Origin of the sequence: Agrobacterium sp. GD03872 (assembly GCF_029840625.1) — a bacterium.
Lineage (GTDB): Bacteria > Pseudomonadota > Alphaproteobacteria > Rhizobiales > Rhizobiaceae > Agrobacterium > Agrobacterium fabrum_A.
The window spans coordinates 394,088-451,197 of record NZ_JAOCCY010000002.1; the positions used below are offsets into that span (position 1 = coordinate 394,088).

Sequence of the window (57,110 nt, forward strand, 5' to 3'; positions counted from 1 at the left end):
AAGCTGAAGGAAGCCCTGCAGCAGATGGCGGAAGAGGGTGTCGTTCAGCTCTTTTCACCGGAAGACGGCTCGCCGGCCATCGTCGGCGTTGTCGGCGCACTGCAGCTCGATGTGTTGAAGGAGCGGCTGATGGGCGAATACGGCCTGCCGGTCTCCTTCGAAATGTCGCGCTTTTCCGTCTGCCGCTGGATTTCCTCCGATCAGCCGGCGGAAATGGAAAAGTTCCTCAACGTCAAGCGGGGCGATATCGCCCGCGATCTCGATGGCGATCCGGTGTTTCTCGCGCAGGACGCCTTCTCGCTTCGTTATGAGTCCGAGCGGTTCCCGGCGATCAAGATGGTCGCGATCAAGGAATATCACGTCGCCAAGGCGGCGTGATATCAGCCGGATTGCACTTTGTATGCCAAGGGCTTAGTTTCCCCTGAAACGGGAAACTGGTCCGGCATCATGACGCTTTCAGGCAAACATATTCTCCTCATCATCTCCGGCGGCATCGCGGCCTATAAGAGCCTCGATCTCATCCGTCGCCTGAAGGAGCGCGGTGCGAAGGTGACGCCGGTCATGACAAAGGGGGCGCAGGAATTCGTCACCCCGCTCGCCGTCGGCGCCTTGTCCGCCACCCATGTCTTTACCGAGCTTTTTTCACGGCAGGATGAGCAGGATGTCGGCCATATCCGGCTGGCGCGCGATTGCGATCTCGTGCTGGTCGCGCCCGCTACCGCCGATCTGATGGCGAAGATGGCGCATGGCCTGGCTGACGACCTCGCCTCCACGGTCCTTCTCGCGACGGATCGCAGGGTGCTGGTCGCGCCGGCAATGAATCCAAAAATGTGGACGGCGAAGCCGACCGGCCGCAATGTTGAAACCCTGAAGAAGGACGGCGTACATTTCATCGGACCCATGGCTGGTGAGATGGCGGAGAAGGGCGAGGCTGGTTTTGGCCGTATGGCCGAGCCATTGCAGATCGTCGAAGCCGTCGAAGCGCTGCTGGAGGGGGGCCAAAAGCCCCTGCGCGGCAAGACGGCCATCGTTACCTCTGGTCCCACGCATGAGCCGATCGATCCGGTGCGCTATATCGCCAACCGCTCCTCCGGCAAACAGGGCCATGCCATTGCGGCGGCTCTGGCGGAACTGGGGGCGGAGGTTACGCTGATTTCCGGCCCGGTCGCCATCGCCGATCCCGCCGGGGTCAAAACGATCCATGTGGAGCGCGCCGAGGAGATGCGCGATGCGGTGATATCGAGACTGCCGGCGGATATCTCCGTCATGGTTGCCGCCGTCGCCGACTGGCGAGTGACGGGCTCGTCGGAACAGAAGATCAAGAAGCAGCCGGGCGATGCGCCGCCGGCGTTGCAGCTGACGGAAAATCCCGATATTCTCAAAACCGTCGGCCATCATGAAAAGCGCCCGAGGATTGTGGTGGGCTTCGCCGCCGAGACGCAGGATGTCGAGAAGAACGGCCGGGCGAAGCTGGAGCGTAAAGGCGCGGATTACATCGTCGCGAATGATGTTTCGACGGAAACCGGCATCATGGGCGGGGATCGCAACAGTGTGAAGATCATTTCCGCAGATGGCATCGACGTCTGGCCGGATCTCGACAAGGCTGAAGTTGCAAAACGTCTGGCGGCCCTGATCGCGGAGAAACTCGGATGAGCCTGTTCGAGCGCAAGACATTCGACAGGGTGCTCGGTGAATGGTCGGGCGTGCGGTTCGTCGATCAATGGGATTCCCACGTTGCCAAGGTGGGCGACAAGGTCTTTGCCGTGCTGGGCGAGCGGGAGGACTGGCGGCTGGTCGTGAAGTGCTCGGAAGAGAGCTTTGAAATCCTCACTTCACTCGAAGGCATCGCCCAGGCGCCCTATTTCGCCAAACGCAAATGGGTGTCGATTGCCGATCATTCTCCGCTCGAACAAGAAGAGCTGGAGCACTATGTGCGCCGTTCCTATGAGCTTGTCGCCGCCGGTCTCACCAAAAAACTGCGGGGCGAACTCGGCATCGTGATCGATACCGCGCGGGCCTTTTAGTTTTTCGTTTCAGTCGAGCTTGGTGTCCTTGCCGATGATCTGGCGGACGCCTTCCTTGGTGAAGGGCTGCAGAAGTTGCGGCAGGAACCCTTTGGCGATCTGACCCTTGATGCCGATATCGGTGGAAGAGGGCCGATCCGGGTTATGGTAGGAACCGAAGATCAGATCGAAGATGACGAGATTTTCGCCGTAGTTGGTGTTTCCTTCCGGAAGCTGCTTCGAATGGTGCCAGCGATGCAGGCGCGGGGTGCTGAACACGTAATCGAGCGGCCCCGTTTTCATGTTGACATTGCAATGGGTCAAGATGCCGATGAAGGCGGTCACGGCGCCGAGCCACCAGAAGACCTGCAGCGGCGCGCCCATGAAATAGAGCGGAATCTGGCTGAGCGCGATCTTGAACAGGGAATCGGCCACATGGAACCGTCCTGTATTGACGACCCAGAGCCGCACGACGCTGTGATGCAGGGCATGGAAGCGCCAGAAGAACACGGTTTCATGGGCAATGCGGTGGGCCCAGTAGAGACCGAATTCGGCAATCGTCACTGCAAGCGCCACCTGAATAATCATGGGCAGTTGTGATGGCCAGAGATCGAACCGCATGGCGGCCAGGGGCTGCAGCACATTGGCCGTCAGCATCGGAAAAATCGCCGCTGCCGCTGCCGCGAGCTGGACAAGCCCTTTTGTCAAAAGCGTGTGGCCGATGCTGTTCACCGTCTCGCCGTCACCCTCAAGCCATTGTACTTCGTAGGGAATATAGCGTTCGAGAAAAAACAGGCTGAGAACTGCGCCCGCATAAACGGCCAGAAAAGCCGTGATCGGGTGGTTGCTCGTGAACGCGAAAAAGGAGCCCACAAGGCCTCCCACGAACACCAGCGGCCATGAAGAATAGGAAAGGGCCGCTTTCAACGCTTGCGATTTTGCCATGAATTCAAATCCCGCCAGGCATTATCTGTCTCTCAACCACCGACGTAACTCCGCACAGGATCGCGGTTTTCCGTCACTGAAGCGGCCATCGCCGCAGGGGTCAATCCCCAAGCGCCGTGTCGGCCTTTCATGGCTCAAACCCCTGCGGTCGGGCAAGTCCGAATGGCGCAGCGCACGCCGCAATTCGCCACAGCTGCGTGGTTTCCCGTCACTTGCGCCCCCGTCGATGCATGGGTCGTAGACCCGGTGTCCGGCCATCGCATCCGGCACCCAGGCCAGTTGAATGGATAGGAAGATCAAAGCAAGCGAGAACGCTTTTGTCCGCATGGATCACCTGTCTCGTTTCAAGATCAGGCCCTTATTCCTCCAATAGATTACACCAACATGGCACCTGTTCGTTTTCAGATGCTCAGCTGATCCTGACCGCAATATAGAGAAGCGTCAGCGCGATCACCCATAACGCTATCCGCCCCCACTTGGTGTGGCGCGCTTCCGCCTTGCCGATGGCTTCCGCCGTCTGCGCATCGAAACGCAGGCCGTTTTCGCTCATATACATCAGTTCGGAATGCAGCTTTTCCGTCTTGGCGGCAATCTCCGGCACGGCCTCGGCAAGCTTGAGGGCGGCTTTCACGCCATCCTTCAGATCGGTGACGACGCGTTTGGGGCCGAGATTATCCCTGATCCAGCCGCCAACGACCGGATCTGCCGCCTTCCACATGTTGAAGCGCGGATTGAGCATGCGCGACACGCCTTCCACCACCACCATGGTCTTTTGCAGCATCACCAGTTCCGGGCGCGTTTCCATATCGAAAAGCTCGGTCACCTCGAACAGCAGCGTCAGAAGCTTGCCCATGGAGATGGTCTCGGCTGGTTGGCCGTGGATCGGTTCGCCAATGGCGCGGATCGCCTGCGCGAAACTGGCTTTATCGTGGTGGCCCGGCACGTACCCGGCCTCGAAATGCACTTCCGCCACCCGCATATAGTCGCGGGTAATGAAACCGTAGAGGATCTCGGCAAGGAAGCGGCGTTCCTTTTTGCCGAGGCGTCCGGCAATGCCCATATCGACGGCGACGATCTCGCCCTCGGCATCCACGAAGAGATTGCCGGGATGCATGTCGGCGTGGAAGAAGCCGTCGCGCAGCGTGTGCCGCAGGAAAGACTGGATCAGCGTGTCGGCAAGCTGGTTCAGGTCGTGGCCGGCGGCCTTCAGACCCTCGATATCCGACATCTTGACGCCGTCGATCCATTCCATGGTGACGACATCGCGACCGGTACGCTCCCAGTCGACCTCGGGAACCCGGAACCCGGGATCGTCCCTGGTATTTTCCGCAAGTTCGGAAAGGGCGGCGGCCTCAAGCCGCAGATCCATCTCGATCTTGGTGGTCTGTTCCAGCGTGCGTGTCACCTCGACGGGGCGCAGGCGGCGGGCGGAGCGGACGAAGCGCTGCTGCAGGTCGGCGATCAGATACATCGCCTCGAGATCGTTCTGGAAACGCTGGCGCACACCCGGGCGGATGACCTTTACGGCCACCTTGCGCGGTCCCTTTGGCGTATCCACCATGGCCGGATGCACCTGGGCGATGGAAGCGGCGGCGATCGGATCGCCGAATTCCCTGTAGAGCTCCGAAACAGACCGCCCGAGCGAACCTTCGATATTGGCTTTCGCCGCAGCCGCCGGGAAAAAGGCCATGCGGTCCTGGAGGCTCGCGAGATCGTCGGCGAAGTCGGCGCCCACCACATCCGGTCGGGTGGCGAGAAACTGACCCATCTTCACATAGGAAGGCCCGAGCCGTTCGACAGCCACCGCCAGCCGGTCGCTGCGCTGCGCTCTTTTCGCCTTGCTGCGGGCGAATGGCTTCAGCAGCGCTTTCAACAATTGGGCGGGAGCAGGCAGGTCGTCGGACGGCAGGGCCAGCACGACGCCTTCGCGCACGAGAACCCAGCCAACCCTTGCGAGGCGGAAATATGCGCCCAAAGTACTCATGCTTATGCTTGTCTCCTGCGTCTGCCGGCCATGGACTTAAAGCTTCCAGCCGGAATGCAGGGCGGCGATGCCGCCGGTGTAATTGGTATAGGTGACGCGGGAGAAGCCGGCAGTACGGATCATCGTCGCGAAATCTTCCTGGTTGGGGAATTTGCGGATCGACTCGACCAGATATTGATAGGGTTCGGCATCGCCCGTGATCATCTTGCCGAATTGCGGGATGGCGTTGAACGACCAGGCATCGTAGACGCGGTCGAGCAGCGGCATGTCGACTTCGGAAAACTCCAGCACCAGCAGCCGCCCGCCGCGCTTCAGCACGCGATGGGCCTCCTTCAGCGCGACGTCGATGCGCGGCACGTTGCGAATGCCAAACGCGATCGTATAGGCGTCGAAACTGTTTGCCTCGAAAGGCAGTTCCTCGGCATTGGCCTCCACAAAGGTCAGATTGTCGGAAAGCTTCTTTTTTGCGGCGCGCTCTTCGCCAACGGCCAGCATCGAACCGTTGATATCGAGAACGGTGGCGTGCGCCAGACGGTTGGAGGCCTCGATGATGCGGAAGGCGATATCGCCGGTGCCGCCCGCCACGTCCAGAACCTTGTAGGAGGGATCCTTGCGCGGCGAAAGCGAAGAGACCATGGCGTCCTTCCACAGCCGGTGCAGGCCGGCCGACATCACATCATTCATGATGTCGTAGCGCTTGGCCACCTTGTGGAAGACCTCGTTGACCAGCCCCTGTTTTTTGCCTTCGTCCACCCTGTGGAAGCCATAGGACGTTTCCATGCCGCCTTGGGCGGTGGTACGGGCGTCGGTCATCGTCTGTCTCCATATTTATTGCGTGGCGGACCATAGCGGAAACGCCATGGCAACGCTATCTGTTGCCGCATCGCCTGGGCGCGACATTTCGCGTGCACTGTATAGACCACATGGTCCTAACGATAAACTGTCGGATAAGCCAGATGCCAGAATTGCCAGAAGTCGAAACCGTCAGACGCGGCCTTGCGCCCGCCATGGAAGGGGCAAGGGTCCGTAGGCTCCATCTCGGTCGCCCGGATCTGCGCTTTCCTTTCCCTGAGGACTTCGCGGGTCTGATCGAGGGCAAGATGATCGTATCGCTCGGACGAAGGGCGAAATATCTTCTCATCGAGCTGGAGGACGGGCTGACGATCGTGTCGCATCTCGGCATGTCCGGTTCATTCCGTATCGAGGCGGAAGCGGATGAGGCTGGTAACACGCCCGGCGCGTTTCATCATGCCCGCTCGAAAGACGGCAAGCATGACCATGTCGTCTTTCATCTCGATAAGGGAGAGGAGCGCGTCTGCGTCATCTATAATGATCCGCGTCGCTTCGGTTTCATGCATCTGGTGGAGCGCAGCAAGCTCGACCTTTATCCCGCCTTCGCGGAACTTGGCCCGGAACCGACAGGCAATGCGCTGAGCGCGGATTATCTGGCGAGCCGGTTTGAGGGCAAAAGCCAGCCTCTGAAAGGCACGCTGCTGGACCAGAAGGTCATTGCCGGCCTTGGCAACATCTATGTTTGCGAGGCGCTGTGGCGCGCACATCTTTCGCCCCTCAGGGCAGCGGGAACGCTGGTGACGAAAGGCGGCAGGCCCAAAACACAGCTCGTCGATCTAGCGGATAAAATCCGTGATGTCATCGCCGATGCCATCGCCGCCGGCGGTTCCTCATTGCGAGACCATATACAGACGGATGGAACGCTCGGTTATTTCCAGCATTCCTTTTCGGTCTACGATCAGGAAGGCCAGCCTTGCCGTACACCCGGCTGCGGGGGTACGGTTGAAAGGGTGGTGCAGGCCGGTCGTTCGACCTTTTATTGCGCCGCCTGCCAGAAGTAGCGGTGCCGGAGTAACGGAGAAGGGGAGATTGCCGTGGACTATGAAATGATACTGGTCGAGAAACGCGACGAGGTGGGTGTCATCACCCTTAACCGCCCCAAGGCGCTCAACGCTCTCAATTCGGTGCTTCTTAAAGAGCTGCGGCACATTCTGTCTTCGTTTTCCGCCGATGATTCCATCGGTGCAATCATTATCACCGGCTCGGAAAAGGCCTTTGCGGCAGGCGCAGATATCAAGGAAATGCAGGGGCTGGATTTCGTCGATGCCTATGTCGGCGATTTTCTCGGCGGCTGGGAAGAGGTTGCGGCCACCCGCAAGCCTATCATTGCCGCTGTTTCCGGCTTTGCGCTCGGCGGCGGCTGTGAGCTGGCGATGATGTGCGATTTCATCATCGCTTCCGATACGGCGAAGTTCGGCCAGCCGGAAATCACCCTCGGTGTCATCCCAGGTATGGGCGGCTCGCAGCGGCTGACGCGGGCGGTGGGCAAGGCGAAGGCCATGGACCTGATTCTGACGGGGCGCATGATGGATGCGGCGGAAGCCGAACGGGCCGGTCTGGTGTCGCGTGTCGTGCCGACCGCAAATCTCATGGACGAGGCCGTGGAGGCCGCAACCCGCATCGCTTCGCTGTCGCGTGCTTCCGTCCTGATGGCCAAGGAAAGCGTCAATCGTTCCTTCGAGGTGCCGCTGGCTGAGGGGCTGAGATATGAAAGACGGGCGTTTCAATCACTCTTTGCCACGGCGGATCAGAAGGAGGGCATGGCCGCCTTCGTGGAAAAGCGCAAACCGGCTTTCCGGAATCGCTAAGGATTCGGAATATCGGCGCTTTTAAGCGTTTTGCGCGTTGACGGGCGTAAGCTTTAGCGGTATATGCCCGCCCACGGTTAAGGAAAGCCATCCGGCTTGTCCGAAATTACTCCCGCATTCTTGGGTTACGTGAGGTCGTCGAACGACCCGATCCTCCGGTTGCGGAATTTGGTTTGAATTCGAAGAGAGGCATACATGGCCAATACAACTTCGGCGAAAAAGGCGACCCGCAAGATCGCTCGCCGTACCGCAGTCAACAAGGCTCGCCGTTCGCGCGTTCGCGGCTTCATTCGCAAGGTCGAAGAAGCCATCGCTACCGGCGATCTCGCAGTCGCAACCGAAGCTCTGAAGGCAGCTCAGCCCGAGATCCAGCGCGCCGCCACCCGGGGCGTTCTGCATGGCAACACGGCATCCCGCAAGGTGTCGCGTCTCGCACAGCGCGTTAAGGCCCTTTCCGCCTAATCCGGCTAATCACAAATAACTATTCTAAAAGCCTGGTCTTTTGACCGGGCTTTTTGTGATTCTAACCGCCTGTTAATCATTCCTGCCGTAACGTGACAAACGCGTGTCAGATGGACGACAGGAAATATTAAATAAAAACAACTGCTTACTGGAGGTGTCTCCGGAAATGGGAAGCTTTCTCTACGGAAGTCCCGACGAGTTTTGAGTCAAGAAGATTTTTATTTTTTTGCCAAAACCAGCTCTCAAAAAAAGCCAAAATTGAATCTCATTGATTCATAAGCGATTCTGCTTCGCACCTTGTCGGTGATGCAAAACGGCCTTTGTGAGTCAATGGCCGATCTGAGTTTTTGCAGAAAAAACGCCATTGATCTCTCCCCACGATCCTGCCTAAATGCATTCCAACAAGGGGTGCGGATCTCAGTCCACAGATTATCTCGATGATCGTATCGACGATATTCACCTTCTTGCTGGCGGATCTTTCGAGGTCCGCTTTTTCAGGTCATGGAGCTTTTTGTGCCGTTTCGGTCTCGGAACGGGCAGGGTTTTTTGTCCTCAAGAATGCGCCTTAAGGTTGTAGCGAAAGGAGCGTTTTTAGCGTGTCGCAGGCCTCTCCATGAGGGGGAGGGAAATGGGATAACCGACTCGCAAACGAGTAGTCGCCTTTGGCGTTCTTTCGAGGGGAACGCCGGGAGGCAGAAATAAACGAGGGGGATCCCTGGCGGTCGATCTTTGATCGTCAGGCTATGATTGGCAATTTGAAAGGCGGCAATATGCAATTGAATTTGGCGATGGGTGCGGTGGCTGATGGGGACCGCGCACCAAAGGCATGTGATGCAGCTTGCTCAGATGCGGCAGGGGACAAATCGGCAATGACGCACGATGCGCTGTTTGAACGTTTTAGCGCGCGGCTCAAAGCACAGGTTGGTCCGGAGGTCTATGCGAGCTGGTTCGCACGGCTCAAACTCCATTCCGTTTCGAAAAGCGTCGTCCGTTTTACCGTTCCGACGACCTTTCTGAAATCCTGGATCAACAACCGTTACATGGATCTGATCACCAACCTCGTCCAGAGCGAGGATCCGGATGTGCTGAAGGTGGAAATTCTTGTCCGCTCGGCCAGCCGCCCGGTCCGTCCGGCTCAGACAGAGGAAAGGGCGCAGCCTGCTCAGGAGATCGGCGCTGCGCCGCGCAACAAGTCCTTCATTCCGTCGCAGCCTGCGTCAGCGCCTGCCGCACAGCCTGCGGCAGCGCAGGCAACGCTGCGCCAGGGTGGATCCGGCCCGCTGTTCGGCTCACCGCTCGACACGCGTTTCACCTTCGATACCTTTGTCGAAGGCTCGTCCAACCGTGTCGCACTTGCGGCGGCAAAGACGATCGCCGAAGCTGGCGCCGGCGCCGTGCGCTTCAATCCGCTGTTCATCCATGCGGGTGTGGGCCTCGGCAAGACACATCTTCTGCAGGCAATCGCCAATGCCGCCATCGACAGCCCGCGCAATCCGCGCGTGGTCTATCTGACGGCCGAATATTTCATGTGGCGTTTTGCAACCGCAATTCGCGACAATGACGCGCTGACGTTGAAGGACACGCTGCGCAATATCGACCTGCTCGTCATCGACGATATGCAGTTCCTGCAGGGCAAGATGATCCAGCATGAATTCTGCCACCTGCTGAACATGCTGCTCGACAGCGCCAAGCAGGTCGTGGTCGCGGCTGATCGCGCGCCGTGGGAGCTGGAATCGCTCGATCCGCGTGTCCGTTCGCGCCTTCAGGGCGGCATGGCCATCGAGATCGAAGGTCCCGATTACGACATGCGTTACGAGATGCTCAACCGTCGCCTCGGCTCGGCGCGTCAGGATGATCCGTCCTTCGAGATTTCGGATGAAATCCTGACCCATGTGGCCAAGAGCGTGACGGCAAGCGGACGCGAACTGGAAGGCGCCTTCAACCAGCTGATGTTCAGGCGCTCTTTTGAGCCGAACCTCTCGGTTGACCGTGTCGATGAGCTGCTGTCGCATCTCGTCGGGACGGGTGAGGCCAAGCGTGTGCGTATCGAGGATATTCAGCGCATCGTCGCCAAGCACTATAATGTGTCGCGGCAGGAGCTGGTCTCCAACCGCCGCACCCGCGTCATCGTCAAGCCCCGTCAGATCGCCATGTATCTGGCCAAGATGCTGACGCCGCGCTCTTTCCCGGAGATCGGCCGCCGTTTCGGCGGTCGCGATCACACCACGGTTCTGCATGCCGTGCGCAAGATCGAGGAACTGATTTCCGGCGACACCAAGCTCGGCCATGAGGTTGAGCTGCTGAAGCGCCTGATCAACGAGAACAACGCCTAATAAAAGCGGCCTTCGGGCCGCTTCAGTCCGTTGGCAATTATCCCCCAACACGCGACGTCATCCTCGGGCTCGTCCCGAGGATCCAACCACGTTTCGGAAAGTCAATCGGTTGCAGATGCTCGGGACAGGCCCGAGCATGACGCGAGGAAAGGTTTTCGGACTGTGTTGTTATCTTCAGCGGCCTCTGGGCCGCTTTTTTATTGGCTTTTCGGGTCGCACCAATGCCGCCAATCAGCAGGCGAGGTCAGCCACCACGGCATCCAGAATAAGCATGCCGGAAGGCGTGCAGCGCAGGCGGGAATTGCCGAGCCTTTCCACGAAACCGTGTTGCAGGAGGAATTCTTCCTTCTCCGGATCGAGTTCGCGGCCGGAAAGATCGCTCCAGCGGGCGAGATCGATGCCTTCGCGCAGACGAAGGCCCATCAATAGCAACTCGTCGGCCTGTTCGTCGACACCCAGCATCTCCTGATCGACCATGCCGTGACCTTCCCGCTCGACGGTTTCGAGCCAGGTTTCCGGGTGGCGTTCGGTGGCGGTGGCGAGCTTGGAAGCGCCTCTCGTCAGGCGTCCGTGCGCGCCAGGGCCGATGCCGGCATAATCGCCATAACGCCAATAGGTCAGGTTGTGGCGGCTTTCGGCGCCGGGACGGGAATGGTTGGAAACCTCATAGGCCGGCATGCCGTAACGCTCGGTGATTTCCTGCGTCGCCTCATAAAGCACGGCCGAATGCTCGCCGTCAGGCACGATCAGCTTGCCGGCCTTGTGCAGCCCGTAGAAGGGCGTGCCTTCCTCGATGGTCAGCTGATAGAGCGACAGATGGTCGACCGCGTAGGATACGGCCTCCTTCAGTTCGGCGTCCCATTCGGCCACTGTCTGGTTCGGGCGGGCATAGATCAGATCGAAGGACATGCGGGGAAAAATCTCCCGCGCCAGCCGGATAGCCTTCAAGGCATCGGCAACATCATGCAGGCGGCCGAGGAACTTCAGGTCCCGGTCGTTCAGCGCCTGCACGCCGAGCGAGACACGGTTGACGCCCGCCGCGCGGTAACCCCGAAAACGCTCCGCCTCGACGCTGGAAGGATTGGCCTCCATGGTGATCTCGATACCATCGGGCACATGCCAGAAGCGCGAGACGCCATCGAGAAGCGCACCCACCGTCCGCGGGTCCATCAGCGATGGCGTACCGCCGCCCATGAAGATGCTGGTCACGACACGCGGGCCGCTCAGCGTCCGCATATGTTCCATTTCACGCAGAAAGGCCGCAGTAAACCGTTCCTGATCCACAGGCCGATGGCGGACATGGCTGTTGAAATCGCAATAGGGACATTTGGCCGCACAGAAGGGCCAATGCAGATAGATCCCGAAACCGGGATCGCCCGTATCCGGCAGAAGCGACGCGCCGGGGGCAGAAAGTTGATGCTCCCCGACCATCGGGTTCATGCCTCCAGGCAGGTTTCTACGAATTTTTTAAACGCCCGGGCACGGTGCGAAAGCGCGAAGGCGTCGCCATGTTTCCAGCCGTGTTTTTCATCCGCGCTCATCTCGCCGAATGTGGTGTCGTATCCTTCCGGTTTGAAGACCGGATCGTAACCGAAACCGCTTGTTCCGCGCGGCGGCCACACCACCGTGCCTTCCACCTCGCCGCGGAAATATTCGAGATGCCCGTCCGGCCAGGCCAGGCACAGCACGCTGACGAAGCGGCCGGTGCGATCTTCCGGCTTCGATACGCCCCGTTCGGCCAGCGCATCCTCGACCTTCTGCATGGCCATGGTAAAGTCGCGGGTGCCGTCGGCCGTCTCCGCCCAATTGGCGGTGTAGACACCGGGCGCACCGTCAAGCGCGTCGATGACAAGACCGGAATCGTCGGACAAAGCCGGAAGGCCGGACGCCTTGGCGGAGGCAAGCGCCTTGATGGCGGCGTTTTCCTCGAAGGTCGTACCCGTTTCGTCAGGCTCGACAAAGTTCAGCTCCGCCGCGGATTTGGCGGAGAAGCCGAAAGGCCCGATCAGATCGGCGATTTCGGCGATCTTGCCCTTGTTGTGGCTGGCGACGACGATCGTTCTGGTATCGAGCTTGCGCATGACGTTTTCCTGTCGGCTCAGGCGATAGCCTGCTTCTGGAGGGTGACCAGTTCGCTGCATCCCGCCTTGGCAAGACCGAGCAGCGTCAGGAACTCTTCCTCGGAGAAAGGCGCGCCTTCCGCCGTTCCCTGAACCTCGACGATACCGCCGGAGCCGGTGATGACGAAATTCGCATCGGTCTCGGCGGAAGAATCCTCGAGATAATCGAGATCGATCACCGGCTGATTGGCGAAGATACCGCAGGAGATCGCGGCGATATGGTCCTTCAGAACCTTCTCGACCTTGATCATGTTGCGGGTTTCCATCCATTTCAGGCAATCATGCAAAGCAATCCATGCGCCGGTGATGGAAGCGGTGCGGGTGCCGCCATCGGCCTGGATGACGTCGCAGTCGATGCTGATCTGGCGCTCGCCGAGCGCCTGCAGATCGACGACCGCGCGCAGCGAGCGGCCGATGAGGCGCTGGATTTCCTGCGTGCGGCCACCCTGCTTGCCGGAAGCGGCTTCGCGTTTCATGCGCTCATGGGTGGAACGCGGCAGCATGCCGTATTCGGCGGTGACCCAGCCCTTGCCGCTGTTGCGCAGCCATGGCGGCGTCTTTTCTTCAAGGCTTGCGGTGACGAGCACATGCGTGTCGCCGAATTTCACGAGACAGGAGCCTTCGGCATGTTTCGAGAAATTGCGCTCGAAGGAAACCTTGCGCATCTGGTCGGTTTTTCTGCCTGAAGGCCGCATATGATCCACTCTCCATGTTGGTCCCTGCCTTCTAAGGCGAGGTCCGGGCTTTTGCAAAGCCAATTTCCATTTTGCCGCGGCGTTGCAACGCATTATATTGATGCAAGCTGGTTTGAACGACAAAGAACGGACGAAATGGGTTTTTCCGCACCGCTATCAAAAGATCAGGCATCGTTGCTGGATGAACGGTCTCGGGAAATTTTCCGGCGCATCGTTGAAGGCTATCTCGATACGGGCGAGCCGCTCGGATCGCGCAGCCTGTCGCGGCTGTTGCCGATGTCGCTGTCACCCGCCTCCGTCCGCAATGTCATGAGCGATCTCGAAGAGCTTGGTCTCATCTATTCGCCGCATATCAGCGCCGGGCGTCTGCCCACTCAGACGGGGCTGCGCTTCTTTGTCGATGCCTTCATGCAGGTGGGCGATCTTCCCGCCGAGGAAAGGGCGACTATCGACCGTCAGATCGGTCCCGTTGCCGGGCATGAGCAGTCGCTGGAAGGGCTGTTGACGGAGGCGAGCCGCATGCTGTCAGGCATGTCGCGCGGGGCAGGCCTCGTGCTGACCGCCAAGAACGATGTCATCCTCAAACATGTGGAGTTCATAAGGCTGGAGCCCACCAAGGCGCTCGCCGTGCTGGTGGGTGACCATAATCAGGTCGAAAACCGCATCATCGAACTACCGGCCGGCATTTCCTCGTCGCAATTGACCGAGGCAGCGAATTTCATCAATGCCCATTTGTCCGGCCAGACGCTGCAGGAGCTGCGCGGCCAGTTTCAGACGCAGCGGGCGGAGCTGCAATCGGAACTCGGCATATTGGCGCAGGACCTCGTGGAACGGGGGCTTGCCATGTGGGCGGGTGACAATGAGGAGGGCAAACTCGGTCGTCTCATCGTTCGTGGGCGCTCCAACCTGCTCGAGGGTCTCGCCGGTGAAGAAGATATCGACCGGGTGCGCCTGCTGTTCGACGATCTCGAGCGCAAGGAAAACCTCATTGAAATCCTCAACCTTGCGGAAAGCGGCTCGGGGGTCAGGATTTTCATCGGCTCGGAAAACAAGCTGTTTTCACTCTCCGGTTCCTCGCTGATCGTTGCGCCTTATCGCGATGAGGATAATCGTGTCGTGGGTGCGGTCGGCGTCATCGGCCCGACCCGGCTGAACTACGCCCGTATCGTGCCGATGGTGGATTATACCGCGCAGATCATGGCCCGCATTTCCCGCAAGCAGAGATAGGACAGACCCGCAAGGTCAGCGAATGCGGCAAGCTTTTCGCTGCAAGCCTTGATTTTTGCCCGTCAAAGCTCGATATCGGGCGCAACCAACAACATTCAAATCTGGAGAACGTCATGACCGACGATACAAAAAAGCCCGGACCTGACGCGGATATCGCCGAAGAGCTTGTCGAACCCGCGCTTGCCGGGGAAGAGCCCATGGATGCTGCCGAACCCGATCAGGTCGAGCTGCTGAAGGCCGAAAATGCCGATCTGCGTGACAAGTTCCTGCGCCTTGCCGCCGAAATGGACAATCTTCGCCGCCGTACGGAACGCGATGTCAAGGATGCCAAGACCTATTCGCTGGCCGGTTTTGCGCGCGATATGCTCGCCGTTTCCGATAATCTTCGCCGTGCGCTTGAGGCCATTCCCGATGAACTCAAGACCAATGGCGAAGCCGGTCTCAACGGTCTCATCGAAGGCGTCGAGATGACCGAGCGTTCGATGTTGTCGACGCTGGAACGCCACGGCGTGAAGAAGATCGACGCCGAGGGCCAGAAGTTCGACCCGAATTTCCATCAGGCCATGTTCGAAATTCCGAATACGGCGGTTCCCAACAATACCGTGCTGCAGGTGGTTCAGGCTGGTTTCACCATCGGCGATCGCGTGCTGCGCCCCGCCATGGTCGGTGTCGCCAAGGGCGGCCCCAAGGTCGAGACCGCCGCATCGGCAGAGCCGGGCACATCGTCTCTCAATGAAAAAGACGCGTAAGGCATTTGTCCTTATGTCATAAAAAACGCGCCTTCAGGGCGCGTTTTTTATTGCTATCAAACTGGGGGGAGGCCTGCGATCAAGCCGCCGTCGCCTGTTCCTGATTGAGGAAGGCATAGATTGCCGTGTCTGAATCGGTGGCGCGCAGCTTGGCCACCAGTTCGGGGTCGCGCAGGGCGCGCGCAATTCGGGAGAGCGCCTTCAGATGATCCGCGCCGGCGCCCTCTGGCGCGAGCAGCAGGAAAACCAGATCGACCGGCTGGTCGTCCAGCGCTTCGAAATCGACCGGTGTTTCAAGACGTGCGAAGACACCGGTGATCTGATGAATGCTGTTGAGCTTGCCATGCGGAATGGCAATGCCGTGGCCCACACCGGTGGAGCCGAGCTTCTCACGCTGGAGGATGACGTCGAAAACTTCCCGTTCCGAGACTCCGGTAATTCTGGCTGCCTTTGCGGCCAGCTCCTGAAGCAACTGCTTTTTGGAATTCACCTTGAGGGCGGGAATAATCGCATCTTGTTGCAGCAAATCTGCCAACGCCATTCTCTTTTTCCTTCATGCCATCGAGACGATGCAGGAGGCAGATTGCGCTTTGCGCCCTGCCTCCCACGTCTTGTCAGACTGTTCAGCTCTTGATCGTTTCCGCGTCGATCCAGCCAATATTGCCGTCATGACGTCGGTAGACGATGTTGAGGTATTCCTTGCCCGGGCTGCGGAACAGCAGAACCGGTTCGTCCGTCATGTCGAGCGCCATCACGGCGCTGGCGACGGACATTGTCTTAATCTGTTTCGAACTCTCCGCCACAATGGTGGGTGCGTAATCTTCAGGGACCTCGTGGTCCTCATCGGGAATAGCATCCATCACCGTATAGGCGATTTCCTGCGACAGGCCATTCGAACCATTGTGATGGTCCTTCAGCTTGCGCTTGTAGCGACGCAGGCGCTTCTCGATCCGCTCCGCGGCCGCGTCGAAACTGGCTTGCGGATCATTTGCCTGACCCGCCGCATGCAATACAACGCCGGTATCGAGATGCAGCTTGCAATCGGCGGCAAAACGCGATCCGGACTTCTCCACGGTTACTTGGCCTGAATACCCCCCATCGAAGTATTTGGTAACCGCCAGACCTATATTGTCCTCAATCCGCTGACGGAAAGATTCGCCGATCTCCATATGTTTACCAGATACACGCACACTCATGGAAATTTTCCTTTTTGTAGTGATTTGCGAGTACCAGCTTACGTCAAGCCGCGCGCGCATCCAAGCGTTTCGAAGACCTTAAAAAGCCCCCATTCGAATTTTACGCCCATGGACGGTGGAGATGAATCCGTTACAAATGACCTTGCTTACGTGTGCGGCGGGCTTCTAGCCCCTGGCGTGGCAAGAGTCAATGGTGCGGCAAAAAACCGCCCCAAACGTGATCGCCGTTACCGCTTAGAAGGCGGATAGCTTGGCGAGCGCTTTCTTTTCCCGACGCCTCTGCACGGAGGAGGGGATGTTCATCGCCTCGCGATATTTGGCGACGGTGCGGCGGGCGATGTCGATGCCGCTCTTTTTCAGATTGTCGACGATATCGTCGTCGGAAAGAACGGCCTCGGCGGCTTCCTGCGCGATCATGGCCTTGATGCGGTGGCGTACCGCTTCCGCCGAATGGCTGTCTCCGCCTTCCACGGCGCTGATCGAGACGCTGAAGAAATATTTGAGCTCGAACAGCCCGCGCGGCGTCAGCATGTATTTTTTCGACGTCACCCGGCTGACAGTGGATTCATGCATCTTGATGGCATCAGCCACCGTCTTGAGGTTCAGCGGCCGTAGGTGATCGACGCCGTTAACGAGGAAGGCGTCCTGCTGGCGCACGATTTCGCTTGCCACCTTCATGATCGTCCGGGCGCGCTGGTCGAGGCTGCGGGTCAGCCAATGGGCCGTCTGCATGCATTCGGACAGAAAATCCTGATCTTCGCCCGCACGCGCCTTATGTTTCGACACCTCGGCGAAGTAACTCTGGTTGATGAGCACTCGCGGCAGGGTCTCCGGATTGATTTCCACCAGCCAGCCGCCGGTGGAGGAGGGACGAACGATGATGTCGGGGACAATGGTTTCCGAAACCGTCGAATCGTAACCTGCGCCGGGACGCGGGTTGAGCGTGCGGATTTCCGCCAGCATGTCGAGAAGGTCTTCTTCATCCACACCGCAGATTTTTTTCAGGGCCGCGAAATCGCGTTTCGCCAGAAGCTCGAGATTGTCGATGAAAGCCCGCATGGCCGGGTCGAGCCGGTCCTTCTGGGCCAGCTGGGTCGCCAGACATTCGCTCAGCGAACGGGAAAAGATGCCCGGCGGGTCGAAGCCCTGAAGTGTCTTCAATACGCGCTCCACCGCCGATGGGGCTGCTCCCAGCCTTTCGGCGATGTCGTCGACGGCATCGGCGGCTATATAGCCGGTCTCGTCGAGCTGGCCGATCAACGCATCGGCAATCATCCGGTCCTCGGCGGCGGATATGGCGAGCGGCAGTTGCTGATTGAGATGGTCGCTGAGGCTCTGTCGGGCTGCGACGAAATCGTCGAGGTCGTAACTTTCTCCCGACTCCTGGCCGGGCATGGATTTCCATTGGCCCGCCAGCTCGGGTGCGTCAGCTTTTCGCGGCTCGCCATCGTCGGGAAAGACATTTTCGAAGCTGGTATCCAGCTGTTCGCCGAGATTTGCAGCGCGGTCCCCGTACCAGTCGTCGCTGTCGGCCGTCACGGTGGCGGACCTGTCCGAGCCTTCGCCATCGGTGTCGCCAAAACTCTCCGCATCCGCCGGAGTATCGCCGCCCAAATCGCCATCGTTTGCCGCAATTTCCAGCAGCGGATTACGCTCCACCTCCTGGGCGATGAACTGCGTCAGCTCGAAATGCGTCATCTGAAGCAGCTGGATGGACTGCATCAGTTGCGGTGTCATCACAAGAGACTGGTTTTGACGCAGCAAAAGGCTGGCAGACAATGCCATGGCGGACGCGAAACTCCCCTTACAGCTTCTCCATTGCCACAGTTTTCATAAATTTTGCGGAGGCGATGGAACTTGGCCCAAAAATTGCTTTTTTATCTTGTTTGGTCAAGCGTCAGGGAGGGGCGCGATGAAGAATCTTTCGCGCCCTATAGTTTAAAGGCTGAAATTATTGCCGAGATAGAGACGGCGTACATCCGGATTATTGACGATATCGTCCGGACGTCCGTGTGTCAGAACTTCGCCGGCATGAATGATATAGGCGCGGTCGATGAGGCCGAGCGTTTCGCGGACATTGTGGTCGGTCACGAGAACGCCGATGCCGCGCGCCGTCAGGTGCCGCACCAGATTCTGGATATCGCTGACCGAAATCGGATCGACGCCCGCGAAAGGCTCGTCAAGCAGCATGAAGGTCGGATCGGTCGCAAGAGCGCGCGCGATTTCCAGACGCCGCCGCTCACCGCCCGACAGGGCAACGGCGGGCGATTTGCGCAGCTGCGCAATATGAAACTCTTCCAGCAGCTCGTCGAGCTTGCGGTTGCGTTTGGCTGCGTCCGGCTCGTGCACTTCCAGCACGGCGCGGATGTTTTCCTCGACCGTCAGTCCCCGGAAAATCGAGGCTTCCTGCGGCAGATAACCGACGCCGAGACGGGCGCGCCTGTACATCGGCATGGTGGTGACATCGTTGCCGTTGATGGCGATCTTGCCGGTATCGACGGGAACCAGGCCCGTGATCATGTAAAAACAGGTGGTTTTGCCGGCGCCGTTCGGGCCGAGCAGGCCGACGGCCTCGCCACGGCGCACGACCAGCGAAACGCCGTTGACGACACGGCGGGTATTATAGGTCTTTGTCAGACCATGCGCGATCAGCGTGCCCTGATAGGGGGTCTTGTCCGCTGGTGAGGCCGCGTCCGCGGATCGGCTGCGCCCGCCGCCGAATATTTTTGAGATCGAAGGTATCTTCACGAGGAAAGACTACTGTTTTTTCTGCGATTTCGGATCGAGCATGATCCGGACAGGACCGCCGCAGCTTTCGAGCTTGGCCTGCCCCGTGTTCATCAGAACGGTGAGCTTGCAGCCGGTGAAGACATTCGTGCCCTCGGACAGCACGACCTGCTTACCCGTGAGAATGAAAGTCTGCGCCGCCATGTCGAATTCGCCGTGATCGGCCGTCGCCTTCTGGGTCTCGGACGTCAGATAGACATTATTGTCGACGAAGATTTTTTCAATATTGGCGTCGCCGCTGGTGAGCGAAGAGCCTTCACCCTTGTAGTTCACCGTCATCTTGCCGGCCTGGAGGGTGGTCGTGCCCTGCACAACCTTCACGTTGCCGGTAAAATAGGCCTTGCGCTCCTGATCGCGAATCTCGAGCTGATCGCTTTCAATCGCGATCGGCTGGTCGCCGGAGAGTTTGACGCCCTGCATGTTGCTGGTGGTGTTCTGGGCGAAAGCCACAGTTGCAAGACACGAAAAAACAAGACCTGCGGCTGCAAGGCCTGCGGATTTGCCAAGGGAAACGGGACGGGAAATTTGCATCATCTGGACCGGGCTCTCACTTGCCTTCATTCTTGATATTGGATGCAGCGATACGTGCCCGTACCTGCCCCGAAAATGTAATTGTCTTGCCATTATCTGCGATGTCAATCGATTGCGCAACAATGGAGCCGTCGTTTGTTTTGATCGAAACCGGCTCCTGGCTGCTCATTTTTCCGGCCTTCAGATCGACATCCGCAGACTGGAACTTCGCTTGTATGCCATTGCTGAGATTGATGTCAAAAGGGGCGGTCATCTTAAGTTTGTTGGTGGCCCTGTCGAAAATGCCTTCCTGGGCGATCACCTGCGCCACGCCGTCGTTGACCGGCACTGCCGCCAGAACTTTCTCAAGCGTCATGAGATTGGGGTTGGCGATATCCTGCAACGCACGGTCGGCGTTCATGGAATAATCGATCCCCTTCTCGTTGCGGCCCGCAACGGCAGGTTTTTCCATGACGATCTTGCCGTCTTCTATTCTGGCGCTTTCAAGCGAGACCTCATCAGGCGCCCAGGTCCGGATAACCGAAACAGCGATAAAGGCGAGCGAAATGACCGCGGCGCTGAGCGGCAGAATGATTTTTAGCCGCTTCACGCGCGCAGAATGCCTCAGCGCGGTGTCATAGGCGCCGTTCTGGTCATTGGGCAGCGAGAATGCTGGCGCGGGTTCGCGGAGTCTTTCGAGCATAAGAGTGGGTCCGGAATGCTTCCAAGGCGCCATTCTGGCGCACAATCGAAGCTTGTGTCTCTATCTAAATGTCTTTGGCATGAGTGCTTTGTCCTGCCAATATGGTTTTTGTCTGGAGAGGTGCAAGGGAAATGCGAATTTTATCGTAATTCTGGTTTCCTTATTGTTTCCTTGCGGCTTCGCGTTAGAAGAACCATATGGCCTGAAGCGCAAGGGCGGATGACAGAGGTTTCTATGGATAATATGGCGATAGCGGATCGCAGGTGGTTACGCCGCAAGCTGACTTTCTGGCGGATTGCCGCCGTTCTCCTGCTTGTCGCCGGCGCTTTCGGTCTTTACCGGTTTTTATGGGGCGGGCCGCAGCAAAGCGCGAAACCTCATATTGCCCGCATCGAGGTTTCCGGTCTGATCACCGACAATACCGAACTTCTGGAGCGGCTGGACAAGATTGCCAGGAGCGACAATGTCAAAGGGCTGATCGTGTCGATTTCCTCGCCAGGCGGCACCACCTATGGCGGTGAGCGCATTTTCAAGGCCATTCGGGGCGTCGCGGAAAAGAAGCCGGTTGTCTCTGATGTACGCACGCTCGCCGCTTCCGCCGGTTATATGATCGCGTCCGCGGGTGATGTCATCGTCGCCGGCGAGACCTCGATCACCGGTTCGATCGGCGTGATCTTCCAGTACCCCCAGCTTGGCCAGCTGATGGAAAAGCTCGGCGTTTCGTTGCAGGAAATCAAGTCGTCGCCGATGAAGGCGGAACCTTCGCCCTTCCACGAGGCGCCGGAGGAAGCAAAATCGATGATCCGCGCCATGGTGATGGACAGCTACGGCTGGTTCGTCGATCTTGTGGCTGATCGCCGCAAGTTGTCGCGCGAAGACGTGCTGAAACTGGCTGATGGATCGATCTTCACCGGCCGGCAGGCGCTCGCCAACAGGCTGGTCGATACGCTGGGCGGCGAAAAGGAAATTCGCAGCTATTTCGAAACACGCGGTGTTGCCAAGGATCTGCCAATCGTCGAATGGCGCGCGCCGTCGTCCCGTTCGCCTTTTGCGGTTTTCAGTGTTGCGCAAATAGCGAAGTTTCTGGGATATGACGATTTAATTCCCTTTGCGGGGCCCGGCCAGCTCGGTGCGGACAAGTTGTTTCTTGACGGTCTTGTTTCCGTTTGGCAGGTTGAGCCGCGTTAAAAATCCAATTCTTTCAGGGGGCAACCGTGATCAAGTCTGAACTGGTGCAGATTGTTGCCGCGCGTAACCCGCACCTTTATCACCGTGACGTGGAAAACATTGTCAATGCGGTGCTGGATGAAATCACCGATGCCCTGGCGGCAGGAAATCGTGTCGAGCTTCGCGGTTTCGGCGCATTTTCGGTGAAGAACCGTCCGTCGCGATCTGGCCGGAACCCGCGCACGGGTGAATCGGTTTTCGTCGAGGAAAAATGGGTGCCTTTCTTCAAGACGGGCAAGGAACTGCGTGAGCGCCTGAACCCCGGCATGGGTGACGAAGAGGACGATTGATCGTCCTCAGCCCGCGCCGGAAACGGTGCCGGCGGAACGCCCGCAGCGATGGAGTATTGTCGGATGTCGAAAAAAATCATCAACCTCATCATCCTGCTGCCGCTGGCGATTATTCTCGTCATCCTGTGCGTGGCCAACCGTCAGGCCGTGACACTGGCGCTCAACCCCTTCCGGCCCGAGGATGGCGTTCTTTCCTTCACCGCGCCGTTTTTTGTGTTCCTGTTCCTTGCCGTCATTTTCGGTGTGCTGCTGGGATCGGCTGCCACATGGTTTGCCCAGGGCAAGCATCGCAAACGCGCCCGTATCGAGGCGAAGGAAGCCGTTCGCTGGCATGACGAAGCGAACCGGCAGAAAGCCGCTGCGGCAGGCCATCTTCCCAATGCCGGACAACTCCCGGCAAAGTGATGTAGCCGACATTCGTTCCGGCTCTAGGCGAGCGGCGCGTGGAATGCTATTTGCTGCGCCATAAGACGCGGGCAAAAGCGGAAAGATTTCCATTGAAGAAAAAAGACAGCCGGCCGGGCAATCGTGCACGTGCCGGGAGCGAGAAAAAACAGGTTCATGCCGCAAAGCCGGCACGGCGGGCGGAAGTGGCACTGAAAAAGCGCGAGCCGGACGCAGTCCGCAGCGTGCCAAAACCCGCGCCGAAGGAAAAGGTTACGCCGGCGGCAGCCGTTGAGCAGGTGCCCGCGCGGCCGCTCAAGCCTCGCACCGGCGAACGTCCCGCAGAACAGGTTCCGGTCATTCTGGAATCGAGTGGCGCTGGCGATTTTCACCTGATCGACAGCGGCAACGGCCTGAAGCTTGAACAATACGGCGAATATCGCGTCGTCCGTCCCGAGGCGCAGGCGCTGTGGCAACCGTCGGTTCCCGACCGCGTATGGCAGAATGCCGACGCCATTTTTACCGGTGATACCGATGAGGACGGCATGGGCCGCTGGCGTTTTCCAAAGGCGGCGCTTGGCGAAACCTGGCCACTATCCCTGCTCGGGGTCGATTTTCTTGGCCGTTTCACCGCTTTCCGTCATGTTGGTGTCTTTCCGGAACAGATCGTCCATTGGGAATGGCTGAAAAACGCCGTCGAGACCGCCGACCGGCCGCTGAAAGTGCTGAACCTGTTCGGTTATACCGGCGTCGCGTCGCTGGTCGCGGCGGCCGCAGGGGCTGAGGTCACCCATGTCGATGCCTCCAAGAAAGCGATTGGCTGGGCCAAGGAAAATCAGGCGCTCGCCGGGCTCGAGCAGGCGCCGATCCGCTGGATCTGCGAAGACGCGATGAAGTTTATCCAGCGCGAGGAGCGTCGCGGCAACAGCTACGATATCATCCTCACCGACCCGCCGAAATTCGGCCGTGGCACCCATGGCGAGGTCTGGCAATTGTTCGACCATCTGCCGCTGATGCTGGATATCTGCCGTGAAATCCTGTCGCCAAAGGCGCTCGGACTCGTGCTGACGGCCTATTCCATCAGGGCAAGCTTCTATTCGATGCATGAATTGATGCGCGAAACCATGCGCGGCGCCGGTGGCGTCGTCGCATCCGGCGAACTCGTCATTCGCGAGGCGGGGCTCGACGGCAAGACGCCGGGCCGTGTCCTTTCCACATCGCTGTTCAGCCGCTGGGAGCCGAAATGACGAAGGATATGCGCGAAAACACCACGCGCCGGGTTGGCCAGGTGAAGGAAGTGACCAGCCTTGCCAATCCCATCATCAAGGATATCAAGGCGCTCACCCAGAAAAAGGGTAGGGAAGAGACCGGAACCTTCATGGCGGAAGGCCTGAAGCTGGTCATCGACGCGCTCGAACTGGGCTGGACAATCAAGACGCTGGTTTACGCCAAGGCTGCCAAGGGCAAGCCGCTGGTGGAGCAGGCGGCGGTAAAGACGGTCGCCACGGGCGGTCTGGTGCTGGAAGTCAGCGAAAAGGTCATTGCCTCGATCACCCGCCGCGACAATCCGCAGATGGTCGTCGGCATTTTCGAACAGAAATGGAAGCCGCTGAAGGATATCCGCCCGGAAAAGGGCGAGACCTATATAGCGCTTGACCGGGTCCGCGATCCCGGCAATCTCGGCACCATAATCCGCACGGCGGATGCGGCGGGCGCTTCGGGCGTCATTCTGGTCGGGGATTGCACCGATCCGTTTTCGCTGGAAACGGTGCGCGCCACCATGGGTTCGGTCTTCGCCACGCCCGTTGCCCGCGCTTCGGTCGAAGAATTCCTGTCCTGGAAAAAAACGGCGCAGGTCAGCGTCGTCGCCACCCATCTGGCCGGTTCGGTTGATTATCGAAAGATCGATTATGCCGGAAAGCCGGTCGTGCTCCTGATGGGCAACGAACAATCCGGCCTGCCGCCGGAACTGGCCGGCAAGGCCGACCAGCTGGCGCGCATTCCCCAGCAGGGCCGTGCCGACAGTCTCAATCTCGCCATAGCAACCGCCGTGATGCTGTTTGAAGCACGGCGACATTTCCTCGAACTCGCACCGGTGACGTAATGGCCAAAGCTGCATTGTTCTCGAAAATCGGCCCGGCTTTTGCTCTGATCGTCGCTGCGCTGGTGCTGGACCAGATCGTCAAGCAACTGGTCGAGGCCTATCTGCCGATGCAGGAAATGGTTCCCGTGGTTCCGTTTTTGGCGCTTTACCGCACCTATAATCTCGGCGTGGCCTTTTCGATGCTCTCCGACATGGAGGGCTGGTTCATCGTCAGCATGCGGCTCGTCATCGTGGTCTTCGTTCTGTGGCTGTGGCGCAAGACGGCGGCGGACCGCACCTTTGCCCATCTCGGCTTTGCCTTCATTATCGCGGGGGCCGCCGGCAATCTTCTCGACCGCTTTTTCTACGGTCACGTCATCGACTATATCCTGTTCCACACGCAGACATGGTCCTTCGCGGTCTTCAACCTGGCCGACACTTTCATAACAATCGGCGCGGGCTGCGTCATTCTCGACGAGTTTTTGCACGCCCGGGCGGCTAAAAAGTAAAATTTTACGGTTTCGGCCAAACATATCAAAACCGCTGCCGTGGTAGCGGTGGCGTATGAGCGAACTGGCAAGACTTCGGCAAAAAGTTTCAGACGGACTTGGTCTGGCCGCCACTGCGGCGCAGCCGGTAGATCGCGCCGATCCGGCAACACACCAGATGCATGAAGAACATGCTGGTGATACCGGGTCGATTGCATTTTATGTCGCTGTGTCGTTATCGGTGGGAGCTTTTTCCGCAGCGCTGATCGCACTTGCCGTGCCCTATGCGGTTACCGTCGTGCTGGCGACCTTCTTCGGCGCAGTGCTCGTCGGTATCCTGCTCTACGCGCTCTTCGGCAAATCTTTCCTGCATCCGGGTGCGATGTCTGAGGACCATTCCGATGTCCGGTTGCGGCAAACACAAAACCGCTCGCTGATTGCCGAGATGCAGGAGTTCATGGGCGACATCGTCGTGATCCGCGACATGAACCGGCGCATTGTCGAGGCAAACCGGGTCTTCCATGAAATGACCGGGTGCGCGGCCCCCGAAGGGTTGAGCTGCGAGGAAATTGGCATCGCCTTCCGCCCGGGCGACAAGGTACATGCCTACGACGTGGAGATCGCCACCCCGTTCGGTCAGCGCATCTTCTCCTGGCACGATGTCGTGACCCGCGATCTGGTGAGCAGCCGTCTGATGATCAGCAGCATCGCCAGGGATGTGACCGAGGAGCGGCTTGCACTTGCCGACAGGGAGGACGCCCGGTTGCGTGCTGAAAAGGCCGATGCCGAGAAAGCCAGGCTGCTTGCCACCGTCAGTCACGAAATCCGCCTGCCGCTTTCCGGCATGCTGGGCATGAACCACCTTCTGTCGCAGACGAAGCTCAATGAGGAGCAGCGCAATTATCTCGACGGCATGAAACAGTCCGGCCAATCGCTGGTGCAGCTGGTCGAGGACCTGCTGGATTATTCGACCATGGAGGCGGGACGCTTCAGGCTCAATCCGCGTGCGGAAAACCTGCGGCGGCTGATCGAAAGCATCGTTGAGATGCTGGCGCACCGGGCCCATGAAAAAGGCATAGAAATCGCCTCCTTTGTCACGCCTGACGTGCCCGATCATCTCGATTTCGATCCGGCAAGGCTGCGCCAGGTCCTGTTCAATCTCCTGGGTAACGCGGTCAAATTCACGCAGGAAGGCGGCGTCGTCATCCGGGCGCGCATGGTCGATGGTGAATTGCAGATCGCTGTGGAAGATACCGGCCCGGGCATGAGCCGGGCCGAACAGGCCCGTATTTTCGGTGAATTCGAACAGGCGGGCCCATTGTCGCAGCGAAGCGCCGGCACGGGTCTCGGCCTGGCGATTTCCGCCCGTATCGTGCGGGAATTCGGCGGCAGCCTCACGGTTTCCAGCCGAAAGGGCAAGGGCAGCACTTTCAAACTGACGTTCCGGCCGGGCGGCGCACCTGCCGAAATGGCGGATCCCGGACGGCGTCATTGCCTGCGGCATACAAATGTCCTGCTCATCGCGCCAAAGGGCGTGGCGGCGGCGGTGACGATGGAGGCCATCGAAGCTTTCGGCGGTCAGTGTGCTCTCATCCACCAGCCTGAAGATCTTGAAAGGCTGCGGAAGGAGTCTGCCACCCGGGCGGCCGATCTCACCGATATCATCGTTGACCGACGCATTTCGCCGCTGTTCAGGGACGCGCTGAAGGATTGGCCGCAGCAGAATGTCCGCCGCACGCTGCTGGTCAGCCCGGAGGAACGGCCGTCGACCATGCATGTCTCCTTCGATGCCTGGTTGATAAGGCCGCTGCGCGAAAAATCCCTGATCGACGTCCTGTGCGGCCGTCTGCGCGGCATAGAGCGGCGGGACGCGATCAACGACAACCATCCGGATGTGGGGTTTTCGTCGCGGGTGGCGCAGGGGGCGAGCGGGATCGAGATACTCGTGGCCGAAGACGATGCCGTCAATCAGCGCATCGTCCGCGCCGTTCTGGAAAAAAGCGGTTATATCGTCCGTGCCGTCGAGGATTTTGAGGCGTTGCGGCAATCGTTGCGGCCGGATGCTTCCCGTTTACCTGATCTCATCGTCTCCGATCTTAACATGCCGGGCGGTGAGGGGCTCGATGTGCTTCCCGCCCTTCTCGATACGCTGAAGGGCGACAGAAATATTCCCGTCATCGTGCTCAGCGGAGATACGAGTGACGCGACCACTGAAAACCTGCTAAAGGCTGGCGCCGGCGCGGTTTTGACCAAGCCTGCCGATCCGCGACGGCTGGTTGAGGAAATCCGCCGGCTGCTGGAGGCGAAACGCCTGTTGTCATCATAACTTGACAGACTCGCGCTGGCGGCATTTTGTCACTATTCTGTCGTCAATTAGTGATTTATGACAGGAAAATTCTTTGGTGGCGGAGCGATTCCCCATGGTTGCCGAAATCCTCAATCACGACATTTGTGAAAACAATGTTGTCATTAGTCCTCGTCCCGAGACAGCTCAGGACAATGAGGGTCTTTTCGGTCGTATCGGCACGCTGGAAACACGGCTCGCCAGAAATGAACGCGAAATCGATGCTGCGCAATCCGTGCGTTACCGGGTTTTCGTCGAGGAAATGAAGGCGCGCCTTCCTGCTGATGCGATGCGCCGCAAGCGCGACATCGACGCCTGGGACAGTGTCTGCGACCATCTGCTCGTGCTCGACAAGGCGATTGAAGGCGACAGCGAAGACCAGATCGTCGGCACCTATCGCCTGCTGCGTCAGGAAACGGCGCTCGCCAATAACGGCTTCTATTCCGCCAGCGAGTTCGACATTGCCGGGCTCGTCGCGCGCCACCCGGGCAAGCGCTTCATGGAGCTTGGCCGCTCCTGTGTGCTGCCGGAATATCGCACCAAGCGCACCGTCGAGCTTCTTTGGCAGGGCAATTGGGCCTATGCCGTGAAACATCGCATGGATGCCATGATAGGCTGCGCCTCCTTCCCTGGCGTGCAGCCGGAGGCCCACGCGCTTGCCCTGTCCTTCCTGCATCATAATTGCGTGGCCAAGGGCGAGTGGGAAGCGTCCGCCCTTCCCGAGCTTTATCATGAGATGGACCTCGTGCCGGCCGAGGCGCTGAACGCCCGCAAGGCATTGAACGCCATGCCGCCGCTGATCAAGGGTTACATGCGTCTCGGCGCCATGTTCGGCTCCGGCGCGGTCGTGGATCATGCTTTCAACACGACGGACGTTCTCGTGGTCCTGCCGGTATCGTCCATCGCCGGCCGCTACATCAGCTATTATGGCGGTGAGGCCGAGCGCATCAACGGCTGACCGGTTTTTAAATCGAGGCCTGTCGGGATGTTCCTGTGGGCAGCGGGTCGGTGCGTGTTGTGCTGGGGCGGACATTGCCGCTAGTGTCGGCGCTCCTTTTCCGCAACACGATATGATATCGGCAGGCCATTGACGGACGTTCTGACAACCGCTTCCCTGATCTCGGAAGAGAGCCGTGCGACGGCCACTCCGATGATGGAGCAATATATCGAGATCAAGGCGAACAATCCCGGTTCGCTGCTGTTCTACCGCATGGGCGATTTTTACGAATTGTTCTTCGACGATGCGGTCGAAGCTTCCCGCGCTCTGGGCATCACGCTGACGAAACGCGGCCAGCATATGGGTCATGATATTCCCATGTGCGGCGTCCCCGTCCATGCGGCGGATGATTATCTCCAGAAACTCATCCTGCGCGGTTATCGCGTCGCCGTCTGCGAACAGGTGGAAGATCCGGCGGAAGCCAAGAAGCGCGGTTCGAAATCCGTGGTCAAGCGTGATGTGGTGCGGCTTGTCACGCCCGGCACGCTGACCGAAGAAAAGCTGCTGTCGCCGACGGAATCCAACTATCTGATGGCGCTTGCCCGCATTCGCGGCAGTGCCGAGGCGCAGTTTGCGCTCGCCTGGATCGATATTTCCACCGGCGTTTTCCGTCTGGCGGAAACCACGCTGACGCGGCTGCTCGCCGATATCTGGCGCATCGATCCGCGTGAGCTGATCGTCGCCGATAGCCTATTCCATGACGAGGAACTGCGGCCGGTCTTCGATGTGCTTGGCCGCGTGGCGGTGCCGCAGCCGGCGATCCTCTTCGACAGCGCCACGGCGGAAGGGCGCATCGCCCGTTATTTCAACGTCTCGACACTGGATGGTTTCGGCACCTTTTCGCGGGTGGAAATGGCGGCCGCCGCCGCCGCCGTCGCCTATGTCGAAAAGACCCAGATCGCCGAGCGCCCGCCGCTCGGCGCACCGGAGCGTGAAAGTGCCGCCTCCACGCTTTTCATCGATCCCGCCACTCGCGCCAATCTGGAGCTGGTGAAGACGCTGTCCGGTGAGAGAGACGGATCGCTGCTGCATGCCCTGAACCGCACGGTAACCGGCGGCGGTGCACGGCTTCTGGCCGAGCGGCTGATGTCGCCCTTGACCGACCCGGAAAGGATCAACGCACGCCTCGATGCCGTCGCCTATCTCATCGATGACGTCTCGCTCTGCGACGGCCTGCGTGATGCGCTGAAACATGTCGCCGATATGCCGCGTGCGCTTTCGCGTCTGGCGCTTGAGCGCGGTGGGCCACGCGATCTCGGCGCCATCCGGCTGGGATTGGTCTCCGCCGAAAAAATAGCGGCCATTCTCGATGACGGGTTGTTACCGGATGAGCTGGCAACGGCGCTGAAGGATTTGAAAGCCCTGCCCGGTGGGCTGGAAGCCATGCTCGGCTCGATGCTTGCCGACGATCTGCCGCTTTTGAAGCGTGACGGCGGTTTTCTGCGTGAAGGCGCCAACCCTGAGCTCGACGAGGTGCGGGCGCTGCGCGACCAGTCGCGCCGGGTGATTGCCGGGCTGCAGCTCAAATATGCCGATGAGACCGGCATCAAGTCGCTCAAGATCAAGCACAACAATGTGCTTGGCTATTTCATCGAGGTGACGGCAGGCAATGCCGATGTGATGATGGCGACGGACGAGGCCAAGGCGCGTTTCATCCACCGCCAGACCATGGCAGGCGCCATGCGCTTCACCACCACCGAGCTTGCCGATCTCGAAAGCCGCATTGCCAATGCCGCCGCGCAGGCTTTGACCATGGAACTGGATGCCTTCGAGCGCATGGTCAAGGCCGTGGTGCAGCAGGCGGAGGCGATCAAGGCCGGCGCACTGGCGCTTGCGGTGATCGATGTCGCCTCGAGCCTTGCCTGTCTCGCCACCGAACAGGCCTATTGCCGACCGATCGTCGATGCTTCCATGACCTTTGTGATCAAGGGCGGGCGGCATCCGGTGGTGGAGCAGGCGTTGCGGCGGCAGTCGGCCGGACCCTTCATCGCCAATAATTGCGATCTCTCTGCCGTTGATGGTGGCAAGAACGGCGCGATATGGCTGCTCACGGGCCCGAATATGGGCGGTAAATCGACCTTCCTGCGCCAGAATGCGCTTATCGCCATTCTCGCGCAGATCGGCTCCTTCGTTCCGGCGGACGCCGCCCATATCGGCGTCGTCGACCGGCTGTTTTCCCGTGTCGGCGCATCGGACGATCTGGCGCGCGGCCGCTCGACCTTCATGGTGGAAATGGTGGAAACCGCTGCCATTCTCAACCAGGCGACGGACCGCTCGCTGGTCATTCTGGACGAGATCGGTCGCGGCACGGCAACCTTCGACGGTCTTTCCATCGCCTGGGCGGCGGTGGAGCATCTGCACGAGGTCAATCGTTGCCGCGGCCTTTTCGCCACCCATTTCCACGAACTGACCGTGCTGTCGGAAAAACTCGGCCGCCTTTCCAATGCCACGATGCGGGTGAAGGAGTGGGAAGGCGATGTCATCTTCCTGCATGAGGTCGGACCGGGTGCTGCGGATCGTTCCTATGGCATTCAGGTGGCCCGGCTTGCGGGCTTGCCCGCATCGGTGGTGGAGCGCGCCCGCGAGGTGCTGACGAAGCTTGAAGATGCCGACCGCAAGAACCCGGCCAGCCAGCTGATCGACGATCTGCCGCTGTTCCAGATCGCGGTTCGCCGCGAGGAAATCCGCAAGGCCGGGCCATCGAAGCTGGAAGAAGCTCTGAAAGGCTTCAACCCCGACGAAATGACGCCGCGAGAGGCATTGGACGCGCTCTATGCGTTGAAGAAAGAACTTGGCAAGGCGTAAGGGATAGATTGCCTGTCCATCGCCTTTAAAACTCGCTATAGGACACTCCCATTGCAAGCGGTGGGATTATCCCACAGGACATGGATACCGGCATAGATGGCCATCAAGGACCTGGATTTTTCCGACATTCTCGATGTATCGGCGCTGAAGCGCGAATGCGACATCCTCTTCAAGGAAGATGGCAAGCGTATCGCCGATATCAGGTCCGACCTGCTGCCGATCTTCCGCAAGGCCAGCACGGAAGGCCGGGAAAAGGCCAGGGAACTGCTGAAAGCCGATGGCAGCGGCATCGATTGCGCCCGGCGTATCTCCTGGCTTCAGGACCGGCTGATCGAAACCCTTTATGATCTCGCCTGCCAGTATGTCTACCCGAAAGATGCACCGCAGATAGCGGTCGCGGCGGTCGGCGGTTACGGCCGCGGCACGCTGGCGCCGGGATCGGATATCGATCTCCTGTTCCTGCTGCCGGCCAAGAATACGCCTGACATGCACAAGGCCGTGGAGTTCGTGCTCTATCTCCTCTGGGACCTCGGTTTCAAGGTCGGCCACGCCACCCGCACGGTGGATGAATGCATCCGCCTGTCCAAATCCGACATGACGATCCGCACCGCCATTCTGGAGGTGCGGGCGATCTGCGGTAAAAAATCCCTGACTGACGATCTTGAAAAACGCTTCGAGTCGGAAGTCGTCACCGGCACCGGCCCGGAATTCATTGCCGCAAAGCTCGCCGAGCGCGACCAGCGCCACCGTAAGGCGGGCGATACGCGTTATCTGGTGGAGCCGAACGTCAAGGAAGGCAAGGGCGGGTTGCGCGACCTGCACACGCTGTTCTGGATCGCCAAATATTATTACCACGTCCGCGATACGGCCGATCTGGTGAAGCTTGGGGTTCTGTCGAAATCCGAACTGAAGCTTTTCGAGAAAGCCGACGATTTTCTCTGGGCCGTCCGCTGCCAGATGCATTTCATCACCGGCAAGGCGGAAGAGCGTCTTTCCTTCGATATTCAGCGCGAGATCGCTGATGCGCTGAACTACCAGCCGCGCCCTGGCCTTTCCGCTGTCGAGCGCTTCATGAAGCATTATTTTCTCGTGGCCAAGGATGTGGGTGACCTGACCCGCATCGTCTGTGCCGCACTGGAAGACCGGCAGGCGAAGGATGTGCCGGGCCTTTCCGGTGTGCTGAGCCGCTTCGCCCATCGTGTCCGCAAGATTCCGGGATCGGTGGAGTTCGTCGAGGATCGGGGACGCATCGCGCTCGCCAAAGCTGACGTCTTCAAGAACGACCCGGTAAACCTGATCCGGCTTTTCCACATCGCCGATATCAATAATCTCGAACTGCATCCGGATGCGTTGCGTGTCGTCACGCGCTCACTGTCGCTCATCAATGACGAGCTTCGGGAAAACGAGGAAGCGAACCGGCTTTTCCTGTCGATCCTCACCTCGCGGCGCGACCCGGCGCTGACCCTGCGCCGCATGAACGAAGCAGGCGTACTCGGCAAGTTCATCCCCGAATTCGGCAAGATCGTCGCGATGATGCAGTTCAATATGTATCATCATTACACGGTGGATGAGCATCTGATCCGCTCCGTCGGCGTGCTCTCGGAAGTGGACAAGGGAACGGCTGTCGACGCCCATCCGCTCGCCAACCAGCTGATGCCGAGCGTCGAGGAACGCGAGGCGCTTTATGTCGCCGTGCTGCTGCACGATGTCGCCAAGGGCCGGCAGGAGGACCACTCGATTGCCGGCGCGCGCGTCGCCCGCAAGCTCTGCCAGCGTTTCCGGCTGACCGGCAAGCAGACCGAAACGGTGGTCTGGCTGATCGAGCAGCATCTGCTGATGTCCATGGTCGCCCAGACGCGCGACCTGCACGACCGCAAGACCATCACCGATTTCGCCGACAAGGTGCAGTCCATGGAGCGGCTGAAGATGCTGCTGATCCTGACGGTCTGCGATATCCGCGCGGTTGGTCCGGGTGTCTGGAACGGCTGGAAGGGACAGCTGCTGCGCTCGCTTTATTACGAGACCGAACTGCTGCTGTCGGGCGGCTTCTCGGAAGTCTCCCGCAAGGAGCGCGCGCAGATCGCCCGGCAGGCGCTCTACGACGCCCTCGAAGACTGGGGCCAGAAGGCGCGGCGCAAATATACCAAGCTGCATTACGAGCCCTATCTGCTGACGGTGGCGCTCGAAGACCAGGTGCGCCACACCCGCTTCATCCGTGAGGCCGACAAGCAGGAAAAGGCGCTGTCAACAATGGTGCGCACCCATTCCTTCCATGCCATTACGGAAATTACCGTGCTGGCGCCGGACCATCCGCGCCTGCTGTCGATCATCACCGGCGCCTGTGCGGCGGCCGGCGCCAATATCGCCGATGCGCAGATTTTCACCACATCCGATGGGCGGGCGCTGGATACGATCCTCATCAACCGCGAATTTCCGATCGATGAGGACGAGATGCGGCGCGGCAACAATGTCGGCAAGCTCATCGAAGAGGTTCTCTCCGGCAAGCAGCGCCTGCCGGAAATGATCGCCACCCGCACCAAGAGCCGCAAGAAGAAGAGCGCCTTCACCATTCCGCCTTCCGTCACCATCTCGAATGGCTTGTCGAACAAGTTCACGGTTATCGAAGTCGAATGCCTCGATAGGCCCGGACTTCTGGCTGACATGACGGCTGTGATCGCCGACCTGTCGCTCGATATTCATTCCGCCCGCATCACCACCTTCGGCGAAAAGGTCATCGATACCTTCTATGTGACTGATCTCTTCGGCCAGAAGGTGACGAATGACAACCGGCAGGCCAGCATCGCCACGCGCCTGAAGGCGGTGATGAGCGAGCAGGAAGACGAATTGCGCGACCGCATGCCGAACGGCATCATCGCCCATCCAGACGTGGCGGCCCTGCCGGCCGCGCGCACGGCAAAGGCTTGAAGCGACCATGAGTCTGATCGGCAAGTTCGCCACCGTCGGCACCGCCACGCTCGGCAGCCGCATCTTCGGCTTTGTCCGCGAGACCCTGATGGCCGCCGCCGTCGGCACCGGCCCTGTGGCGGATGCCTTCAATGCTGCTTTCCGTTTCCCCAATACCTTCCGGCGGCTTTTTGCCGAAGGCGCGTTCAACTCGGCCTTCGTGCCGCTTTTCGCCAAGGAAATCGAGGCGAACGGCATGGAGGGCGCGAGACGCTTTTCCGAGGAAGTCTTCGGCGTTCTGTTCACCGTGCTTCTGGCCTTGACGATCCTGATGGAACTGTCGATGCCCTTCATCGTGCGCACGGTGATCGCGCCGGGCTTTCTGGAAGACCCGGTGAAATTCGACAACACCGTCCATCTCGCCACCATCATGTTCCCCTATCTCGCCTGCATGTCTCTGGCGGCAATGATGGGCGGCATGCTGAACTCGCTGCATCGTTATTTCGCAGCGGCAATTGCTCCCGTTTTCCTCAACATCATCCTCATCGGCGTGCTCGCGCTTGCCTGGTGGAAAAATTACGATCCCCTGCAGGTGGGTTATGCGCTCTCCTGGGGCGTGATGGCGGCGGGCCTGGTGCAGCTTGCCATCGTCTGGATCGCCGTGCGCAATGCCGGCATGCGCATCGGTTTCCGCAGGCCGCGGCTGACGAAGAATGTGCAGCGCCTTCTGGTTCTTGCCCTGCCGGCAGCCATCACCGGCGGCATCACCCAGATCAATCTGCTGATCAACACCAATATCGCTTCCGCCGGCGAGGGCGTGATCTCGTCGCTTGCCTATGCGGACCGAATTTACCAGCTGCCGCTCGGCGTAGTCGGCATCGCGGTGGCCACCGTGCTTCTGCCGGAACTGGCGCGGGCGTTGCGCGGCGGGCATATGGTCGAGGCCGGGAGCCTGCAGAACCGCTCGGTTGAGTTCGTGCTGTTCCTGACATTGCCGGCTGCCGCAGCACTTCTCGTCATGGCGGAGCCTATCGTTCGTTTTCTTTATGAACGCGGCAACTTTTCGCCCTCGGCCACCGTCACCGTCGCGCAAATCCTCGGTATCTATGGTCTTGGTCTGCCGGCTTTCGTGCTGATCAAGGCCTTCATTCCGGGCTTCTTCGCCCGCGAGGATACGCGTACGCCAATGATCTTCGCGGCGATTTCCGTGGTGGTGAACGTTTCGCTGGCGCTGACACTGTTTCCGCGTCTTGGAGGCCCGGGCATCGCCATTGCCGAAATCACCGCCGGCTGGGTCAATGCTGCCCTGCTGTTCGGCATGCTTTTGTGGCGCGGTCACTGGCAGGTGGATATTCCGCTGCTCACCCGCATTCCGCGTTTGCTGCTGGCTGCGGCGTTGATGGCAGGTTTCGTGCACTATGCGCTGACCTGGCTGAGTTTCGAACTGTCTTCCGCCTCGTCCATTTTCGTGCGTGCGGGCACCATCATGGCTCTCGTTTTCGCAGCCATGCTGGTTTATTTCGTGCTCGCTTTCGTTTCCGGCGGTGCCGATATCGGCATGGTCAAACGAGCCATCCGCAAGCGCGGCAAAAAGAACGTCGAAACGGAGGCGGGCTGATGTCCTTTGCCGAAAACCGCCGCATCGCGCTTGTTACGCTTGTCGTGGATAACTACGATCGGGCAAAAGCGTTTTATTGCAATGTTCTCGGGTTCGAGTGCCTGTCCGATCAGCCGCTTGGCGATGGCAAGCGATGGCTGGTGGTGAAACCTGAAGGCAGCGATGGCGGTGCCCTGCTGCTTGCCCAGGCGGATGGTGAATCGCAGAGGCTTGCCATCGGCAACCAGACGGGCGGCCGTGTCGGGTTTTTCCTGCATACTGACAATTTCCAACGCGATTATGAGACGATGTTGGCCCGTGGTGTGCGCTTTCTGGAAGAACCGCGCCACGAGGTTTACGGCTCCGTTGCGGTCTTTGCCGACCCTTACGGAAATCGCTGGGATCTTCTGGAACCGCGCGGCTGACATGCCCTGAAACCGCTTGATTGCTGGGGGCTGCGGGTGCATAAGCGCGCGTGCAATTCCAACCATGGGGCGGGGCCCTCCACAAGCCTTTTCGAGGACGACAATGAACGCATTCAAGCCGCTGGTTTTCTCGGGCGTCCAGCCGACCGGCAATCTGCATCTCGGTAATTATCTCGGCGCCATCCGCAAATTCGTGGCGTTGCAGGAAGATAACGACTGCATCTATTGCGTCGTCGACATGCACGCCATCACCGCCCAGCTCGTTCATACGGACCTGAAGGCGCAGACCCGCTCGATTGCGGCCGCCTTCATCGCCGCCGGTATCGACCCCGTAAAACATATCGTTTTCAACCAGTCGGCCGTGCCGCAGCATGCGGAACTCGCATGGGTGTTCAACTGCGTGGCGCGCATCGGCTGGATGGAGCGCATGACGCAGTTCAAGGACAAGTCCGGCAAGAACGCCGAGCAGGTCTCGCTCGGCCTGCTGGCCTATCCGAGCCTGATGGCCGCCGACATTCTGGTCTATCGCGCCACGCATGTTCCGGTCGGTGACGACCAGAAGCAGCATCTGGAACTTGCCCGTGACATCGCCCAGAAATTCAATATCGATTTCAGCGACCATATCCGCAAGGCCGGGCTCGGCCTCGATATCACAGTCGGCGACGAGCCGGTGCACGCCTATTTCCCGATGGTGGAGCCGCTGATCGGCGGTCCGGCGCCGCGCGTGATGTCGTTGAAGGACGGCACCAAAAAGATGTCGAAGTCCGACCCTTCCGATCTGTCGCGCATCAACCTGATGGATGATGTCGACGCGATCTCGAAGAAGATCAAGAAGGCAAAGACAGACCCGGACGCGCTGCCGAGCGAAGTGGAAGGCCTGAAGGGTCGCCCCGAGGCCGAAAACCTCGTCGGCATCTATGCTGCCCTTTCCGACAGGACCAAGGCGGATGTTCTTTCCGAATTCGGTGGACAGCAGTTCTCGGCCTTCAAGCCGGCTCTGGTCGAGCTTGCCGTAAATGTTCTGGCCCCCGTCAACAACGAGATGCGCCGCCTTCTCGATGACCCGACCCATATCGACGCCATTCTCAGCCAGGGCGGCGAGCGGGCTCGCGCGATCGCTGAGAAGACGATGAACGAGGTGCGCGATATCATCGGCTTCCTGCGCTGAGCACACGCGCCTGCGAACGACGGCAGGCGGTTTGCGCCTGCCGTGATTTGATATAATCTCCGCCCGAACCGTCGGGCGGTTTTTCGGATCACGGCGGACTAGGGAGTGCAGAATGGTTTCAAAACGGCTATCGCGTCTGGAAGGGCATCGCCGCAAGTTTCTCGCTGTTATCGATGACACACCGGAATGCGAAAGGGCCGTGCATTATGCCGGCCGCCGCGCCAAGAACTCCAATGGCGGACTGGTCCTGCTTTACATGATCCCGGAAGGCGATTTCCAGCAATGGCTGGGTGTCGAGCAGATCATGCGGGCCGAGGCGCGTGAGGAGGCGGAAGCCACGCTTGCCAAGATCGCCCAGAAGGTGCGCGAGACCATCGGTATCGAACCGGAAGCGGTCATTCGCGAGGGCAGCGCCACCGAGCAGATCCACGGGCTGATCGAGGAAGACCGCGATATCGCCATTCTCGTGCTGGCTGCCGGCTCGACGAAGGAAGGGCCGGGACCGCTCGTTTCCTCCATCGCCGGACGCGGCGCAGCCTTTCCCATTCCCGTCACCGTGTTGCCGGATACGCTGTCGGACGAGGAAATCGACGCGCTTTGCTGATCCGGGTCCCGGATAAGATTTAGGGGCTGACGATTTCTTGAATGTAATTATCATGTCAGGGCTTGAAGTGCGGCTTCGCCGGGCGTATTTTTTGGAAGAATTCTAAAGCATGTCTCCCAAAAGTGGGAACCGGTTTTGGGATAAAGACATGCGTAGCAAAAAATTTAAAGCGCGTGGTCGTGAAGGCGACGCGCTTTAAATTACGGGGCGTGAACGGCGACCTCGAAGGAGACAGACGATGTTCATTCAGACGGAAGCCACGCCGAACCCCACGACGCTGAAATTCCTGCCAGGCAAGGTGGTGCTGGAAAGCGGTACGGCTGAGTTTCTCAACCCGTCGCAGGCGCAGGCTTCGCCGCTGGCGGAGCGCCTCTTCACCATTCCGGGTGTGACCGGCGTTTATTTCGGTTTCGATTTCATCACCGTCACCAAGGACGGCGCGGAATGGCAGCACTTGAAGCCCGCCATTCTCGGCGCGATCATGGAACATTTCATGTCCGGCCGCCCGATCATGGGTACGGCTATCGCGGCCGAAGTGTCGGACGAGGAAGGCGAGTTCTTCGAAGAGGGTGACGAAACCATCGTCGCCACCATCAAGGAATTGCTGGATACCCGCGTCCGCCCCGCCGTGGCGCAGGATGGCGGCGACATCACCTTCCGTGGTTTCCGCGACGGCACCGTGTTCCTGAACATGAAGGGCGCCTGCTCGGGTTGCCCGTCCTCCACCGCCACGCTGAAGCATGGCGTTCAGAACCTGCTTCGCCATTTCGTGCCGGAAGTGCGTGAAGTCGAAGCGGTATGATGCTGTAAAGCCAGGTCATGATTGTTCTTTCACTCGACACCTCAGGTGTGGATTGTTCCGCCTGCATCTATGACAGCACCGCCGACAGGGTGCTGGGAGAGGTGTGTGAAACGATCGGAAAGGGCCATGCCGAACGGCTGATGGCCGTGATCGACGCTGCCCTGCAGCAGGCGCAATTGCCGCTGCAGAAGGTGGAACGCATCGCCGTGACCATCGGGCCGGGTTCCTTTACCGGCATCCGGGTCGGCGTCGCTGCAGCGCGCGGTTTTGCCCTGTCGCTCGGCATAGAAGCGGCGGGTGTGACCACGCTCGAGACAATCGCCCTCCATCATCTGCTTGAAAATCCCGGCGGGCCTGTGGCCGTCGGGCTGGATGCGAAACGCGACGAAGCCTATCTCCAGACATTTGCAGCGGACGGGTCGCCGCTCGGCGAGGCCGCACTCCTGTCTCTTGAAGACGCCAGAACGGCTCTCTCCGGTTTCGATGGCGTCATCATCGGCTCCGCAGCACCTCTTTTTGCGGGGGCAGAGACGGGTTCCGGGCCGGATCATTTCCCGATTGCCTCTGTTGCGCGCGCCGCGGCGCGCAAGCCTTCAGGCCAGCCGAAACCCGCGCCGCTTTATCTGCGTGGGCCGGATGCCCGACCGCAGACAGGTTTTGCGCTGGCACGCCAGGGCGTTGCCTGATAGGTGGCATCCCTTGATGCATGCGGATGATTCCCTGTTATGTTTGACGAATATCTGAGCTGGAAGCCCTATTTCGAGATCGTGCCGATGCAGCATGAGGATTGCGCCGCGGTGGCGGAACTGCACGCGCTGCGCTTTCCCCGCCCCTGGAACGACGGGGAGTTTTCCGGACTGTTGACGCAAGGCGCGGTTTTCGGCGCCGTCGCACGCCAGACAAACGCATTTTTCAGTAAACCGCTCGGTGGTTTCGTGCTTGCGCGGGAGGTGGCGGGCGAGGCGGAAATCCTTACCGTTGCCGTCGCCGACAAATTCGCGCGCGCCGGTCTTGGCTGGCGTCTGATGCAATCGGCCATCCGTGAGGCGATGATGCGCGGCGCCGAAACCATGTTCCTCGAGGTGGACAATAACAACGCCTCCGCGTTGGGGCTTTATAAAAAGCTCGGCTTCAAAACCGTCGCCGAGCGCAAGGCCTATTACACCGCCAAGGATGGAACCAAGTCGACGGCGCTTGTCATGCGCCGCGATCTTCGCTAGTTCCCTGCGACAGGCATTTTTTCGGCGAAAGCCGTAAAATTCAACCGGAATACTCAAAAGGCCAGAAGACGTGATAGACCTTTCGAAAACGCTGGAGGAGCTTTGTGCCGAGCGCGGCATGCGGATGACCGACCAACGCCGTGTCATCGCCCGTGTCCTGCAGGAGTCCGCCGACCATCCCGATGTCGAGGAGCTTTACCGCCGATCCTCCGCCGTGGATCCGCGCATCTCGATTTCCACCGTCTACAGAACGGTGAAGCTGTTCGAGGATGCGGGCATCATCGAGCGTCACGATTTTCGCGACGGCCGCTCGCGTTACGAGACCGTGCCCGAGGAACATCACGATCACCTGATCGATCTGAAGAACGGCGTGGTTATCGAGTTCCACTCGGCGGAAATCGAGGCTCTTCAGGAGAAGATAGCCCGCGAGCACGGCTTCAGGCTCGTGGATCATCGGTTGGAACTTTATGGCGTGCCGTTGAAACCCGACGAACGCTGAGACGCCGGTGAACAGGCGGGCGTTTTTCTCATGATGTGGCTCCGGACAGCCTATATCGCGATCGTTCTTCTGATCGTCACGCTCATATTGCTGCCGCTGCAACTTCTCGGCCTCGCCTTCGACTGGCGGCTTCGCCGCCGCATTCCGCGCCTCTGGCACCGTATCGCCTGCCATGTTCTCGGCATCCGCGTGCATGTTCACGGCGAGGTGGAGCGGGCAAAACCGCTGATGCTGGCGGTCAATCACGCCTCGTGGAAGGATATCCTCGTTCTCGGCAGCATTGCCGACGTGGTGTTCATCGCCAAGACCGAGGTTCGGGACTGGCCTGTTTTCGGCTGGCTCGCCCGTCTGCAGAAAAGCATCTTCGTTCAGCGTGAGCAGAAACGCAGCACCGGCGCGCAGGTGAGCGAGATCGCCAGCCGCATGGCCGATGGCGAGATCGTCGTGCTGTTTCCCGAAGGCACCACATCGGACGGCAACCGGATGCTGGCCGTCAAATCCTCGCTGTTCGGCGCCGCTTCCACCGCCGCGGAGCAGGTGCCGGGCAAGCTGGTTTACGTGCAGCCGGTCGCCATCGCCTATACGCGGGTGCAGGGCATGGCCATGGGGCGTTACCACCGCGTGATTGCCGCCTGGCCGGGCAGCATCACGCTCGTGCCGCATCTGCTCGGCATCATCAGGGCCGGCGCCATCGATGTCGATGTGACATTCGGTGACAGCGTTCCGTTCCACAGCACGGATAATCGCAAGCGACTGGCGACCGATATCGCCGCTTCCATCCGTTCCATGCTGGCCTTCAGCCTGCGCGGCGGCTGGCGGAATTCGTGAGATCGTAGCTTTTCCGGCATTTTTCTGTTTAATCTGGCCGTGAAAAACACTAGATAGCCGCCATGACCCAGGAAACGCTTGGCCTCGACGCCCCACCCATGATCGCCCGCGAGGGTTCGAACAGCAGAAAGGTCTTCATCAAGACCTATGGCTGTCAGATGAATGTCTACGATTCCGTCCGCATGAGCGATGCGCTGGCGAAGGATGGTTATGTTCAGACCGAGGATATGGGCGAGGCGGATCTGGTTCTGCTGAATACCTGTCATATCCGCGAAAAGGCGGCTGAAAAGGTCTATTCGGCGCTCGGCCGCCTGCGCGATATGAAAAAATCGCGCGAAGAGCAGGGCCGCGAATTCATGATCGGCGTTGCCGGCTGCGTGGCGCAGGCGGAAGGCGAGGAAATCCTGCGCCGAGCGCCCGCCGTCGATGTCGTCATCGGCCCGCAGACCTATCATCGCCTGCCCGATGCCCTGAAGCGGGTGCGCGGCGGCGAGCGCGTCATCGAGACGGAATATGCGGTCGAGGACAAGTTCGAGCATTTGCCGGTGGCCGAAAAGGCGACGCTGCGCACGCGCGGCGTCACCGCGTTTTTGACGGTACAGGAAGGCTGCGACAAGTTCTGTACCTTCTGTGTCGTGCCCTATACGCGCGGTTCGGAAGTCTCCCGTCCCGTGCGCCAGATCGTCGATGAGGCGATGAAGCTCGTCGATGCCGGAGTGCGCGAGATCACGCTGCTCGGCCAGAACGTCAATGCCTGGCAGAGCGAAGGCCCGAAGGGCGAAAAATGGGGTCTGGCCGAACTGCTCTACCGGCTGGCGGAAATTCCGGGCCTTGCACGGCTTCGCTACACCACCAGCCACCCGCGCGACATGGACGAGCGCCTGATCGGCGCCCATCGCGATCTGCGTATCCTGATGCCCTATCTGCATCTGCCGGTGCAATCAGGCTCGGACCGCATTCTGAAAGCGATGAACCGTCGTCACACGGGTGAGGAATATATCCAGCTTATCGAAAAAATCCGGAGCGCCCGCCCTGATATTGCCATGTCCGGGGACTTTATTGTCGGTTTTCCCGGTGAGACCGACCGCGATTTCGAAGATACGATGGCGATTGTCGAGCAGGTGAAATACGCGCAGGCCTTCTCGTTCAAATATTCCACCCGCCCCGGCACGCCGGGCGCCGATCTCACCGATCAGGTCGAGGAAGAGGTGAAGGCCGAGCGATTGGAAAGATTGCAGGCCCTGTTGCTGCGGCAGCAGAAGGAATTTGCGGAATCGCTGGTCGGAAAAACCATGGATGTGCTGCTGGAAAAGCCCGGCCGTATGCCTGAGCAGTTGATAGGTCGCTCTCCATGGCTGCAATCCGTGAATCTTGATGCAAAGACGTTGAAAATCGGTGACATTGTTAATGTACGAATCACCGCAACGGGTCCAAACAGCTTGTTTGCCGAGGTGGCAGGGAGTTAGAGTGGGGAGCCGACACTGATTGGGACAGGAGCCTGACCGCTTGAACGCACACGAATTGGTATCAAATTCATCGCGCCAGCCACGCCAAGCCGCGACCGACGCCAATCACTTCGTCCTCACGTTCGAGAATAACAGGATAGCGGGAGAGCTATTCGGTCAGTTCGATCAGAACCTGAAGCTTCTGGAACAGCGCCTCAACATCGACGCTCGCCCGCGCGGCAATTCCGTCGCCATCACCGGCGATGTCGTTGCCACCAATCAGGCTCGCCGGGCGCTGGATTTCCTTTATGAACGGCTGCTCAAGGGCGGAACCGCCGAGGTTTCCGATGTCGAAGGTGCGATCCGCATGGCCATGGCCGCAGACGACCAGTTGACCTTGCCGACGATGGAACGCAAGGCGAAGATTTCCATGGCGCAGATTTCCACCCGCAAGAAGACCATCGCTGCCCGCACACCGACGCAGGATGTCTACATGCGGGCGCTGGAACAGTCCGAACTGGTTTTCGGTGTCGGCCCCGCCGGTACCGGCAAGACCTATCTGGCCGTGGCGCATGCCGCGCAGCTTCTGGAGCGTGGCGCCGTCGACCGCATCATCCTGTCGCGCCCCGCTGTCGAAGCGGGCGAGCGTCTCGGCTTCCTGCCCGGCGACATGAAGGAAAAGGTCGATCCTTATCTGCGTCCGCTTTATGACGCGCTTTATGACATGATGCCGGGTGACAAGGTGGAGCGCGCCATTCAGGCGGGCGTCATCGAAATTGCGCCGCTGGCCTTCATGCGTGGACGCACGCTCGCCAATGCCGCCGTCATTCTGGACGAAGCCCAGAACACCACGACGATGCAGATGAAGATGTTCCTGACCCGTCTCGGCGAGAACGGCCGCATGATCGTGACCGGCGACCCGAGCCAGGTGGATTTGCCGCGCGGGGTGAAATCCGGTCTTGTTGAGGCCCTGCAGATCCTCACCGATGTCGAAGGCGTGTCCGTCGTGCGTTTCAAGGATGTCGATGTCGTCCGTCATCCGATGGTGGCGCGCATCGTCCGGGCTTACGAATCCCACACGGCCGTGCCGGATGAAAGCCTCGTGAAGGGCGACTGACGCAAACTAATGACAGCTCTGGATATTCAAATCAGCGTCGAGGCCGAAGGCTGGTCCTCGGAAGAGGACCTGCTTGTCTTTGCCACCAAGGTACTGGATGCGGCGGTCGATTTTCTGAAACGGGAAGAGGAGCAACCCTTCCCGAAAATGCCGGTGGAACTGTCGTTGGTCTTCACTGACGATGAAAATATTCGCGAAATCAACGCTGAGTGGCGCGACAAGGACAAGGCAACCAATGTCTTGTCTTTCCCCGCTTTTCCGCTGGAACCGGGCGGCATGCCGGGCCCGATGCTCGGCGATATCGTCATCGCGCGAGAGACGGTTGAACGCGAGGCCCTTGAACTTGAGAAGAGTTTCGAGGATCATCTGACTCATCTTCTCGTCCACGGGTTCCTCCATTTGTTCGGTTATGACCACATGGACGAGGAAGAAGCGGAAGAAATGGAGTCGCTTGAGACTCGCATTTTGGCGGTGCTTGGCCTATCTGATCCCTACGCGGGTCAGGAACCGCTTTAAATATTGTCTGGAGCCATGAACGAACATTCTGCACGACCTGCCAATGAGGGCAGAGAAAACGGCGAGCAGTCCTCTTCGGAGGAGGGCAGTAGTCACTTACGTCAGGACTACAACGCCAAGCCGAAATCGACCATCTGGTCACGCATCGCACGGTTGCTGAAACCATCCCAGGGCGAGCGCCTGCGCGAGGATCTGACCGACGCGCTGATGGGCGACACCGAAATCGGTGCGGCCTTTTCGCCCGAGGAACGGGCGATGCTGAACAATATCCTCCGTTTCCGCGAGATCAGGGTCGAAGATATCATGATCCCGCGGGTGGATATCGATGGTCTCGATCAGAACATGACGCTCGGTGACGCGCTGATCCTCTTTGAGGAAACCGGGCGTTCCCGCATGCCGGTTTATGACGAGACGCTGGATAACCCTAAGGGCATGATCCATATCCGCGATCTCCTGGCCTATGTCGCCAAGCAGGCCCGCAACAAGCGTCGGGCCGGGTCACGAAGCGTCGCTTATGGCGAAGCAAGGGCGCCGCGCTCACCGCGGCCGAATTTCGACCTGGCACGGGTCGATCTCGAACAGACGGTTGCCGATGCCGGACTGGTGCGCAAGATCCTTTTCGCGCCGCCATCCATGCTGGCCTCCGACCTCCTGAAGACCATGCAGGCGCAGAGAACACAGCTTGCGCTTGTTATCGACGAATATGGCGGCACGGACGGTCTCGTCAGCCATGAGGATATCGTCGAAATGGTCGTGGGTGATATCGATGATGAGCACGACAAGGACGAGGCGATGTTCTCCCGTCTTTCCGCCGATGTGCTTGTGGCGGATGCCCGTGCGGAACTCGTCGAACTCGCCGAGGTGATCGGGCCGGAATTCGATGTGCGCGAACATCTCGAAGAAATCGACACGCTGGGTGGCCTCATCTTCTTCGCGCTCGGCCGCATCCCGGCCAAGGGCGAGGTGGTTCGCGCCGTTCCCGGTTTCGAGTTCCAGATCCTCGATGCCGATAGCCGGCGTATCAAGGGCGTGCGTATCGTCCGCGACCATGGCTCGGAAGGGCAGGATGACCGCGCGCCTGGCGATGCCGGTGACAATGAAGTGATTGCACTGCCCGCGCCGCAAACTCGCCTTATCACCCATCAGCAGAACGTTGACTGAGGAGGATCGACGGGGCTTGCCCCGTCGGCTTCTGCTTTCGATCTGCCAATCCGCAAGCTTAGCCGCCCTTTTCGGGAGGCGAGAAGAGCATGCGGCGTTCCGTCCGCCACGCATGATGTGGACTGCGAATCTTTTTTCCTTTACGTCGGGTCTGAGGGGAAATTCCCTGGCCGGCCTCGCCGGCGGCGGGCTTTTCCGGATGCGCATGAACGGAGATGGCATGGAGCGTCTTGCAGGCAGGATAATGCTGGCCGGCGGCATGAGCCGCGCAGTGATGGCGATTGCTGCAGGTGCGGTCGGGGCGCTCGCGCTGCCTCCATTCGGTTTTTTTGCAGCGCTTTTTATCTCTTTCACTTTGCTTGTCTGGCTCGTGGACGGTTGCACCGGCAAGCCGGGCGGCAGCCTCTTCAGCCGGATATTGCCTGCTTTTGGCATCGGCTGGTGTTTCGGGCTTGGTTATTTCGTGGCGGGCCTGTGGTGGCTGGGCAATGCCCTTCTGCTGGAAGCCGACGAGTTCGCCTGGGCGCTGCCGCTTGCAATCCTCGGTCTGCCGGCATTTCTCGCGCTGTTTTACGGTTTTGCGGTTGCCGCCGCCAATCTCCTCTGGTCGGATGGCCTGGGCCGCATCGCAGCGCTGGCCGCCGCTTTCGGTTTTTCGGAATGGCTGCGTAGTTTCCTTGCAACCGGCTTTCCCTGGAACGCCATCGGCTACGGCATCATGCCCATCCCGATCATGATGCAGTCGGCGCATCTGCTTGGTCTTTTCAGTGTCACGACGCTGGCGGTTTTCATCTTCGCTTCCCCCGCCCTGATCGGCACGAAAAAAGGCATGTGGCCGGGCCTCGCTTTGGCGGGTCTGCTGCTGGCCGGTCATTTCGGTTATGGCTTTTACCGCCTGCAGACACCCGCGGAGACGCCCACGGACGCCCTGACTGTCCGGATCGTGCAGCCGTCCATCGATCAGTCCCGCAAGATGTTGAATGCAGACCGGGCGGAGATTTTCGGCGAACACCTGCGATTGACGGCCTTGCCGCCGGGTGAAGGGAAAAAGCGTCCCGATATCGTCGTCTGGCCGGAAACCTCTGTGCCCTTCATCCTGACGCAGAACCCGGATGCCCTGGCTGAAATCGCCAGAACGCTGGAGGATGGTCAGGTGCTGTTCACCGGCGCCGTCAGAATGGAAGATCAGGGGGCCGGCCGGCCGCCGCGCTATTACAATTCGGTCTATGCGATCGACAGCCAGGGTGAGATCATCGGCGCGACCGACAAGGTGCATCTCACCCCCTTTGGAGAATATGTTCCCTTCGAAGGCATCCTGCGGGAATTCGGCATCGACAATGTCATTGCCTTGCCGGGAGGTTTCTCGGCCGCCTCGTCGCGCACGCCGCTCACGCTTCCTTCGGGCAAGACCTTCTATCCCCTGATCTGTTACGAGATCATTTTCCCGGGTGAGATGACGCCGGGGCTGGCCGGCTCGGCCGCCATCCTGAACGTGACCAATGACGGCTGGTTCGGGGATACGCCCGGTCCTTATCAGCATTTTCTGCAGGCGAGAGTTCGGGCTGTCGAGACGGGTGTGCCGGTGATTCGCGGCGCCAATACCGGAATTTCCGCCGTCATAGACCCCTATGGCCGCATTATTGCAGGGCTGGACTATGGTCGGGTGGGAATTGTTGACGCCACTTTGGGTGGTGGGTCTAATGACGCATTTACTTACGACACACATCGGACGTATTTCTGGTTGATTTTTTCTATCCTGATAATCGTTGCGGTATTTTCTGCCTGGAGTTTCACCCGGCGCCAGAATTGACCAGGAACCCCCATAATTGCATAGTGAATACGTCAGTCGTAAAACAAGTTTAGACGCTGTCGAAATGCCGGCTCATTTCTTCGAATAGTAATGAAGCGAGATATCAACCCTTTCCGAGTGTCAGGACCGCATGATGACCGAGAATAAGAAAAAGCCTAACCCCATCGACATTCATGTCGGAAGCCGAATTCGCCTTCGCAGAACCATGCTCGGCATGAGCCAGGAAAAGCTAGGTGAAAGTCTCGGAATTACCTTTCAGCAAATCCAGAAATATGAAAAAGGCACGAACCGCGTCGGCGCCAGTCGCCTCCAGAATATTTCCGCGATCCTCAACGTGCCTGTCTCCTTTTTCTTCGAGGATGCACCCGGCGATCAGGCTGGCGGCACGCCCGGCATGGCGGAGGCGTCGAGCTCCAATTACGTGGTCGACTTTCTGTCCTCGGCTGAAGGTTTGCAGCTGAACCGGGCATTCGTGAAAATCGCTGACCCGAAGGTTCGCCGCCGCCTCGTCGATCTCGTCAAGGCGCTTGCCGCCGAGGGAGACGCCGAGTAGAGCGCAGCCCGCGCGACGCAGAGAAATTTCCGGCCCGCGATGCCGGGCACTCAACGGTCCGCAAGGACCGTTTTTTTGTGCCCGTTGGAAAGGAATTCTCACATAAAGATATATTTATGTGGTTGTGTCCTTGTTTTTCGCGGCCGAAATGACTAACAAACTCGAAGACCGTTCTTTGAGGGGAATCCCGCATGCGTGCCAATTACCTGTTCACCAGCGAGTCCGTGGCCGAAGGTCATCCGGACAAGGTTTGTGATCGTATTTCCGATGAAATCGTGGATCTTATCTATCGCGAAGCGGCCAAGACGGGCGTTGACCCCTGGACCGTGCGCATCGCATGCGAAACGCTTGCGACGACCAACCGCGTTGTTATCGCCGGTGAGGTTCGCGTTCCCGATACGCTTCTGAAGAAGGACAAGGACGGCAAGGTCGTCATGGACGCCGCCGGCCACCCGGTCATCAATCCTTCCAAGTTCAAGTCCGCCGCCCGCAAGGCCATCCGCGACATCGGCTATGAGCAGGATGGCTTCCACTGGAAGACTGCCAAGATCGACGTTCTGCTGCACCCGCAGTCGGCTGACATCGCGCAGGGCGTGGACAACGCCTCCGACAAGCAGGGTGACGAGGGCGCCGGCGACCAAGGCATCATGTTCGGTTACGCCTGCAAGGAAACGCCGGATCTGATGCCGGCGCCGATCTATTATTCCCACCGTATCCTGCAGCTGCTCGCCACCGCCCGCAAGAGCGGCGAAGGCGAAGCGGCAAAGCTCGGCCCCGATGCCAAGAGTCAGGTGACGGTTCGTTACGTCGACGGCAAGGCGGCGGAAGCCGTATCCATCGTCCTGTCCACGCAGCATCTCGATGCGAGCTGGGATTCGAAGAAGGTTCGCGCCGTTGTCGAGCCTTATATCCGCGAAGCTCTGGGCGACCTGAAGATCGCCGACGATTGCCAGTGGTACATCAATCCGACCGGCAAGTTCGTCATCGGCGGTCCCGATGGTGATGCCGGCCTGACGGGTCGCAAGATCATTGTCGATACCTATGGCGGCGCTGCGCCCCATGGCGGCGGTGCATTCTCCGGCAAGGACACGACCAAGGTCGACCGTTCCGCCGCCTATGCCGCCCGTTATCTCGCCAAGAACGTCGTGGCTGCCGGTCTTGCCGAGCGCTGCACGATCCAGATTTCCTACGCGATCGGCATCGCCCAGCCGCTGTCGATCTATGTCGATCTGCATGGCACGGGCAAGGTTAGCGAAGATCAGGTCGAGGCCGCGATCCGCAAGGTCATGGACCTTTCGCCGTCGGGCATTCGCCGTCATCTCGATCTCAACAAGCCGATCTACGCCAAGACGTCTTCCTACGGCCATTTCGGCCGCAAGGCCGGCCGTGACGGCTCCTTCTCCTGGGAGAAGCTCGACCTGGTGAAGCCGCTCAAGGAAGCTTTGAGCGCTTGAAGCATTTCCAGTAAAATTGCGTAGCGGTTTTACGTCCGGAAAATGCGTCAACCAGATATCGCGCTTGTTATTTGACGGCGATTGATAGATACCGTCACCAACTTTTGTAACCCGCACAGTGCCTCATGTGGCGCTGTGCGGGTTAAGTCTATTTGTTCTTGAGAGTATGAGATGACGGAAGAACGGCGTTCGCGCGCGACGGAAGCGTTTTTTGGCAGACGCAAGGGCAAGCCCCTGCGCAATCAGCAGGTCGATACAATCGAGAATCTGTTGCCTTTGCTGAAAATCGATCTGGAAAGCGCCCCGCCGCAAAATCTCGCCGCTCTTTTCCCCGCGGATGTGCGGTCGATCCGTCTGGAGATCGGTTTTGGCGGCGGTGAGCATCTCGCTCACCGCGCGGTTGAAAACCCCGAGACGGGTTTCATCGGCGTGGAGCCCTTCGTCAACTCCATGGCCAAGCTGCTCGCCACCGTACGCGAACGCGAGCTGATGAATATCCGCCTTTACGACGATGATGCGACGCAATTGCTGGACTGGTTGCCGGAAGCATCGATCGATCATATCGATCTTCTCTATCCTGACCCGTGGCCGAAGAAGAAGCACTGGAAGCGTCGTTTTGTTTCAGACGTCAACCTAGCCCGCTTCCATCGTGTGCTGAAACCCGGCGGAAAGTTCTGCTTCGCTTCAGATATCGATACATACGTCAACTGGACGCTGCAGCATTGCGCCCGCCATGGCGGTTTTGAATGGACGGCGACGAGTGCTGATGACTGGCGCACGCCCTATGCCAACTGGCCGGGCACGCGTTACGAGAACAAGGCGAAAAGAGAAGGCCGCAGCTCGGCCTATCTCACCTTCATCCGTCGTTGAGCGGCTGATCTCTCAGAGCGCCGCATCCACTTCCGCTGCCAGCGGAATTGAAGGCTGCGCGCCGGCACGGGTGCAGGCGAGCGAACCTGCAACGGCGGCTCGTTTCAGCGCCTTTTCGAAATCCATTCCCTGATCGAGACTGGCGGCGAGATAACCGCAGAAGGTATCGCCCGCACCGACAGTATCGACCGGCTCGATCTTGAGGCCCGAAGCCCTGTAGACCTTGCTGTTGCGCATGGCGATCACACCGTCTGCGCCAAGCGTCACGATCAATGTCTGGCCGGTTCTGTCATGCAGGGCCTTGAGTTCGCTTTCCCGCTCGGCACCGGAGAGGCCGTTCTTGCCGATCAGCAGCTCGAACTCGGTTTCGTTGGCGATGACGATATCGGCAAGGCCGGCAAGTCGCGGACCGTCTGCGGTCAGCGGTGCTGTGTTGATGACGGTGGTGATGCGTTTCGCCTTGGCGGCCGTCAGCGCCGCTTCGATGGCTGCCGCCGGTATTTCGAACTGCAGCATCAGAATATCGCCCGCCGACATTTCCGCCAGGACTTTTGCTGCGTCGGATGCGGAGACTTCGCCATTGGCGGCGGGAATGACCGAGATCATGTTCTCCCCGCCTTCGCCGATCAGGATCACCGCCGTTCCCGTCGGGCCTGGCGCTGTCTTGACCAGGGACAGATCGGTGCCGGCGTCGCGCAGCAGGGTCAGCGCCGGCGCGGCAAAGGTGTCATCGCCCGCAGCGCCAGCCATCTTGACCGTGGCGCCTGCCCGCCGCGCAGCCAGCGCCTGATTGGCGCCCTTGCCGCCGGCGGCAGTGGAGAAGGTCTCCCCTGTCACGGTTTCACCGGGCTTGGGCAGGCGTTTGGCAGTCGCGACGAGGTCCATGTTGATGGAGCCGAAAACAGTAATCATGGGGCGCTGGGTCCATATGAAATTTGAGCAAGGCCGCGACTTTGCCCGAGACGATCACTCGTCGTCAACTACCCGTAATTTGGCCGCCCCGGCTCTGTTTTCGGCAAAGCGACGCGCCTGCTCGATTTCTCCATGCGGGGCCTCTTTTTCCGTCGGTGAAAAATCGAGACCTTCGATCTTCTGGCCGCGCGCCAGCACTTTGTCGGAGGAGATCAGCATCATGTCCACGTCCTTCTGCGCCAGCCCGAAATGCGCTTGCAGCTTGCGCGTCCGGTCGTCCAGCCGCCGCACATCGTCCATAAGCAATGCCACTTCCCCCTGAATGAGATGCGCCTGCTCGCGCATCCGCTGATCCTTGAGCACGGACTGGATGACCTGCACCGACAGCATCAGGAGCGACGGCGACACGATGACGACACGGGCGCGGTGGGCGCGCTGCACCAGATATTCGAAATGCTGGTGAATATCGGCGAAGATCGATTCGGATGGCACGAAGATGAATGCCGTATCCTGCGTTTCGCCGCGAATGAGATATTTCTCGGCCACGTCGCGAATATGCACTTCCATATCGCGGCGAAACTGCTGCACGGCGGCGCGTCTGGTTTCCGGCGTCTCATCCGCTTTGATGGCGTTCCAGGCCTCCAGCGGAAACTTGGCGTCGATCACAAGCGGCGGTGCATTGTTCGGCATCTTGATGGTGCAGTCCGGGCGATAACCGTTCGAAAGCGTCGGCTGAAGCTGGAAAGCGCCGGCGGGAAGGGCGTCGGCGATCAGCGTCTCCATGCGCGCCTGCCCGAAAGCGCCGCGCGTCTGCTTGTTGGAAAGGATGGCCTGCAGCCCGACCACGTCCTTGGCCAGATCCCGGATATTGCCCTGCGCAGCGTCGATGACCGCGAGGCGCTCCTGCAGGCGGCTCAGATTCTCATGCGTCGACCGGGTCTGTTCCGTCAGCGTTTCGCCGAGGCGCTGCGACATGCCGTCGAGACGCTGGTTCAGCGTCTGGCTCATCTCGGTCTGGCGGGTGCCGAGCGTTTCCGCCATGGCCGCGATCCGGCCATGCAGTTCGGACTGTGTTTTCAGAAGATCGGAGATCTCACCGTCGGCGCCCGCTTTTTTGGCACGGTTTGCCGTCACCAGCCAGGTCGTGGCCAGGCCGAAAACCAGAGCCGCGAGCAGCGCGCCGAAGCTGATATCGAGGGAGCCGGCCCGCAGCGCGGGATCGAGGAGAACGGAGAAATCTATGTTCATGATTAAATCTAGCAGATTTCCAATGATTCGGAAGATCAAAACAAGAACATTCCTGCGGCGGAAATGAGTCGGGCGGGGCGCATGCCGGCGGCGGTTTGAACCTCGTGTTTTTTATTCCCTCCGCGCAAGAGATACGTTATGGGAAGCCATGACCATCAAACCGCTTATCATTTTGCCCGATCCCGTGCTGCGCCAGCAATCGAAGCCCATCGAAAAGGTGGATGCCGAGGTGCTGCGTCTTGCCGACGACATGCTGGAAACCATGTATGATGCGCCGGGTATCGGCCTTGCCGCCATTCAGATCGGCGTGCCGCGCCGCATGCTGGTGATCGACGTTGCGCGTGAAGGCGAGGAAAAGACCCCTATCGTCTTCATCAATCCGGAAATCCTCAAGGTGTCGGACGATATCTCGACCTATGAGGAAGGCTGCCTCTCCATCCCCGATTATTACGCCGAGGTTGAGCGTCCCGCATCGCTCACGGTGCAATATGTCGGCCGCGACGGCAAGCAGCAGACGGTCGAGGCGGATGGTCTGCTCGCGACCTGTCTGCAGCACGAGATCGATCACCTGAACGGCGTTCTCTTCATCGACCATATTTCGCGGCTGAAGCGCGACATGGTCATCAAGAAATTCACGAAAGCGGCCCGCGCAAAGATCTGATCCGTCCTCTCTGGACCGGAATGGACGACAGGGCAGGGGGCGACGATGGCTCTTCGCATCATTTTTATGGGTACGCCGGATTTTTCCGTTCCCACCCTGCGTGCACTGGTGGAGGCCGGCCACGAGATCGTTGCGGTCTACACCCAGCCGCCGCGTCCCGGCGGCCGTCGTGGCCTCGATCTGCAGAAGTCCCCGGTGCATCAGGCCGCCGAATTGTTGGGCCTGCCTGTGCTGACGCCGGTGAACTTCAAGGCAGAGGAAGACCGCCAGCAGTTCCGGGAATTCAATGCCGATGTGGCGGTTGTCGTGGCTTACGGGCTGCTGCTGCCAGAGGCGATCCTCTCCGGCACGCGCCTTGGCTGTTATAACGGCCACGCCTCGCTGCTGCCGCGCTGGCGCGGTGCCGCCCCCATCCAGCGGGCGATCATGGCTGGCGATGCTGAAACCGGCATGATGGTCATGAAAATGGAAAAGGGCTTGGATACCGGCCCCGTAGCGCTGACCGCCAAGGTCGCCATCGATGAGAACATGACCGCCGGCGAGCTGCACGACAGCCTGATGCTGACAGGCGCGCGGCTGATGCGGCAGGCGATGGACAAGCTGGAAGCCGGCGACCTGCCGCTCGTCACGCAGGCGGAGGAGGGCGTTCTCTACGCCGCGAAGATCGACAAGGGCGAGACCCGCATCGATTTTTCGAGGCCGGCGCGGGACGTGCATAATCACATTCGCGGCCTTTCGCCTTTTCCCGGCGCATGGCTGGAGATGGACATAGGCGGCAAGGCGGAGCGCGTGAAGGTTCTGGCCTCCGAACTGGCAAGCGGCATGGGGGAAGCGGGAGCGGCGCTCGATGACGCCCTTACCATTGCCTGCGGCAGCGGCGCCGTGCGGCTCACCCGTCTGCAGAAGGCGGGCGGCAAGCCGATGTCGGCGGCCGATTTCGTGCGCGGCACACCCGTTCCGACCACAACGAGGCTCGGCTGATGCCACGTTTCCGCATGACCGTCGAATATGACGGCACGCCTTATTATGGCTGGCAGAGGCAGGATAACGGCCCGTCGGTTCAGGGTGCGCTGGAGGCTGCGGTTCGCTCGTTGACGGGAGAGAGCGTCTCCATTCGCGGCGCCGGCCGCACCGATTCCGGCGTGCATGCCGTCGGGCAGGTCGTCCACGTCGATCTTTCCCGAGACTGGGAGCCCTACAAGCTTCGCAACGCCCTCAATGCGCATCTCGCCATGGCGGGTGAAGCCGTGGCCGTCCTCGACGCCGCTTCCGTGACCGAGGATTTCGACGCCCGGTTTTCCGCCCTTCGTCGGCACTACCTTTACCGCATCATTTGCCGTAAGGCCCGGCTAGCGCTGGAGCACAAGCGGGCATGGTGGGTGTCGAAGGACATGGACCATGAGCGCATGCATGAAGCCGCCCAGATGCTCGTCGGCCGGCATGATTTCACTACCTTCCGCTCCGTGCATTGTCAGGCGAACAGCCCCGTGCGCACGCTCGACCGGCTGGATGTGACGCGCACCGGCGATCTCATCGAGATACGTGCGACGGCGCAGAGCTTTCTGCACAACCAGATACGTTCCTTCGCCGGCACGCTGAAACTCGCAGGCGAAGGGACAATGACGCCGGAGGATGTGCGCGCCGCACTGGAAGCGCGGAATCGCAAGGCCTGCGGCCCTGTCGCACCACCGGATGGTCTTTATTTCATGCAGGTCGATTATCCCGACGTCATTCCGCCGCGTCGCAGGTACCCTGAATCCGATATGGCTGAGGACGCAGACTGACCGCTAAAACCCACGCCGGTTCTCAGGCCGGATAAACGCCGAGAAAACGCTGCAGCGCTTCCGATAGAAGCATGCCGGGCACCAGCAGCGTCATGACGATGGCCGAGACGAGCAGCGACTGGTCGCGGATGAAGAACCGCACGATCCGCGAGAAGGCGAAGACCAGCGACAGAAGCAGCGCCAGCCAGAGAATGGCGATCAGCCCCTGCAAGGGCGGCAGGAAGAATGCGATCAGGATCAGAACCGCATAGGCGTAGGAAAAAGGCAGCGACAGCCAGTTCATGGTGGTGACGAGCGGCGCGAATTTTTCCCGTGCGCCAAAGGCAAAGAGCAGCATGCCGATCAACAGCAGCGGCACGATCCAGCAGATGGCCTCGACCATCGCCAGACGGAAGAAGAAGATGAAGCCCGTTCCGGTGCCGGGCGGATAGCTGGCGAGGAAGGCGGCGCGCAGCCACAGCCAGGAAACCAGCATGGCCGGCAGGCACCAGAGGGCGGAATAGAAGGACCGCCACATGCCGCGTTCGGAGAGATCCAGATAACGTGCGCCATTATGGTCGCCGAGCAGCAGAAGCCACAGGCCCGTCAGATAGAGCCTTATTTCACTTGCCGTCGGCATGGGCGAACCAGCGTTCGATAAAGGTCTCGTAAATGCGCGTCAGCGTTTCGAGATCGGCAACGGCCACACGCTCATCGACCATATGCATGGTCTGCCCGACGAGGCCGAATTCCACCACCGGGCAATAATCCTTGATGAAACGCGCATCCGAGGTGCCGCCGGTGGTCGAAAGCTTGGGTTCCTTGCCCGTCACGGCTTCCACCGCGCCTGACAGCGACGAGATGAGAGCATTGTTCCGGGTAAGAAAGACATGAGCCGGGCGGTCGGCCCAGACGATATCGTATTTCACCGGCGCACGGTCGGGGCGCAGCTCGCCTTCCGCTGCGGCGGCATCGAGGCGGTGGACGATTTCCGCGCGCAGGCTCTCCGCAGTCCACGTATCGTTGAAACGGATGTTGAAGGAGGCCGTCGCCCGCGCCGGGATCACATTGGTGGCGGTATTACCGGTATCGACGGTCGTCACTTCCAGATTGGAAGGCTGGAAATTGTCGGTGCCGTGATCGAAGGGCGGATGCATCAGCGCATGGGTCAGCTGCAGCAGCCCGCGAATGGGATTGTCGGCGAGATGCGGATAAGCGGCATGGCCCTGAACGCCGTGGACCGTGATGCGGCCGGAAAGCGATCCCCGGCGGCCGATCTTGATCATGTCGCCAAGTTGGTCGGGATTGGTCGGCTCGCCCACCACGCAGGCGTCCCATGTCTCGCCCTTGGCGGCTGCCCATTCCAGCAGCTTGGAGGTGCCGTTGATCGACGGGCCTTCCTCGTCGCCTGTAATCAGGAAAGAAACGGAGCCCTGCGGCTTGCCGTATTTTTCGATATGGCGGGCAATGGCGGCAACGAAACAGGCGATGCCGCCCTTCATGTCCACGGCACCGCGGCCGAACATTTCGCCGCCGGCGATTTCAGCCGCAAAGGGCGGATGGCTCCATGCGGCCTCATCGCCGACAGGAACGACATCCGTATGGCCCGCAAACATCAGATGCGGACCTTCGGTGCCGAGCCGGGCGTAAAGGTTCTCCACGTCAGGCGTTCCCGCCTCGCTCGCCACCATCCTGTCCACCTGGAAACCAAGCGGCGAAAGCAGGGTGTCGAGCAGGGAAAGCGCGCCGCCTTCCGCAGGCGTCACCGAAGGGCAACGGATGAGGGCGGCGAGATTGGCAACGGGATCGGTCGTGGTCATGGCAGTCGCTTTATATCAGTCGCGCAGAAGCTCGTTGATGCCGGTCTTGGAGCGGGTCTTTTCATCGACGCGCTTGACGATCACGGCGCAATAGAGGCTCGGGCCCGGTTCGCCATTCGGGAAAGGCTTGCCCGGCATGGTGCCGGCGACGACGACGGAGTAGGGCGGTACTTCGCCATAGGTGATCTCGCCCGTGGCGCGGTCAACGATCTTGGTGGACTTGCCGATGAAGACGCCCATGCCGAGAACCGCGCCTTCGCGCACGATGCAGCCTTCGACGACTTCCGAACGGGCGCCAATGAAGCAATTGTCCTCGATGATGGTCGGGCCTGCCTGCAGCGGCTCCAGAACGCCGCCGATGCCGACGCCGCCGGAGAGGTGCACATTCTTGCCGATCTGCGCGCAGGAGCCGACGGTTGCCCAGGTATCGACCATCGTGCCTTCATCGACATAGGCGCCGAGATTGACGAAGGAGGGCATCAGCACCACGTTCTTGGCGACATAGGCGGAGCGGCGCACCACGGCATTCGGCACGGCGCGGAAGCCGGCGGCGCGGAACTGGTTTTCACCCCAGTTTTCGAATTTCGACGGCACCTTGTCCCACCAGGTGGATTCGCCTGGCCCGCCGGTGACGATCTCCATGTCGTTCAGGCGGAAGGAGAGGAGCACGGCCTTTTTCAGCCACTGGTTCACCTTCCAGCTTCCGTCCGCCTGCTTTTCAGCCACGCGCGCCTTGCCGCT

56 protein-coding genes (2 of these 56 running past the window's edge) are annotated in these 57,110 nt (G+C 59.9%); 39 read left to right on the forward strand and 17 right to left on the reverse strand.

Annotated elements, in window-relative coordinates; translation table 11 throughout:
* From N5D22_RS05905 to N5D22_RS05915, 3 genes are all read left to right on the forward strand, one after another.
* Positions 1-378: the final stretch of a peptide chain release factor 3 gene (locus tag N5D22_RS05905; protein WP_279654769.1), read on the forward strand. 1,206 nt of this gene lie to the left of the window's left edge; only the last 378 of its 1,584 coding nucleotides appear in the window; its start codon lies beyond the left edge, outside the window; its stop codon occupies positions 376-378.
* Positions 379-447: 69 nt separating this feature from the next.
* A complete protein-coding gene (gene coaBC, locus N5D22_RS05910) occupies positions 448-1,653 on the forward strand; it encodes a bifunctional phosphopantothenoylcysteine decarboxylase/phosphopantothenate--cysteine ligase CoaBC (RefSeq protein WP_279654770.1) in 1,206 nt (401 codons plus the stop codon).
* A complete protein-coding gene (locus N5D22_RS05915) occupies positions 1,650-2,024 on the forward strand; it encodes an MmcQ/YjbR family DNA-binding protein (RefSeq protein WP_279654771.1) in 375 nt (124 codons plus the stop codon). Before coaBC ends, N5D22_RS05915 begins: the two co-directional genes overlap by 4 nt.
* 9 nt (positions 2,025-2,033) lie before the next feature.
* Here the strand turns inward: N5D22_RS05915 and N5D22_RS05920 are convergent, their stop codons facing one another.
* The 3 genes from N5D22_RS05920 to ubiE all read right to left on the reverse strand — a co-directional run bounded on the left by N5D22_RS05920 (position 2,034) and on the right by ubiE (position 5,745).
* Positions 2,034-2,948: a sterol desaturase family protein gene (locus tag N5D22_RS05920; protein ID WP_279654772.1), complete on the reverse strand. Its 915-nt coding sequence runs from the start codon at positions 2,946-2,948 to the stop codon at positions 2,034-2,036.
* 409 nt (positions 2,949-3,357) lie between these two features.
* Positions 3,358-4,932 carry a 2-polyprenylphenol 6-hydroxylase gene (ubiB, locus tag N5D22_RS05925; protein WP_279654773.1) on the reverse strand — a complete coding sequence of 525 codons (1,575 nt, stop codon included), beginning with the start codon at positions 4,930-4,932 and terminating at the stop codon, positions 3,358-3,360.
* A gap of 36 nt (positions 4,933-4,968) precedes the next feature.
* A complete protein-coding gene (ubiE, locus tag N5D22_RS05930) occupies positions 4,969-5,745 on the reverse strand; it encodes a bifunctional demethylmenaquinone methyltransferase/2-methoxy-6-polyprenyl-1,4-benzoquinol methylase UbiE (protein ID WP_279654774.1) in 777 nt (258 codons plus the stop codon).
* 143 nt (positions 5,746-5,888) lie between these two features.
* On the opposite strand from ubiE, the gene mutM reads away from it, so the two are divergent.
* The 4 genes from mutM to dnaA all read left to right on the forward strand — a co-directional run bounded on the left by mutM (position 5,889) and on the right by dnaA (position 10,387).
* Positions 5,889-6,785, forward strand: a complete 897-nt coding sequence (mutM, locus tag N5D22_RS05935) for a bifunctional DNA-formamidopyrimidine glycosylase/DNA-(apurinic or apyrimidinic site) lyase (protein ID WP_279654775.1) — start codon at positions 5,889-5,891, stop codon at positions 6,783-6,785.
* Between the two features lie 33 nt (positions 6,786-6,818).
* Positions 6,819-7,592 carry an enoyl-CoA hydratase gene (locus N5D22_RS05940; protein WP_279654776.1) on the forward strand — a complete coding sequence of 258 codons (774 nt, stop codon included), beginning with the start codon at positions 6,819-6,821 and terminating at the stop codon, positions 7,590-7,592.
* Between the two features lie 195 nt (positions 7,593-7,787).
* Positions 7,788-8,054, forward strand: coding sequence for a 30S ribosomal protein S20 (rpsT, locus tag N5D22_RS05945; protein WP_006310170.1), 267 nt, complete (start codon positions 7,788-7,790; stop codon positions 8,052-8,054).
* Positions 8,055-8,923: 869 nt separating this feature from the next.
* On the forward strand, positions 8,924-10,387 hold the full coding sequence (gene dnaA / locus N5D22_RS05950) for a chromosomal replication initiator protein DnaA (protein ID WP_279654778.1): 1,464 nt from the start codon (positions 8,924-8,926) through the stop codon (positions 10,385-10,387).
* A 231-nt stretch (positions 10,388-10,618) separates the two neighbouring features.
* Here dnaA and hemW read toward each other — a convergent pair whose 3' ends face one another.
* Genes hemW through rph form a run of 3 tightly spaced genes read right to left on the reverse strand, consistent with a single transcriptional unit; the run spans position 10,619 to position 13,202 of the window.
* On the reverse strand, positions 10,619-11,818 hold the full coding sequence (gene hemW / locus N5D22_RS05955) for a radical SAM family heme chaperone HemW (protein WP_279654779.1): 1,200 nt from the start codon (positions 11,816-11,818) through the stop codon (positions 10,619-10,621).
* Positions 11,819-11,823: 5 nt separating this feature from the next.
* Positions 11,824-12,468: an RdgB/HAM1 family non-canonical purine NTP pyrophosphatase gene (gene rdgB / locus N5D22_RS05960; protein ID WP_279654780.1), complete on the reverse strand. Its 645-nt coding sequence runs from the start codon at positions 12,466-12,468 to the stop codon at positions 11,824-11,826.
* A 17-nt stretch (positions 12,469-12,485) separates the two neighbouring features.
* Complete coding sequence (rph, locus tag N5D22_RS05965) at positions 12,486-13,202, reverse strand: ribonuclease PH (RefSeq protein WP_060722824.1); 717 nt, start codon at positions 13,200-13,202, stop codon at positions 12,486-12,488.
* A gap of 135 nt (positions 13,203-13,337) precedes the next feature.
* Here rph and hrcA point away from each other — a divergent pair, with 135 nt between their 5' ends.
* Entirely contained in the window at positions 13,338-14,429 is a 1,092-nt protein-coding gene (hrcA, locus tag N5D22_RS05970; RefSeq protein ID WP_279654781.1) for a heat-inducible transcriptional repressor HrcA, read from the forward strand.
* A 113-nt stretch (positions 14,430-14,542) separates the two neighbouring features.
* Positions 14,543-15,178, forward strand: coding sequence for a nucleotide exchange factor GrpE (grpE, locus tag N5D22_RS05975; RefSeq protein ID WP_279654782.1), 636 nt, complete (start codon positions 14,543-14,545; stop codon positions 15,176-15,178).
* 79 nt (positions 15,179-15,257) lie between these two features.
* Here grpE and ptsN read toward each other — a convergent pair whose 3' ends face one another.
* The 6 genes from ptsN to lptC all read right to left on the reverse strand — a co-directional run bounded on the left by ptsN (position 15,258) and on the right by lptC (position 20,374).
* Entirely contained in the window at positions 15,258-15,719 is a 462-nt protein-coding gene (gene ptsN / locus N5D22_RS05980) for a PTS IIA-like nitrogen regulatory protein PtsN (protein WP_003503792.1), read from the reverse strand.
* An 82-nt stretch (positions 15,720-15,801) separates the two neighbouring features.
* Entirely contained in the window at positions 15,802-16,374 is a 573-nt protein-coding gene (gene raiA / locus N5D22_RS05985; RefSeq protein WP_279654783.1) for a ribosome-associated translation inhibitor RaiA, read from the reverse strand.
* A gap of 234 nt (positions 16,375-16,608) precedes the next feature.
* A complete protein-coding gene (rpoN, locus tag N5D22_RS05990; protein WP_279654785.1) occupies positions 16,609-18,159 on the reverse strand; it encodes an RNA polymerase factor sigma-54 in 1,551 nt (516 codons plus the stop codon).
* A gap of 153 nt (positions 18,160-18,312) precedes the next feature.
* Positions 18,313-19,098 (reverse strand): LPS export ABC transporter ATP-binding protein, encoded by a 786-nt coding sequence (gene lptB, locus N5D22_RS05995; protein ID WP_035236624.1) that lies wholly within the window; start codon positions 19,096-19,098, stop codon positions 18,313-18,315.
* A 33-nt stretch (positions 19,099-19,131) separates the two neighbouring features.
* Complete coding sequence (locus N5D22_RS06000) at positions 19,132-19,692, reverse strand: LptA/OstA family protein (protein ID WP_170318979.1); 561 nt, start codon at positions 19,690-19,692, stop codon at positions 19,132-19,134.
* A gap of 16 nt (positions 19,693-19,708) precedes the next feature.
* The gene (lptC, locus tag N5D22_RS06005) at positions 19,709-20,374 is read right to left on the reverse strand and encodes an LPS export ABC transporter periplasmic protein LptC (RefSeq protein WP_279655041.1); all 666 of its coding nucleotides are present in this window, start codon (positions 20,372-20,374) and stop codon (positions 19,709-19,711) included.
* Positions 20,375-20,608: 234 nt separating this feature from the next.
* Here lptC and sppA point away from each other — a divergent pair, with 234 nt between their 5' ends.
* The 27 genes from sppA (at position 20,609) to trmB (ending at position 49,965) form a co-directional block, all read left to right on the forward strand.
* On the forward strand, positions 20,609-21,562 hold the full coding sequence (sppA, locus tag N5D22_RS06010) for a signal peptide peptidase SppA (RefSeq protein WP_279655042.1): 954 nt from the start codon (positions 20,609-20,611) through the stop codon (positions 21,560-21,562).
* A gap of 2 nt (positions 21,563-21,564) precedes the next feature.
* Positions 21,565-21,891 (forward strand): integration host factor subunit beta, encoded by a 327-nt coding sequence (locus tag N5D22_RS06015; RefSeq protein WP_219256707.1) that lies wholly within the window; start codon positions 21,565-21,567, stop codon positions 21,889-21,891.
* Between the two features lie 63 nt (positions 21,892-21,954).
* Positions 21,955-22,296, forward strand: coding sequence for a LapA family protein (locus N5D22_RS06020; RefSeq protein WP_279654786.1), 342 nt, complete (start codon positions 21,955-21,957; stop codon positions 22,294-22,296).
* Between the two features lie 92 nt (positions 22,297-22,388).
* Positions 22,389-23,522 (forward strand): class I SAM-dependent methyltransferase, encoded by a 1,134-nt coding sequence (locus N5D22_RS06025; protein ID WP_279654787.1) that lies wholly within the window; start codon positions 22,389-22,391, stop codon positions 23,520-23,522.
* Positions 23,519-24,379 carry an RNA methyltransferase gene (locus tag N5D22_RS06030; protein WP_279654788.1) on the forward strand — a complete coding sequence of 287 codons (861 nt, stop codon included), beginning with the start codon at positions 23,519-23,521 and terminating at the stop codon, positions 24,377-24,379. Before N5D22_RS06025 ends, N5D22_RS06030 begins: the two co-directional genes overlap by 4 nt.
* On the forward strand, positions 24,379-24,867 hold the full coding sequence (gene lspA, locus N5D22_RS06035) for a signal peptidase II (protein WP_279654789.1): 489 nt from the start codon (positions 24,379-24,381) through the stop codon (positions 24,865-24,867). Before N5D22_RS06030 ends, lspA begins: the two co-directional genes overlap by 1 nt.
* 55 nt (positions 24,868-24,922) lie before the next feature.
* Positions 24,923-27,172 (forward strand): ATP-binding protein, encoded by a 2,250-nt coding sequence (locus tag N5D22_RS06040; RefSeq protein WP_279654790.1) that lies wholly within the window; start codon positions 24,923-24,925, stop codon positions 27,170-27,172.
* A gap of 94 nt (positions 27,173-27,266) precedes the next feature.
* Complete coding sequence (locus N5D22_RS06045) at positions 27,267-28,148, forward strand: GNAT family N-acetyltransferase (RefSeq protein ID WP_279655043.1); 882 nt, start codon at positions 27,267-27,269, stop codon at positions 28,146-28,148.
* Positions 28,149-28,277: 129 nt separating this feature from the next.
* Positions 28,278-30,992, forward strand: a complete 2,715-nt coding sequence (mutS, locus tag N5D22_RS06050) for a DNA mismatch repair protein MutS (protein WP_347881139.1) — start codon at positions 28,278-28,280, stop codon at positions 30,990-30,992.
* Positions 30,993-31,088: 96 nt separating this feature from the next.
* On the forward strand, positions 31,089-33,917 hold the full coding sequence (locus N5D22_RS06055) for a [protein-PII] uridylyltransferase (protein WP_279654791.1): 2,829 nt from the start codon (positions 31,089-31,091) through the stop codon (positions 33,915-33,917).
* Between the two features lie 7 nt (positions 33,918-33,924).
* Positions 33,925-35,514, forward strand: a complete 1,590-nt coding sequence (murJ, locus tag N5D22_RS06060; RefSeq protein ID WP_080833262.1) for a murein biosynthesis integral membrane protein MurJ — start codon at positions 33,925-33,927, stop codon at positions 35,512-35,514.
* Complete coding sequence (locus tag N5D22_RS06065; protein WP_279654794.1) at positions 35,514-35,918, forward strand: VOC family protein; 405 nt, start codon at positions 35,514-35,516, stop codon at positions 35,916-35,918. Before murJ ends, N5D22_RS06065 begins: the two co-directional genes overlap by 1 nt.
* Positions 35,919-36,021: 103 nt before the next feature.
* The gene (gene trpS, locus N5D22_RS06070; RefSeq protein WP_035219211.1) at positions 36,022-37,086 is read left to right on the forward strand and encodes a tryptophan--tRNA ligase; all 1,065 of its coding nucleotides are present in this window, start codon (positions 36,022-36,024) and stop codon (positions 37,084-37,086) included.
* A gap of 112 nt (positions 37,087-37,198) precedes the next feature.
* Entirely contained in the window at positions 37,199-37,690 is a 492-nt protein-coding gene (locus N5D22_RS06075) for a universal stress protein (protein WP_003503758.1), read from the forward strand.
* A gap of 238 nt (positions 37,691-37,928) precedes the next feature.
* Positions 37,929-38,492: a NifU family protein gene (locus tag N5D22_RS06080; RefSeq protein WP_279654795.1), complete on the forward strand. Its 564-nt coding sequence runs from the start codon at positions 37,929-37,931 to the stop codon at positions 38,490-38,492.
* A 17-nt stretch (positions 38,493-38,509) separates the two neighbouring features.
* Positions 38,510-39,178: a tRNA (adenosine(37)-N6)-threonylcarbamoyltransferase complex dimerization subunit type 1 TsaB gene (gene tsaB / locus N5D22_RS06085; protein ID WP_279654796.1), complete on the forward strand. Its 669-nt coding sequence runs from the start codon at positions 38,510-38,512 to the stop codon at positions 39,176-39,178.
* 39 nt (positions 39,179-39,217) lie between these two features.
* Positions 39,218-39,712 carry an N-acetyltransferase gene (locus N5D22_RS06090; RefSeq protein ID WP_279654797.1) on the forward strand — a complete coding sequence of 165 codons (495 nt, stop codon included), beginning with the start codon at positions 39,218-39,220 and terminating at the stop codon, positions 39,710-39,712.
* A 70-nt stretch (positions 39,713-39,782) separates the two neighbouring features.
* Entirely contained in the window at positions 39,783-40,211 is a 429-nt protein-coding gene (locus tag N5D22_RS06095) for a Fur family transcriptional regulator (protein ID WP_279654798.1), read from the forward strand.
* A 30-nt stretch (positions 40,212-40,241) separates the two neighbouring features.
* Positions 40,242-41,039 (forward strand): lysophospholipid acyltransferase family protein, encoded by a 798-nt coding sequence (locus tag N5D22_RS06100; RefSeq protein WP_279654799.1) that lies wholly within the window; start codon positions 40,242-40,244, stop codon positions 41,037-41,039.
* Positions 41,040-41,101: 62 nt separating this feature from the next.
* Complete coding sequence (miaB, locus tag N5D22_RS06105) at positions 41,102-42,505, forward strand: tRNA (N6-isopentenyl adenosine(37)-C2)-methylthiotransferase MiaB (protein WP_279654800.1); 1,404 nt, start codon at positions 41,102-41,104, stop codon at positions 42,503-42,505.
* 40 nt (positions 42,506-42,545) lie between these two features.
* Positions 42,546-43,601: a PhoH family protein gene (locus N5D22_RS06110; protein WP_060722834.1), complete on the forward strand. Its 1,056-nt coding sequence runs from the start codon at positions 42,546-42,548 to the stop codon at positions 43,599-43,601.
* A gap of 9 nt (positions 43,602-43,610) precedes the next feature.
* Positions 43,611-44,117: an rRNA maturation RNase YbeY gene (gene ybeY / locus N5D22_RS06115; RefSeq protein WP_279654802.1), complete on the forward strand. Its 507-nt coding sequence runs from the start codon at positions 43,611-43,613 to the stop codon at positions 44,115-44,117.
* Between the two features lie 15 nt (positions 44,118-44,132).
* Positions 44,133-45,278, forward strand: coding sequence for a hemolysin family protein (locus N5D22_RS06120; protein ID WP_279654803.1), 1,146 nt, complete (start codon positions 44,133-44,135; stop codon positions 45,276-45,278).
* A gap of 220 nt (positions 45,279-45,498) precedes the next feature.
* Positions 45,499-47,088, forward strand: a complete 1,590-nt coding sequence (gene lnt, locus N5D22_RS06125; RefSeq protein WP_279654804.1) for an apolipoprotein N-acyltransferase — start codon at positions 45,499-45,501, stop codon at positions 47,086-47,088.
* 133 nt (positions 47,089-47,221) lie between these two features.
* Positions 47,222-47,641 carry a helix-turn-helix domain-containing protein gene (locus tag N5D22_RS06130; protein ID WP_003520055.1) on the forward strand — a complete coding sequence of 140 codons (420 nt, stop codon included), beginning with the start codon at positions 47,222-47,224 and terminating at the stop codon, positions 47,639-47,641.
* Positions 47,642-47,832: 191 nt separating this feature from the next.
* The gene (gene metK / locus N5D22_RS06135) at positions 47,833-49,095 is read left to right on the forward strand and encodes a methionine adenosyltransferase (protein WP_279654805.1); all 1,263 of its coding nucleotides are present in this window, start codon (positions 47,833-47,835) and stop codon (positions 49,093-49,095) included.
* A 171-nt stretch (positions 49,096-49,266) separates the two neighbouring features.
* Complete coding sequence (gene trmB, locus N5D22_RS06140; RefSeq protein ID WP_279654806.1) at positions 49,267-49,965, forward strand: tRNA (guanosine(46)-N7)-methyltransferase TrmB; 699 nt, start codon at positions 49,267-49,269, stop codon at positions 49,963-49,965.
* A gap of 12 nt (positions 49,966-49,977) precedes the next feature.
* Here the strand turns inward: trmB and N5D22_RS06145 are convergent, their stop codons facing one another.
* Together N5D22_RS06145 and N5D22_RS06150 are read right to left on the reverse strand one after the other, a co-directional pair.
* On the reverse strand, positions 49,978-50,877 hold the full coding sequence (locus tag N5D22_RS06145; protein WP_279654807.1) for a ribokinase: 900 nt from the start codon (positions 50,875-50,877) through the stop codon (positions 49,978-49,980).
* A 54-nt stretch (positions 50,878-50,931) separates the two neighbouring features.
* Complete coding sequence (locus N5D22_RS06150) at positions 50,932-52,125, reverse strand: DNA recombination protein RmuC (RefSeq protein ID WP_279654808.1); 1,194 nt, start codon at positions 52,123-52,125, stop codon at positions 50,932-50,934.
* A 148-nt stretch (positions 52,126-52,273) separates the two neighbouring features.
* Between N5D22_RS06150 and def the strand changes: the two genes are divergently transcribed.
* From def to truA, 3 genes are read left to right on the forward strand one after another with little or no spacing between them, the layout of a single operon-like run.
* The gene (def, locus tag N5D22_RS06155) at positions 52,274-52,786 is read left to right on the forward strand and encodes a peptide deformylase (RefSeq protein WP_279654809.1); all 513 of its coding nucleotides are present in this window, start codon (positions 52,274-52,276) and stop codon (positions 52,784-52,786) included.
* Between the two features lie 45 nt (positions 52,787-52,831).
* A complete protein-coding gene (fmt, locus tag N5D22_RS06160; protein ID WP_279654810.1) occupies positions 52,832-53,767 on the forward strand; it encodes a methionyl-tRNA formyltransferase in 936 nt (311 codons plus the stop codon).
* Entirely contained in the window at positions 53,767-54,570 is an 804-nt protein-coding gene (gene truA / locus N5D22_RS06165) for a tRNA pseudouridine(38-40) synthase TruA (RefSeq protein WP_279654811.1), read from the forward strand. Before fmt ends, truA begins: the two co-directional genes overlap by 1 nt.
* 22 nt (positions 54,571-54,592) lie before the next feature.
* Here the strand turns inward: truA and N5D22_RS06170 are convergent, their stop codons facing one another.
* The 3 genes in view from N5D22_RS06170 to dapD are tightly spaced (at most 15 nt apart) and all read right to left on the reverse strand, a layout consistent with a single transcriptional unit that may run on beyond the window.
* Positions 54,593-55,189, reverse strand: coding sequence for a hypothetical protein (locus tag N5D22_RS06170; protein ID WP_003520047.1), 597 nt, complete (start codon positions 55,187-55,189; stop codon positions 54,593-54,595).
* Entirely contained in the window at positions 55,173-56,369 is a 1,197-nt protein-coding gene (gene dapE / locus N5D22_RS06175; RefSeq protein WP_279654812.1) for a succinyl-diaminopimelate desuccinylase, read from the reverse strand. The genes N5D22_RS06170 and dapE overlap by 17 nt, the downstream gene beginning before the upstream one ends.
* Positions 56,370-56,384: 15 nt before the next feature.
* Positions 56,385-57,110, reverse strand: partial view of a 2,3,4,5-tetrahydropyridine-2,6-dicarboxylate N-succinyltransferase gene (dapD, locus tag N5D22_RS06180; RefSeq protein ID WP_003520045.1) — the 3' portion only. The gene runs 129 nt beyond the window's last position; 726 of the gene's 855 nt are visible here — the last part of the coding sequence; its start codon lies beyond the right edge, outside the window — the gene reads right to left on this strand; it ends in the stop codon at positions 56,385-56,387.

Coding starts and splice junctions, on each gene's coding strand:
- N5D22_RS06130 (WP_003520055.1), top strand. CDS start 47,222: ATGACCGAGAATAAGAAAAAGCCTAACCCCATCGACATTCATGTCGGA.
- lnt (WP_279654804.1), top strand. CDS start 45,499: ATGGAGCGTCTTGCAGGCAGGATAATGCTGGCCGGCGGCATGAGCCGC.
- N5D22_RS06090 (WP_279654797.1), top strand. CDS start 39,218: ATGTTTGACGAATATCTGAGCTGGAAGCCCTATTTCGAGATCGTGCCG.
- fmt (WP_279654810.1), top strand. CDS start 52,832: ATGGCTCTTCGCATCATTTTTATGGGTACGCCGGATTTTTCCGTTCCC.
- mutM (WP_279654775.1), top strand. CDS start 5,889: ATGCCAGAATTGCCAGAAGTCGAAACCGTCAGACGCGGCCTTGCGCCC.
- rdgB (WP_279654780.1), bottom strand. CDS start 12,468: ATGCGCAAGCTCGATACCAGAACGATCGTCGTCGCCAGCCACAACAAG.
- N5D22_RS06120 (WP_279654803.1), top strand. CDS start 44,133: ATGAACGAACATTCTGCACGACCTGCCAATGAGGGCAGAGAAAACGGC.
- rph (WP_060722824.1), bottom strand. CDS start 13,202: ATGCGGCCTTCAGGCAGAAAAACCGACCAGATGCGCAAGGTTTCCTTC.
- N5D22_RS06055 (WP_279654791.1), top strand. CDS start 31,089: ATGGCCATCAAGGACCTGGATTTTTCCGACATTCTCGATGTATCGGCG.
- dapE (WP_279654812.1), bottom strand. CDS start 56,369: ATGACCACGACCGATCCCGTTGCCAATCTCGCCGCCCTCATCCGTTGC.
- murJ (WP_080833262.1), top strand. CDS start 33,925: ATGAGTCTGATCGGCAAGTTCGCCACCGTCGGCACCGCCACGCTCGGC.
- ptsN (WP_003503792.1), bottom strand. CDS start 15,719: ATGGCGTTGGCAGATTTGCTGCAACAAGATGCGATTATTCCCGCCCTC.
- N5D22_RS06030 (WP_279654788.1), top strand. CDS start 23,519: ATGACGAAGGATATGCGCGAAAACACCACGCGCCGGGTTGGCCAGGTG.
- N5D22_RS06145 (WP_279654807.1), bottom strand. CDS start 50,877: ATGATTACTGTTTTCGGCTCCATCAACATGGACCTCGTCGCGACTGCC.
- grpE (WP_279654782.1), top strand. CDS start 14,543: ATGACCGACGATACAAAAAAGCCCGGACCTGACGCGGATATCGCCGAA.
- ybeY (WP_279654802.1), top strand. CDS start 43,611: ATGACAGCTCTGGATATTCAAATCAGCGTCGAGGCCGAAGGCTGGTCC.
- trmB (WP_279654806.1), top strand. CDS start 49,267: ATGACGGAAGAACGGCGTTCGCGCGCGACGGAAGCGTTTTTTGGCAGA.
- N5D22_RS06170 (WP_003520047.1), bottom strand. CDS start 55,189: ATGCCGACGGCAAGTGAAATAAGGCTCTATCTGACGGGCCTGTGGCTT.
- coaBC (WP_279654770.1), top strand. CDS start 448: ATGACGCTTTCAGGCAAACATATTCTCCTCATCATCTCCGGCGGCATC.
- N5D22_RS06045 (WP_279655043.1), top strand. CDS start 27,267: ATGGTTGCCGAAATCCTCAATCACGACATTTGTGAAAACAATGTTGTC.
- rpsT (WP_006310170.1), top strand. CDS start 7,788: ATGGCCAATACAACTTCGGCGAAAAAGGCGACCCGCAAGATCGCTCGC.
- N5D22_RS06075 (WP_003503758.1), top strand. CDS start 37,199: ATGGTTTCAAAACGGCTATCGCGTCTGGAAGGGCATCGCCGCAAGTTT.
- N5D22_RS06000 (WP_170318979.1), bottom strand. CDS start 19,692: ATGCAAATTTCCCGTCCCGTTTCCCTTGGCAAATCCGCAGGCCTTGCA.
- trpS (WP_035219211.1), top strand. CDS start 36,022: ATGAACGCATTCAAGCCGCTGGTTTTCTCGGGCGTCCAGCCGACCGGC.
- raiA (WP_279654783.1), bottom strand. CDS start 16,374: ATGAGTGTGCGTGTATCTGGTAAACATATGGAGATCGGCGAATCTTTC.
- rpoN (WP_279654785.1), bottom strand. CDS start 18,159: ATGGCATTGTCTGCCAGCCTTTTGCTGCGTCAAAACCAGTCTCTTGTG.
- sppA (WP_279655042.1), top strand. CDS start 20,609: ATGGATAATATGGCGATAGCGGATCGCAGGTGGTTACGCCGCAAGCTG.
- ubiB (WP_279654773.1), bottom strand. CDS start 4,932: ATGAGTACTTTGGGCGCATATTTCCGCCTCGCAAGGGTTGGCTGGGTT.
- miaB (WP_279654800.1), top strand. CDS start 41,102: ATGACCCAGGAAACGCTTGGCCTCGACGCCCCACCCATGATCGCCCGC.
- hemW (WP_279654779.1), bottom strand. CDS start 11,818: ATGGTCGGGGAGCATCAACTTTCTGCCCCCGGCGCGTCGCTTCTGCCG.
- N5D22_RS06100 (WP_279654799.1), top strand. CDS start 40,242: ATGATGTGGCTCCGGACAGCCTATATCGCGATCGTTCTTCTGATCGTC.
- N5D22_RS06080 (WP_279654795.1), top strand. CDS start 37,929: ATGTTCATTCAGACGGAAGCCACGCCGAACCCCACGACGCTGAAATTC.
- lptC (WP_279655041.1), bottom strand. CDS start 20,374: ATGCTCGAAAGACTCCGCGAACCCGCGCCAGCATTCTCGCTGCCCAAT.
- N5D22_RS06150 (WP_279654808.1), bottom strand. CDS start 52,125: ATGAACATAGATTTCTCCGTTCTCCTCGATCCCGCGCTGCGGGCCGGC.
- dnaA (WP_279654778.1), top strand. CDS start 8,924: ATGACGCACGATGCGCTGTTTGAACGTTTTAGCGCGCGGCTCAAAGCA.
- N5D22_RS05915 (WP_279654771.1), top strand. CDS start 1,650: ATGAGCCTGTTCGAGCGCAAGACATTCGACAGGGTGCTCGGTGAATGG.
- hrcA (WP_279654781.1), top strand. CDS start 13,338: ATGGGTTTTTCCGCACCGCTATCAAAAGATCAGGCATCGTTGCTGGAT.
- def (WP_279654809.1), top strand. CDS start 52,274: ATGACCATCAAACCGCTTATCATTTTGCCCGATCCCGTGCTGCGCCAG.
- truA (WP_279654811.1), top strand. CDS start 53,767: ATGCCACGTTTCCGCATGACCGTCGAATATGACGGCACGCCTTATTAT.
- N5D22_RS06020 (WP_279654786.1), top strand. CDS start 21,955: ATGTCGAAAAAAATCATCAACCTCATCATCCTGCTGCCGCTGGCGATT.
- N5D22_RS06040 (WP_279654790.1), top strand. CDS start 24,923: ATGAGCGAACTGGCAAGACTTCGGCAAAAAGTTTCAGACGGACTTGGT.
- metK (WP_279654805.1), top strand. CDS start 47,833: ATGCGTGCCAATTACCTGTTCACCAGCGAGTCCGTGGCCGAAGGTCAT.
- tsaB (WP_279654796.1), top strand. CDS start 38,510: ATGATTGTTCTTTCACTCGACACCTCAGGTGTGGATTGTTCCGCCTGC.
- ubiE (WP_279654774.1), bottom strand. CDS start 5,745: ATGACCGACGCCCGTACCACCGCCCAAGGCGGCATGGAAACGTCCTAT.
- lspA (WP_279654789.1), top strand. CDS start 24,379: ATGGCCAAAGCTGCATTGTTCTCGAAAATCGGCCCGGCTTTTGCTCTG.
- N5D22_RS06065 (WP_279654794.1), top strand. CDS start 35,514: ATGTCCTTTGCCGAAAACCGCCGCATCGCGCTTGTTACGCTTGTCGTG.
- N5D22_RS05920 (WP_279654772.1), bottom strand. CDS start 2,948: ATGGCAAAATCGCAAGCGTTGAAAGCGGCCCTTTCCTATTCTTCATGG.